This is a genomic window from Bacteroides sp. AM37-9 (assembly GCF_003603455.1).
Classification (GTDB): Bacteria; Bacteroidota; Bacteroidia; order Bacteroidales; family Bacteroidaceae; genus Bacteroides; species Bacteroides xylanisolvens.
In genome coordinates this window covers 173,015-220,099 of the sequence record NZ_QTNF01000006.1, presented here as the reverse complement: position 1 = coordinate 220,099, position 47,085 = coordinate 173,015, and the positions used below count along the sequence as shown (strand labels likewise).

Below are 47,085 nucleotides of genomic sequence, written 5' to 3'. Positions count from 1 at the left end.
GTACGGTTCTTAGGGGAGAAGGGGGCAGCAATGCCCTTGACTTACCCGATGTGCAAAAGCAGGGCGACTTCTTCGTGGAGTCACCTATCATTCTGTTTGCCAGTATTATCTGGTATCTCAAAATCTATCAGAACGGGAAGTTTTGCACGTTTCCCCATGCTATCGAGTTTCTGAACCGCCGTTACGAGGATATATTTCCGATACTGACCTCTTATCCGGAGCTGGAGAACTACCTTTCGCCGTTCATGGATGCGTGGCTTGGAGGGGCTGCGGAGCAGCTCATGGGTCAGATAGCGTCGGCAAAAATCCCGCTTTCGAGGATGATTTCACCGCAGCTCTACTGGGTGATGTCAGACAGCGAGTTTACGCTGGACATCAACAATCCCGAAGAGCCGAAAATCCTCTGCGTGGGTAACAATCCCGACCGTCAGAATATCTACGGTGCGGCACTCGGTCTGTATAATTCCCGTATCGTGAAGCTCATCAACAAGAAGGGGATGCTGAAGTCATCGGTCATCATCGACGAGTTGCCCACAATATACTTCAAAGGGTTGGACAATCTTATAGCTACCGCCCGAAGCAACAAGGTTGCCGTGTGTCTGGGCTTTCAGGATTTCAGCCAGTTAGTGCGTGACTACGGGGACAAAGAGGCGAAAGTGGTGATGAACACTGTCGGCAATATTTTCTCCGGTCAGGTGGTGGGGGAAACAGCCAAGACGCTCTCCGAGCGGTTCGGTAAGGTGTTGCAGAAACGGCAGTCCATCTCCATCAACCGGCAGGATGTTTCCACCTCCATCAACACGCAGATGGACGCGCTCATTCCACCGAGTAAGATTTCCGGGCTTACGCAGGGAATGTTTGTCGGTTCTGTATCCGACAACTTCAACGAGCGTATCGAGCAGAAGATTTTTCATTGCGAGATTGTGGTGGATGCCGAAAAGGTGAAACGGGAAGAAAGTGCCTACAAGAAAATTCCCGTCATTACAAACTTCACGGACGAGGACGGCAACGACCGCATGAAGGAAACGGTGCAGGCGAACTACCGGCGCATCAAGGAAGAGGTGAAGCAGATTGTGCAGGAGGAACTGGAGCGTATCAAAAACGATCCGGTGCTGTGTAAACTGCTACCAGATAATGAGACTGTCTAACAAGTCCCCAAAATTGAAAATTATCCCTATCGAAGTTTGAAGTGACCCCCAAAAGTTGGATACAATTTTTTTGGGGGGCACTTCAGTTCTGACGGGTAAAATCGTAAAATTCGGACTTGTTAGACAAATACTTACGCGGTTTCAACCTCAGGTACTGAATCTATCGAATTGACAAATTTAACCAATTGCGGATCTGAATCTTTTTGTATGAGGTTTCGGAGACTCTTTTTCAATTCATAAGCATCATCCCCTGCTGTATTTATTAAATCCATATAAAAATCTTTGTTTTGCAGAATCAATGAACGGCATGCCCCATCGGAAATTACAGGTTTCACTATTTTATCAATAACGTCTCCAGCTTGACTTTTCAAATTACCATGCGATCTAAGCCATGTTTCGAAAAATTGAAACTTTATTGCATTGATAGTCTTTTTACCGATGCAGAAATCATTTCTTATATCGGTAACTGTCGATTTAATTTTTCGTTTATCCAATCTTTCAACTATATTCTTGAAACAATTAGGGAAAGGATTCAAACTTTGAGTTCCAGAAGCAATATCCATCAGAATCTTTTTGCCAAATTCAGTCAAGTTATCTGGCAAGGATTTGATTTTAGCCAGTAAATGTTTTATTGCGACAAACCAATAATATGATGTATGTGCTGTTCTTTGGGCGTATAATGTATCAACACTTATTTCAGACAACGCTTCGAACGCTATTTTATTGATATGATCGGTCAGGACATTGCTTATTTTAGTGGTCAAATCGTAAAAAGATGCGTCAGGAATTACATCTTTAATATTGTTCTTAGTGATATACTTATCCAAATCGGTATTCCACTCTGCTAAATGCTCGATAAATACCTCATCCGTTACACCTATTCTGTTCTTAATATCTTCAAATTGGGGCAATATGTCTGAGAGCAATAATTTATAGCCAAGTTTATGATTTACCATGTATTGTAGTGTTTCATTTAATAGCGGTATATTCCATCCCACACTATTTACTAATAAGTCTCCATGATCCACATAATAGTCCATGAGTTCTGCAACATATTTTATATCTCCACCCTCTATTAAGGAAACGGAATGACCATGTGCCAATTGCATGGCGACTAAATCGTAATATCCAGACTCTTTAATGTTTCGGCCATCAGTTTCTAATTCAGAATGCAACTGATTTATGTAGGTTGAATCTAACGTTACAGGTAAAGGTCTTTCTTCGTCAGATGCCAATAAACGATAGGTTGTAAATATAGCCCCTTTATTTACATTCTGTTCATCAATGCAATTCGTGATCGCTTGCAAAAGCGTTGGAAACGTATAGGTAGAATTATCTTTTAACGTTTTTACAATATCTGCATGGTCGAAATTATCGGGTAGTAAGTTTGCCAAATAATTATCGAGCGCCTCCGAATTTGTTGCTACTTGATAATATTTATATGCTTTAGTTGTCGCGTTATCCCGATAGGCAGCATCTGTTGCATTTGCAGCTTGAATATAATCGATAAATGTATTTGGCTTGACTGTTTTTGCTTCAATCAATGACGTAAAATCGCACGCCAACTTATTTTGCGCAATAAACCTGTCTATTGCATCTAACGTTTTGAAATAGTCGCCGCCATTGAAGTCATTGAACCGAACTATCTTCTTATATAATTGAGCAATCACATGGTTTTGGCTTTCCGTGTCTAAATGCAACAGCAGTTCTTGGTATTCGACAGGGAACACCTGCTTCTCTATGGATTCTTTTAATTTCAATTGTGCTATTCTTTGCCATACACGCAGAATAACATCGCTCTTTCGAGTTAATTTATGCAAACAATGTATAATCTTATCGATAAGCGCATTGTCCATACATTGTATAACTTCTTCTAATACAGTGTCAAATTGTTTATTAGTCTCTGCATATTGATTTATGTCGTGGTCTTCTTCTCCGTTGATGCAGCCTTCAATATATTTTTTCAATGGAATTTGTCGAGCATCTTCAACATCGACACCATATACCAAAGCTGCAATTTCGCGTTGTGTTTGCAGATCATTGTTAATTATTGTTTGAATGCCATTCAGATAGTCGCCGGACAATATTTGTTCTACTGGATTTGCCAGAATATCCGTCTTCTTCAAACAGAACAATGCTATGTTTATCATCAAAATTTCGTTACACCACTCTTGTTTAAGAGCGACCATCTCATTGATATATGATATAATTTCCCTAACATTGGCATTAGGATTTACCAATCTGAATATCCGATTTATAGTTTCTTTCGCTTCATTTTCTGTTTCTCCAAATGCTTCAACAAACAGTTTGTTGAATATACTTCGATAGTCGGTAATAACAGGAGGAGCAACACGATAAACAATAGGGAAAGTTTTATTGATAAAATACTTGGTCAGTTGTTTCGTTTGTTCGTCGGTCTCATCTCCGAATGCACAAGCTAAATGTGTTTCATCGAAAGGAATAACAGCCCAAACATTTTCAAAACCGCTATCGGCGAAGAACGTATGGATAGAAGACCATAATTCTTTTACTTTTTCAGCGGGGAGACGATCCATGTTGTCAAAAACAAGGACTAATTTACGTTGTCCTTTTTCCTTGATAAAATCAGAAATGTCTTGCATCCATGTTTTGAACTCGTAAACCGTTGGTTCGTCTTCGCTCAAAGTCTCATAGCAAACGTCCTTTTCGACTTTATCTTGATAAATAGCTAACATATAACTCCATCCATATTTATGATCTTTGCTATATGCCCATTTCCAAACGCACAATGCAATAAGAACTGGCAGTGCAGCTATGATAATAGACAATAAAGAAAACCACCATGTTGTGGGTGTAGGTTTTACTGCATACGCAATAAATGTAAATATCGGAGTTAAAACTGCAACCAAAAATGCCGCAACCATACCATTACTGATAAGGGGATATTTTTCGGTTACGGTCTCCGTTTTACGGGCTAATAAATATTTCAGCTTTTCAGACCATGATACGGTTTTCGTACCTCCACCTTTGACTTTTATTGTTGCATTTCCAGATAGGATACCATCATCAATAAGTTTGCTTGTAAGCAATTCCAATATAGAGCGGCGTTGCAAGTCCTCTTGATGTCCCCATGCGTCATACTCAAAAAAGTAATAGTCGTCTGATAATTCACGTTCCAACATTTTAACCACGTTGGATTTTCCAGATCCCCAAATACCTTCGATGCCGATAATTCGAGGTAAAGTACATTCCTCATCCAATGAATCATTCTGACAAAAATGGCGAGCAATAGTTTTTGCCAACCTTTCTTGCGAACCTCCATCGAATTTGTCAATACCACACGGTTTATTTTGGATAAACCGCGGATATTGCTGTTTGGATTGTAGTTTTGTTTCCATATACGTAATTTATTGATTATACGAACTCCAAATAATTCTCCCGATTTACCACATGAAACTCGGCATAGGGATAGGCTTCTTGGAAGGCTTTCGGTGCGGCCGGCATTTTATTTCCCCACTTGAACTCCAAGGCGGTAAGACTGTCGGCACTCTCCTCAATCAGGTCGATTTCCTGTTTGTCGTAGGTGCGCCAGAAATAGAACTCCCTGTGCAGTCCCTCATTGAAGTTCGCTTTGCGCCGCTCTCCGATGATGTAGTTCTCCCACAGCGCACCGACATCCTGCCGAATGGCCAGCGGTGAGAAAGCCCCGATAATGGCATTGCGAATGCCGTTGTCGTAGAAGTACCACTTGCCAGCTTTTGTAACCTCCTTGCGTAGGTTACGCGAATAAGCCCCCAGACGATAGATAACGAAGACCTTTTCCAATAGGTCGAGGTATTTTTCAACGGTCGTCTTGCTCATGCCGAGTTGTTTACCTAACTCTTCGTAAGAAACTTCGCTGCCCAACTGAAAAGCTATCAATCGCAGTAGATCGCGCATCTTGCTCGAATTTTTTAAGCCGTCAATTGCTAAGATATCTTTAAGCAGGTATGCACCGACAATATCACGTAGGTAGTCTGTTTTACGTTCATAGTTCTCCATCATTACTACTTCGGGATAGGAACCGTAAATCAAGCGCGCTTCGAGGTTCTGGCGGGTTTCAAGTGCCGTTTCCGTCTGTGCGATTTCCCGTTGCGAGAATGGTGTAAGGAGAAATTGCGTACTGCGGCCGACCAACGGTTCACCAGTCTTATTCAGCAAATCGAATGACGAAGAACCACTTGCCAAGACACTTATTCCCGGTATTTCATCAACTATCAACTTCAGAATACTACCGATTTGTGGTATGTTCTGTGCCTCATCAATAGCCAGCAAATCAATACCATCCAATAAATGCCGATAATTGGCTATTGAGCGATTCTCCAATAGTGCTAATGTGTCGTAGTCTTCGCCGTTGAGCATCATCGTCCTACCTGAATAGTTGTCCACAATTTTACGCATCATTACCGTTTTACCAACACGGCGAGCACCAAAAATCAGTACTGCTTTATTGGGCGCGATTCGTGCTGTAATCTTCTCTTGAAGTATTCTATTTACTGTTTCCATACCTTATAAAATATAATGCAAAGATAATCATATTTTTTTAATTGGCGAATTTTACAAAAAAAACGGGCTATTAAATGGCGATTTTTACAACCACAATCTTATGGAAGTTGTTTCATTGTTTTTAGTAATGATATATGTTCATACTATGATGACTCAATAATTTACCAGACATACGTTTCTGAAATTTGTCCTTATAGGAATGAAAAACTCACATATATTGTGCTAATTAATATATAATTAAATGAAAATAAAAAGACAGGATACGAGTATTCCTGTCTTCTCATATGTAATGGATATTTTTTTATTTTCTCATCCGCTCCAACTCCTCATCACGCAACATTCTCTCGTTCAGTTTTTCCTGCATCCTGTCAATGAAATAGGTGCGGCTTTCGTTCTTCCGGCGTTTGATATCAGTGTAGAAGCGGTAGCAGTCTTTAGAATCAACCCCGAATATCTTATAGAGAAGTGGGGCGAGCTGTTTGAGCGGCATATTGCCGTTGTTGATGCAGCCCATCACGTCTATGCCGTAGATAAGTTCCACGAGGTCGATGGCATTGCCCGTCCATTGAAGAAGGCTGGCGGTGGTTTCTGTTGCGTTGTTGGCGGATATTAGTGGTGGCACTTGGGGCGTGGCAAGGAATTTCTGCATCTTTCTTACGAAAGACAGAGCCTTGCTGACGTAGGCGGCAATCTCTCTTTTTTCTTCTGACAGATTACGTACGGGATGGTGCTGCAACTCGATTTCGATGTAGGCAAGCGCGATGACGGTAAGGTTCATGTCCATGCCGCCGTTGCACAGTTCGATCACTTGGGTGGCGAAAGCCGTGTATGCCGTTTCCATATTGCAGTCGCCGGCTTCGTTTATCAGGCGGAAAAAGTCGGTTTCCGCCAGCAAGAAATAATTCATGGTTCTGTCAATTTTGAAAATTACACTTTGTTTTCTGCGTGCGCACATGAATATAATTGGCAAAAAACGCGGCAGAAAATAAAAAATCCAACACTCAATTTTACAAAGTGCTGGATTTCAGAGGTATAAAATTCAGTATTTTTTCACAAGGACAAATTATCTCCGACTTAAATTGTTTGTAATCGGAACATTTATTCTATTCCTGAAAATAGAAATGTATGCTTGCCGCACATTTTGGCTATCTTGCTTTTTTATCAAGGATATAGATAATGCGACATACACCGTTGGGATAGCTTTTCAAAGAGGAAAGCGTCCAGTGTTGCTCTGGCAGAGCCGACTTAAAAAAATGTCGTCCGCTTCCGGATATGAAAGGAACGGTGTATAGTATGATTTCATCCACAGCGTGCATCCGCAGCAGTCCGTTTATATAGTCTGCCGTGTCCGGTGTGGCTTCCGCGAGGTAACGGATGTTTGTGCAGTCTTTTCTCCATTCGTGCAGCATTGAAATGGAATAGTCCGGTGTCACACGGTAAAAGGCTTTCTTCCTGATTTCATCAAGACCGCAACGGTCAAGGCACAAATCCTGATGTGCTTTATCATATAACTCTGAAGAAAGACATCCGTCCATCGTCAGTACGGCGAGAATCTGAACTTTACCCATAATCGTTTCCTTTCGTTAGGCAAGGGTAAAAAAGTAGCGTGCAATTCACACTACCTTCAAGCGATGGCTCTGGTAAAGCCTTTACGGAGAGTACGTGAATGCACGCTATGCGTAAGCATAGCATAAGCATCACGCAATCGTCTCCGTAGTTCCAATTTACCAGATTTTCGCTTGAAACGCCTTGCGGTCTTATCCTATATGTTGGCGGCGAAAAGCTCCTGCCAATCGCCGTTTTTCTCAAATGTTATGCAAAGATAGCCAAATTCAGTGAATTACGGGCTATGATTGCTTGAATTTATATTTAAGTCCATACTCTTCAAGTTTGCTGTATAGTGTTGTCCTGCCTATGCCGAGCAGTTCTGCGGCGACACTCCGGTTGCCGTTTGCCTGTTTCAACGCACGCAATATCCGCTCCTTATCCTCCGCGTCATTGCGCAAGGCGAAGCTGACAGTAGAGGTCGGTTTCGTCACGGCAAGTTCCAGATGCTCTTTCATGACAACACCTTCCTGCGCCTGCAATACAGCACCCATAACTTTCTGCCGAAGTTCCCGCACGTTGCCCGGCCATGCGTGTGTCAGCAACGCTTTACGTGCTTCGGAACTGAACCCGCTCACGCTACACTCCAGCTCTCTGTTTGCCATATCACGGAAGAACTCTGCCAGCGGCATAATGTCTTCTTGACAGTCACGCAACGGAGGAACGGTTATCCCGAAGTCGTGCAGGCGGTACAGAAGATCCTGCCGAAAACGCTTTTCATTCACCGATACCTCCAAATCTTCATTGGTAGCAGCGATGATGCGGACATTGAAATTCCGGTCTGCCTTGTCTCCGACCGGGCGATACCGCCTCTCCTGTATGGCACGGAGCAACATCTGTTGGGTTTCCAACGCGAGGTTTCCTACCTCGTCCAGAAACAACGTGCCGCCTTCCGCCTCATGGAAATATCCTTTCTTGGCATTGTCCGCACCTGTAAATGCACCTTTGACGTGTCCGAAGAAAGCCGACGGTGCAAGCTCTTTGGAGAGTGAACCGCAGTCCACCGCCACAAATGGCTTGCCTGCACGTTTGCTCTTGTCATGCAACAGGTGGGCAATATGCTCCTTGCCCGTGCCGTTCTCACCAAATATCATCACGCTCATATCGGTGGCGGCTACCAGCCTTATGCGGTGCATGATTTTCTGAAAGGCGGAACCTTCACGGGCGAATATAGGCATACGGCGTTGTCCTGCCTGACGTTCTTTCAGTATGGAACGGATCAGGGGGACAAGTTTATCCTCCACAAGCTGTTTGGGAATATAGTCTATCGAGCCGAGTTTCATGCTTTCCACGGCGGTATTAACTTCGGCGTAGTCGGTCATAATGATGAAGGGCTGCATCTTTCCCTCCTTTCGCATCCAGCACAAAAGGTCTATGCCACTGCCGTCAGGCAGACGCAGGTCGGCAACCACGATATCATTATCTGTTGCCTGTTGCAGATGTTTCTTCGCGGTTGAGAGGTGGTAAGCCTTCATATTGCGGTAGCCCTCCCGTGACAGCATATTGCAGACATATTCGCAATACACGATGTTGTCTTCCACCACAATTATTTTTGTCTTATTCATCTTCGTATTTTCTCCTTTCCTCTTCTGCCAACCGTATTATTTCCACTCCCTTATCCAGCACGGCAGTCACGGCATGGCTTAACGCTTCACCATCCGGGAGAGCATCGCCACGAAGCAATCCGTAAAGTACATTCAGCGGTTGGTCGGCACGGAGCACCTCCCACGAACTGCGCAGGTGGTGGATCAGGGAATCCAGCTTTTGCAGGTCTTTTTCTTTTGCTGCATCCCGTACCGCCTGCATTTCCTTTTCTGTTTCAGTTATCAACTTTTCCAGCATGACGGCTTCATTGCCATAGGACAATAAGGCGGAAAAGTCCGGTTTCCCGTCCGGTGTCGCTTTTATGGCACACCTGTCGGAAACCTCCATCAGTTCCGATATGGAGAACGGTTTGAACAGGCATCCGGCAAAGCCTTTTGCCAATAGTTCCCCTTTGTTACAACTGCCCGAAGCGGTTGCCACAACCACCGGGATTGTTGGTGAATTGCCCACGTTGGACGAACGCAACAGTTCCAGCAATTCGAAACCGTTTATATCGGGCATATTCAAGTCTGTCAGCAACAGGCTGTATTCTTTCTGGCGTATCATTTCCATCAGTGCCGCAGCATCGGTGCAAGTGTCGCAGTGTATTCCTTCTTGGGAATACATCTCTTTCAGCATCAGAAGTAATACCTCATCATTGTCAATGGCGACAACATCATGGAATTTATTGTTATGATAAACAGGTGTATTGCTTGTATATCCAAGCTGTTCTTCAGCTTCCTGCATAGAAATTTCAACTGTGAAACGACTGCCTTTCCCTTTCTTGCTGTCTAAACGGATTGTTCCGCCAAGCATCGACACAATATTACGCATTATGGCAAGCCCAAGCCCGAAACCCTCCTTTGCGGCGGCATTTGATAGACGTTCAAACGCACCGAACGCTTGTTTCTGTTCCTCTTCTGTCATGCCTGTACCTGTATCTTCAACGACCAGTGTCAGAACTCCATTATCATATTCAGTAATCAAAGAAACACCGCCTTCTTCTGTGAACTTGACAGCGTTTGACAGCAGGTTATTCCCGATTTGTATTATTCGCTCTTTGTCGGTCAATACAATGGCATCGTGTCCAGTCTTCACGGACAAGGACAGCCCTTTGTTCACGGCAACAGGCATGAACTCCGTTTCAAGTGTGTGCGTGATTGCTGAAATCCGGCAGGGTGACAGACGGGGCTGTTCCTTGCCGTTGTCCAGGCGGAAGAAGTCAAGCAAAGTGTTAAGCATATCCCGCATACGGTCGGAGGATTGCAGTATGTTTTGGATATACTGCCCGGACTTATCCTCACACTGTTCTTTCCGTATCAGTCCGGCATAGCCTGTTATTGCTGTCAGCGGTGTGCGCAGTTCATGGGTGATAGTATGTACCGCCTTCTTCCTTGACGTTATCAGTGCCTCGTTCCGTTGTACGGATTGTTCCAGTTGCCTTATCAAATCAGTTGTCTTGTGCTTGTATTGTTTAATGCTTTTTGCATCACGATGTATGATGATGTAGGAAATTAACAACAATAGAAGAACGAATCCCATTAAACCGCCTACTTGCATAAATGACTTTTCACGCATGGCAACTATTTCGTTTTCCCGGCTTTGCAGTTCGGTTTGTACCTTTTCTTCTATTTGGCAAATCAATTCTTGCAGTTGTCTGTTAAGTTCTGCATTACGAGCTGCAAGGCTGTCGGCTTGTTCCGACAATTGGCGATCCTGCACTTTCTGTTCGCTGATTACGTTTCTATTGACCGAATGAAGGATAGTGGTTGATACTGCTGGAGTTACTTCCTTTTTTTTGCCGAATATGCCTAAGAAACCTTTTCGTTTTGGCTTTTTGGACTGTTCCTGCACACTTTTCTGTACAATAACCGGAATTTGATTGGCTATCTTCTTGTTAATAGATTGTTGTTCATCCATTAACCGGACTATCTGGAACATCTGTCGTTCCTTATCCTCTAAAAGACTGCGCACACTATCGATGCGCTCTGCTGGATAGGTGGCCTTGAAACGGCAGAGCATACTGTCCATTGCCATACGCCGTGCATGGTAATGCTCGATATCTTTATCGTTCCATTCCAGTATTGTTTCACCCAATAGAGAAAATTTTATCATTTGAATATTGATATTGTTTATTTCTTTTCGGAGCTCGTCTATTTTTTTATTGCCAAGTTCTAATGCTTCTATCTCCTGCCATTCATAGAGGCTATTATATGCCATACATCCGATAAGAATGGAGATAAGTATATATCCCAACCGTATTGCCTTATAGAAATTTCCTGACCGCTCCATTATTTTAATGACATTGATTTTTGGAACATGAATAAAAGTTTATCTTTTTCGTTCATGCGGATATTATCAGAATAACCGTCTTTTGTTATTTGATACCCACATGGCTTAACCATAAAAATGCCTAAGCCCTTAGTGTACGAACTTACTTCTGAGGCATAGTCTTTACTTGTATTTAATGGAACTTTCCCTTTAATATGACACCACTCATTATTACAACTGATGTCTTCAATCTCAGACATCAGTTTTTGCAAATCTGTAATAGCTTTGGAACTCGCTACTTGGGGTATCTGCAACTCAAAACAGAGCATCGGTTCGAGAATGTCCACACCTGACTGTTGCAAAGCCAGCCTGAAGACATAAGGGGTCAGCTGTCTGAAATCAGCAGGTGTACTTACCGGGCTATAATACTCGGCTTGAGTAAAAGTTACTTTCAGATCTGTCACTTCCCATCCATGTAAACCAGATTGGCAAGACATACGAATCCCTTCAAAAACGGCATTTTGAAAAGAATGGTTCAGATAACCATAGGAGATGTCACTTTCGATTTGCAACCCTGCCCCTAACGGTAAGGGTTCAAGAGTCAGCCCTATTGTGGCCCAGTAAGGGTTGGGTGGTACTTCGATCTGAATAATCTTATTGACCTTTTTTATAGGTCGTTCTTTGTAGATAGTCTTGATCTCATCAAAATGGACCTTTACGGAAAATCGTTCTTCCAGCAATGTCTGTATGATTTCCTTTTGGGTCAAACCATATAACGAGATTTCCAATTCATCACTATATGAGTTTATGGAAAAGGACAAAGACGGGTCTTCAATCCACAATGTATTCAGAGCGGATATCACCTTGCTTCTCTCTTCGGGCTTATTTGGCCGGACGGAGGATTTGAGAGCGGGATGCTGATGAGATAATCCTTGAATCAAACAAGGTTTAGCACCTAAATAATCTCCGATTCGAAAATCTTCTATATCTTCTACAATCGCGATATCATTGGCACCCACTTCATCAACATTTATCTCTCTGCCCTGATAAATAGTCTTTAGATTTTTAATCTTGATGAATTTTTCCGAATCGTTGATTCTTACAACGTCTCGAAGTCTCAGACTTCCGTCAATTATTTTAAGAAAACTTCTTTTATGCCCTTTGGGGTCATGCTCTATCTTATAGAGATAAGCTGAAAGTCTGTTTGAGACTGATGCCGGAGGAAGTATAAAAGAAGAAATGGCGTCCAACAACTCATTGATACCGATATTGAACATTGCTGATCCATGTAGCACCGGATAGACTTTGGCTTTTGCCACAAGAGCGATTATCGTATTCCAATAATCAGCCGGTGAAATTTCGCTATCCGCCAAATATCGTTCTAATATATCGTCGTCATGGTTGCATACAAATTCTTTGTATTCTTCCTTTATATATGTTTGGGAGCAAACCGGATAAACCGATCCATCGACAACAGTTTGCATAAACAGGACATCTTGCGACAGATTTGTTTTTATATCCATATACAAACGCTCCAAATTCACACCGGCACGGTCAATCTTATTGATAAATATAATTGTCGGGATTTGCAGCTTTTGTAAAGTACTGAACAGCAACTTTGTCTGCGCTTGTATGCCTTCCTTTGCGGATAAGATGAGGACTGCTCCATCAAGCATTTTGAATGTCCGCTCCACTTCCGCAATAAAATCCATGTGTCCCGGAGTGTCAATGATATTGCATTTCACTCCATTCCAGATAATAGATGTCGTAGAAGCCCGGACAGTAATTCCTCTACGTTTCTCTATATCCATAGAGTCCGTTATGGTGTCACCATTATCCACACGGCCGCACTTTTCCGTTGCTCCACTGGCAAACAGCAGATTCTCGGTTACGGAAGTTTTTCCTGCATCAATGTGAGCAAGAATTCCTAAATTTATAATATTCATTTGGATTAAGCAATAATATACTACAGTAGATGCATTGTCGAAACGCACCTTTTAATACCTCCTCGTAGCATATGAGAACTACAGGATTACTAACTCGTATTAATATGTATATTATTACTGCCGCATAACGATTACAAAATTACACAAAAAAATATATCTAACAAAAGTGGGAGGATTTTTTAACTTTTTACCATAGACATTTTATTAGGGAAGCGTAGGTTCAACTGGCAAGTACAAATAAGTAGAAATGTTTGAACAACACCGTTTTAGGAAGTTGAAAAATCAAGTTTCTCTCTCGGTATAGCGTTTATTTTGGCCAATATCTTCTTTAGTTTAGCATTTGTGTATTTCCCATTCGTGTTCTATTTAGCTCCTTATTATGAGTATGTAGCAAGTTACTTATCAAATTCAGCCTCTTTGAGGGTCAAATATGGTTTTGCAAATGGTGACTGACAAGACATAAACAAGGTCAGCAGGAATTTTTTACATAAATGGACATGAATGTATATAACCTAAAATAAGAATAAATTTTAATAAGGGCTGCCCAAAAAGAAAAAAATGCAGTTGCCATCCTATAGATACTTGCAGAAAGGATAAAATTTACTTTTAGACCTTTTGGGATAGCCCTTATTAATACTTCAGATAAAATTCCTTAGGTTATATTTTCAATCCTTTGGACCGGGTTTCCTCCTTGGCATACAGTCCCGGACGCCCGATTATGACATGGTTGGCAACGATACTATCCGCCGGACTGCGTATCTGCGGCGGTGCATTTTCGGGATATTGCGCCTGCCTGTTCCTCACATCTTCCGCTTCCGGCTTGAGCTGTTGCCCTTCATTCTCCTTTTCTGCGACTTCGGGCGTGGGTGGCGCAAGCTCCAGCTGAATTTTTCGGTCAAGGGCGGCAAGTTCGGACTTCAACTGCTTCAGCTCGTCCTCCTTCTTCCACACCTTACCCGCTATCTCCTGTAACTGCGGTATCTCCATCTCCAGCACCTCGTTCTTCGCCTTGTACTGGTCGATGATGGAGGGTATCCTCTCCATCGCGTTGAGGAAGTTGCGGGCGGCGGCCAACGGGTCAGCCATCGCCAGATGCCCGTTGTTGTAGGTGTACTTGTAGTTCCCCTCGACCACGAAGCGGTTGTCGGTGAACTCCAATCCCTCTTTGAGTATCCTTTCGCTCACCACCTTTATCGGAAAACCGTAAAGTTCACCGACCTGCGTGTACAACCCTCCGGTCGTGGCATTCTTGGCTATCTCCTGCAAACGCTTTCCGATGACCTTCTCATCGGCGGAATCCACTCCGTCCACCTTTATTATATTAAGGCGGTTGCCCTCCTTGTCGGTCTGCACCACCGACAGGAAGCGGTTCCAGTCCTCCGTCATGGCATCTATGAAAGCCGTGTTGTTGCGCAACTCGCCGGTCTTTGACTCCAGCTTGAACTCCGAATCACGCTTGCCCTTGTTGAACGACTTGCGTTCCCCTTCGAGCGATGCGATCCGCTTTTCCAGTTTCGCCTTGTCCAACAGGTCGGTATTGCCGGAGAGCAACGCCATGTATTCCGAGAAATTCATGCCCGATTTTTCGTCCATTGCCCCCTCGTCGATGGTACGCGCACCCATCGCACCGCTTTTGAGCTGGCTTATGAAAGTCTGCTTGCAGTGCAGGAGGTTGAACTTGTAGCTGTCCAGTGACTTCTCCACCGCGTAGATGATTACATCCACGTTGTTCCCGGCGAAATGTTTGGCAATCTCATTACCTGCCCTAACTCCGCGTCCGTCACGCTGTTGCAAGTCGGACGGTCGCCACGGCGTATCGAGATGATGGATAGCCACACACCGTTTCTGGGCGTTCACACCCGTTCCGAGCATAGAGGTAGAGCCGAACAGCACACGCACCGTCCCGGCGTTCATGGCGTCTATCACCGCCTTCCGCGCCTTGTCGGTCTTGCACTCCTGAATGAAGCGCACCTCGCTTGGCGGTATACCGTAGTCCTCCGTCAGTTTGCGCTTGATTTCCGAATAGACGTTCCACCCGTCGCCCGGCTGGTATGTCCCCAAATCAGAGAAAACGAACTGCGTGCCTTTCTGGGCGTCGTATTTTTGATAATACTCCGCGATCATCTTGGCACAGTGACTCGCTTTGTTGTCGGGATGATCTTCGTAATTCGGGTCTATCATGCGCATGTCGAGTGCCATTTTCCGGGCATAGTCCGTGGCGATGAGCATCTTCGCCTTTTCTTCCGTTTCCGAAAGCGGCAGCCTGCCCAACAAGGTGGCATCGCCCGTCTTGGCGAACTGCATCAGTTTCTGTATGAAGTCCTCCTGTTCCGGCGTGGGCGGTATATGGTGCAGTATCTCGTTCTTGGCAGGACGGTCAACGCCCACATCCTCCGCCGTGCGGTAGTCCGTGATTTCATTATAGAAGGCGGCAAGCTCCGGCACTTTGATGAAGTAGCGGAAACGCTCCTTCTGGACCACATTGTTCGTCACGTTAAATTCAAAATCCGTCGTCTTCTTGGCAAATATCGCCGCCCAAGCGTCGAAACACCTTATGTCCTGCCGTTCCAGCTCCTTCGGGCGCAGGTACTTGAACAGCAGGTACAATTCAGTCAGTGAGTTGCTGATAGTCGTGCCGGAGAGGAAGGTCGCACCCAAGTCTTTTCCTGTGCGCTCCTGTATGGTGCGTATGGCAAAGAGCATGTTAAGTGCCTTCTGGCTTCCCTCGCTGTTTCCCAATCCCGCCACACGGTCGTGGCGCGTGTTGAAAGTCAGATTCTTGAACTGGTGGCTCTCATCTATGAAGATGTGGTCGATGCCCATCTGCTTGAAATCCACCACGTCGTCCGTGCGTGACTTTATGGCGTGTTCCACCTTCTCCAGCTTCGCTTCAAGGTTGTGCTTGCGCTTCTCCAATCCTTTCAGCATCGCCCGCGACACGTTCTTTCCCTGCTGCCGTAGCACTTCGAGGTTTTCCTCCACCGTGTCAAGCTCTGCTTGCAGGATGCGCTGCTGCAATTCCGGCGACTGCGGTATCTTGCCGAACTGGTCGTGCGACATGATGACGCAATCGTAGTCGTTGTTCTTTATATTATTGAAGAAGCGCACACGGTTGGCGGTCGAAAAGTCCTTCTCCGAAGCGTACAGAATACGTGCGTTGGGATATGCCGCCTGATAGGTGGCTGCAATCTCCGCAACGTTGGCTTTCAGCCCGATAATCATCGGCTTGTGTGCCAAATTCAGACGCTTCATCTCATGCGCGGCGATGCACATTATCAGCGTCTTACCGGTTCCCACCTCGTGGTCGCAAATTCCGCCGCCGTTCTGTTTCAACATCCAGACGCAATCCATCTGTGAGGGATAGACGCTCTTGATACCCCGGCTTGCCAGCCCTTTCAGGTTGAGGTCGGGAAAGGTCTGATGGGAGCCGTCGTAGCGCGGGCGCACGAAACAGTTGAACTTGCGGTTATACATCGTCACAAGCCGCTCCTTGAACTGCGGCGACTGCTCTTCGAGCCATTCGGAGAAGCCGTTTCGTATCTCGTCAATCTTGGCGTTGGCGAGTTGTATTCCCTCGCTGTCGCGCATCTTGATGTCGTTGCCATGCTCGTCCTTGCCGATGGACTTCATCATGTCAGGGCAGGTGTTGTGCAGGGCGTGTTTTAGGAGGTGCATACCGTCATAGTTCCGGTAATACCCCTTCACCAGAAACTCGTCCGTGATTTTCATGGTGCGGTAGCCGCACACCACCGAAAACTCGTCCATGCTTGCGGAATAGGCGATTTTCACCTCCGTGTCGAACAGCCGGCTCATGTAGGCGGCATAGACACCCGTCGGAATCCAGCGTTCCCCGAAATTGAAGTCCAGATCCTCGAAGGCGATGCGCTGCGGCTCGGCATCTTTCAGAGCCTCCAACGCCTGCTTCACCTCCGGCATACGCTCATTTTCGGGATTGTCACCCATCCATGCCTCTATGCGTTCCGCTTTCTCTATGACATTTCCGGCGATGAAACGGTCTTTGATTTCGTAACCGGTCACGAGCGGATTGTAGTAGATGCGCCCTTGCAGGGCAGTGAGCAAATCCTCCGCCGTGCTGTCGGTTATCTCCCGCATATAGTCGAGATTGACCGTACCATATTTGTTGAGCGACGCAGACAGGGCTTCTTCGGGAGAGCCTACGTTGGCATGGCTCTCCACCGCGAAGGAAACAGGATGCTCGAAGATGTCCGCCTTGACGAACTTTCCGTTTTCCATCCGTTCCAGCGAAAGGATGTCGCGCCCGCCCGCATCCATCATCACTAACTTCACGTTCTGCTTGGCGTTGAGGTTGCCGTAGCGCATGACAAACTCATCGTAACAGGTATTCAGATGCTCTCGCCACGGAACATTTGCCTCGCGCCGGAGCGATTCATAACGGTACAGACGCTCGTAGGCGTCACGCAGCGACACATACAACAACGCCTTTTCCTTCTGGTATCCTTTCAGGTCGAGCGGCTGGAATGTCGCCCCGTATGGCGTGATGTCTTTCAGGTAGCCGATGTTATGACGCCCCCGGTCAGCCACCAGCGACCCTTCGCGCAGGTGCATCTCCGGCGTGCGGTGGTAGGCACGCGGAGAAAGGTCCACGACTTCCTCCTTCGGCTTTTCCGCTTCGATGTCGGGGAAAAGGAAAGTCCCCACCGCTTCCGATGGGGTATCTGTAACGGCAGGTGCGGCGACTGCCTCCGGCTGTGTTTCCTCCTGTCGTGGCTGCTCACGGGAAGTTTCCGGCACGGCTTTCACTTCCGTCTTTTCCGCCACTTGTTTCTCGTTATGCTGCCTTGCCAGTTCCCGAAGTTCTTTCCTACGCTCCGGCGTCAAACCCATCATCATTTCATAGAAACCGTTGATGGGAGGATTGGTATCCCAGTCCAGTGTGGCATAGATGTCGTCCGGGTCGGCAGGCTTGGCGGTGTTCTCCGCTTTCACCTCCTTATTCTCCATTGCGGGTTTTGCAGTTGGAGCTGTCGGTGTAACCGTGACTTTCGGTTTGGGCGGAGTGGACTTTGCCGTAACTGCCTTTTTCACCGTCTTTTTCTTTTTGGAGGTTTTCGGTTGGCTGACCTCTTCCGTCATCCCCCAGAGGTCAAGCAGGGTGAGCTGCACGCCTGCGGAATATTGCGGGCGCGGTTCTATCTCCGGCTTTTCATCTGCGGGTTGCGGCTTTTCTGTCGGAGTTTCCACCGTCTGCGCCGAGGATACTGTTTCCAATTTTATGGCAGGACGCTCTACTTTATTTTGAACGGCAACTTTTTCTTCCGTTCCTGCCTGCCGGATTGAACCCGAATACAAGCGCATGGCAAGCCTGTAATGGAAATCCTCGTCGAGCATACGGCGCAAATCCCCGGCGATGCCTGCTGCCTTGCCCTCGTGCAGATAAACCATAGCGGGCTTCCCGTAGGGGTCTGTGTCAAGTTTCGCCATCGTATGCACGATGCGTTCCGGGTGGTGGATGAAATAGGCGTTGTCGGTCAGGGCGGTTTTCGTGTCCGTCTGTATCACGGTCATCAGCCGCTCGTCCTGCGACATTTCCTTCTTGCTGAGGTTCTTTTGCAGGACAATCAGGTCACTGCCCACCTCCGTGCCCGCGTTGTCCGTGAACAGGTTGTTGGGCAGGCGTATCGCGGATACCAGATTGGCCTGACTGAACAGCTCGTTACGCACGGAGGTCTTGGTGCTATTCAATACCCCTTGCGAGGTGATGAACGCCACGATACCGCCGTCACGCACGGCATCCAGTCCTTTGAGAAAGAAATAGTTGTGGATGGTTTTCTGGGCGGAGCGTCTGCCGAAAGAGTCGCTCCGCTGAAACTCCGCGTCGAACACGGCAATGTCACCGAACGGAATGTTGGACACCGCCAAGTCGAAATAATTGTTGAACGGTCTTTCGATTTTCTCAAAACCGCAGGTGCGCATTTTCTGGTCGGGATAGAGATGCCTCAAGATTGTACCCGTGAGCAGATCCTTCTCGAAAGCCATCACATCCGCATTGGGGCTGTGCCGCAGCATGGAATCCACGAACACGCCGACACCTGCCGACGGTTCGAGCATACGGGCGGGGCGGACGCTGTAATCTGCCAGCACGTCCGCGATGGTGTCGGTTATCTCTTTGGGGGTGTAGAAAGCGGTCAGCACGGACGCTTTCAGCGAATCCACAAACCGCTTGTACTCTGTTTCGTCCTTGCTGTTCTCACGGATAAGCCTGTGCAGCTCCACCGTCGGGGCGAACAGTTCGAGGTCGGATTTCGCCCACCGGACGGCATCCGTCAGTTCCTTTGCAGGGTTGAGGATACATTTCAGACCGCCGAAACCGCAGTACCTTTGAAGTATGGCACGCTCTTCGGTTGTCGCTGTCCTATTTTCCCTGTCAAGGATGAATGCCGTCCGTATCGCCTCGATGTTGTCCCGCAGTTTCTGTTTGCGGTTAAACGCCATATTCGTCTAAGTAAAGGACGGTTGCTCCCGTCAGCTCCGTGTAGAGCAGGTCGTAATCGGAAGACAGGGCGAAATTGTCATCCGAGAGGTCATAGACGGAGAACACGTTGCCGACAAGCGGCAGCAGTTTCAGGACAAAGGCTTCACGCTTCTCTTCCGGCACTTCATCGGCAAACTCGTTTTCCACGACTTCGCGGAGGATGGCGTAACGGGAATAATGCAGCCCGCGCAGCAGCGTGTCCATCGCCAGTTCCTGCGCACCATCGGCGGGATAGCCTTCAAGCCGTGCCCTCTCATACGTTTCGGCGGCACGGTCGGCCCGTTCCCGTATGAAAGCGGTGTCGTCAGCCTGTTCAAACTTGTTCGTGCGGAGATAGTCCAGCAGGTACAGACCGTAATAGGAAAAGTCGGTCTGACCCTCGTTTTTCTTCTTGTTGTTCATTACTTTGGATTTAGCGGATTGATAATTAACGGGATAATCGGTTGGAAAAAGGAAGAAAAAGGCACTCGGTATCCCTCCGAGTGCCACCACTAAATCCAAAGTATGAGTGTAATCCGGTATCGAAGAACAATTCATTACTCTGAACAAGTGGCAAAGTTAATACTATTTCTTCCGTCCTGAAAATTTCTTGTCCTTTTTAGCCTCCGGGAACACAAAAGTCGTGTTATATTCCCCGTCAAAGGCGACAACAGCATCGAAACTCTTGCCCTGTTTGCTCTTGAACCCTTTGAGCAGCTTGGTATGCCCTTCGGTGAGCAGGTCTTTGATTTCATCGTCGGACAGGGTGCGTCCCGCTTTCAGCCGGAACACGGGCAGTCCGCACTCCGTGTTGTCGCAGCGTACCACCTTGCCGTAGAACCGCATCCTGCCCGTGCCACACTTGGGACACGCGCAGCCGGAGTCACGGCTGCCGAAGAGCTTGTCGCACGAGATCAGTTCGGAGGTTATCTCACGTGTGTACGCCTCTATCTCCTTGCGGAAGGTGTCGTCGGACAGTTCCCCGCGCTCGATACGCGCCAGCTCCTTTTCCCATTCGCCCGTCATGGCAACATCGGCGATGCGCATCGTCTTGACGACGGAATTGAGGGCAAGTCCTTTTTCGGTGGGAACAAGCGACTTCTTGCAGCGTTCCATGTAACCGCGCTTGAAAAGCGTTTCGATGATGGAGGCGCGTGTGGCGGGAGTACCGATGCCACAGTCCTTCATCGCCTGCCGCAGTGCGTCGTCCTCAATTTCCTTGCCCGCCGTTTCCATTGCCGAGAGCAGGGTGGCTTCGGTATGCAGCGGCTTGGGTTTGGTCTTTCCTTCGGTAATGGACGAGCCTTTCGGTGTCAGCGTGTCGCCTTCCTGCCAGCCGGGGATGGTAATTTCCTCTTTTTCCTCGCCATAGACGGCACGCCATCCGGTTTGCTTCACGACGCTGCCTTTTACGGTAAACTCCACTCCGGCACATTCCGCCGTGACAGTGGTCACATCCTTGACGCATTTCTCAGAGAATGCCTCGACCATGCGCCCGGCAATCATCTGATAGATGGTATTGTCCTCTTTGGAGAGGAAGAGCGGTTTCTCACCCGTGACGAGCAGGGCATGGTGGTCTGTCACCTTGCCGTCGTCCACGCTGCGGCGTGTCGGGGCGGCTTTTGCCCGCACCTTGTCTTTCCATTCGGGCTGTGTGCCGATGAAAGCGAGCAGTTTGGGAATTTCGGCAAACACGTCTTCGGGGATGTAGCGGCTTCCCGTTCTCGGATAGGTTATCAACTTCTTTTCGTAGAGTTTCTGCGCGATTTCAAGCGTCTGTTCCGCCGTGAAGCCGTGCTTGGCGTTGGCTTCTTTCTGGAGCGTGGTCAGGTCGTAGAGCAAGGGAGTTTCCTCCGTCTTCTCCTTGCGCTCGGCTTTCGTGACAGTGGCGCAACCTGCCGCCTTTACCTTATTATATAGTTCCATCGCCGGTTCTTTCTCTTTCCATTTCTCGGAGGATGAGAATTTCACGACTTCGCCGTCGCAACCGTCCGTTGCGATATGGAGCTGCCAGAATGCTTCGGACGTAAAGCGGCGGTTCTCCCAGTAGCGTTCACATACCATAGCCAACGTTGGTGTCTGCACCCGCCCCACGGAATACGTGCCGTGTCCGGCGGCGATGGATAACGCCTGTGTGCCGTTGATGCCCACGAGCCAGTCGGATTCGCTCCGCGCTTTGGCGGCGAGGTAGAGGTTGTCGTATTTGCTGCCGTCTTCGAGTTTCCGCAGTCCCTCGCGGATAGCTTTGTCGGTGAGAGAGCTGATCCACAGGCGCACGAAAGGAGTGGTGCAACCCGTATAGTGGTAGAGGTAGCGGAAGATAAGCTCTCCCTCGCGTCCGGCATCGGTCGCCACGATGATATGTTCGCTTGTGTCGAACAGTCTTTTGATGACTTTTATCTGCGACACCACGCCGCTGTCGGGCTTGTAACCTTTCTCCGTCCTGACCTGACGGGGGACGAGCGTGAATGTGTCGGGAATAATCGGGAGGTTGTCACGGACAAATCCGCGCACGCCGTAGCCGTCGGGCATGGCAAGCTGAACGAGGTGTCCGAATGCCCATGTCACGGCATAACCGCCTCCCTCGAAATATCCTTCCTCTCTCTTTGTCGCGCCCACGATGCGGGCGATTTCACGTGCCACGGAGGGCTTTTCTGCAATGATTGTCTTCATGTCTTCTTCTTTTTTGTTGATACTTTGGATTTTATTTTGGATTCAGTGGCGGACACGGGATTACATTTTCATGCCCTTGCCCGTTTTCTTCTGCGGCTTCTCCTGCTGCTGTTGCTGGCGGGCGTCCTTCGGGTTGGTCTGACCTTTCTGCAACGGCTCTCTCAGATTCTTTGTAGCCTCGTTGGTCTTGCCATCGTTGTTCACCGCCACCTGCGTGCGGCTCTCGTTGGACGGAGCAACCTGCTGTGCATTGTCAGGGTTCGTGTCGTAGCGGTACGGGCGTCCCTTCTCCGGGTTGAACTTGATATACATCGTGGCATGGAAGCCCTGCTTGTCGGTCACGTTCTCCAGCTTCACGGCTTTACCCGCCACATAGTCGGCTTTCTGCTGGTCGGTGAAGCTCACGCCGCTCCATTTGCTGATGGGGCGGATGCTGCCGTCCTCGTTCGTCCACGTGTTGCGGCGTTGCTCCTTCTTGGTCTGTGCGGCATTTTCCCCGCCCTGCGCCTGACTTTTCGATGTGTCGCCTTTGGTTTCCTGTGTCTGTGCGGTACGGGGCGACTTGCCGGTTCCCGGCACGAACTCCACGCCGCGCTGCTCCACGTTCACTTGCAGGGTGGTGACGAACTTTCTGCCGTCGTTGCGCTCGATGAGCTTGTCGCGTACGGGCAGTCCGGCGCGGAGCATGTCCCGCTCCTGCGTGGTGATTTCCGTCTTGCCGATGCGCTCCGGGATGCGCACCCTGCTTGCCGGAATGTCCGTGATTTCATTCGTCTTGCGGTCGATGCTGATGTAGGAGGGGATGATCTCGCCCGTTTCCCTGTCCACAATGTCCACGACCCTACCGAGATTGCCCGTTTCGCGGAGGTTCTTCCGGTCATTGTCGGAGAATTTGTGTTCCTTGTACTCATCCAGCTTCTGCTCCTTGCGGATGAAGTGCGGCACGAGGCTGATGTTTCCCTCACCGTCCTTCTTGAAGGAGAGGCGGGCGTCCAGCTCGAATGATTCGCCGCCGAAGGTCGGTTTGACCTTTACCAAGTCGGACTTGCCATAGTTGAGCATCTTCGTAAGGTCGCCGGACTTTTCAAGGTTGTCCCGCTTTACGCCCCATCTGTCCTCCAGCTCCTGCCAGTTGATTTTACTCTCGTCGATGGGCTGGTAGCCACGTTTGCCCTGCATCTGTTCGGATTTGTCCTGTTGCTGTTCTTTCCGTTGTTCCATGTTCTCCTGTTTTTGAGGTTCTTGTTTCTCTGTCTGTTGTGCTGCCATCTCTTCCTGCACCTTCTTCTCATAGTCGGAGGTGTCCACCTTGTGAGGGGCGAGCAGCTCCTTGTTCGCTTCGGGGTCTTTCAGCAGTTGCTTCATCACCTCTAAGAGATTTTCAGCTTGGTCTGCCGCAATGCGGTAGAAACCGAAGCGGCTGGGTTCCTTGCACTGCCGGAAGAAGTTCTTGAAGAAGTTGTCCAGCACGTCGCCATGTCGGTCGAATTGCAGGAAACTCTGCGCGTTCTCCGCTTTTGCGGGGGTGCGCTTGGGTGTGCCGTCCGCGTTCAGCCCGGCTACCACGCTGATCTCGCCTGTCTTCTCGTCACGGACTACCAGCACGTCCTTTTCGTCTTTTTTCTTTGCCATCTGAAAAATGTTTTAATGGGTTATTTATGAAAGAAATTATGGATACGAGCCTTGTAGAAGGCTATATCTTCCTTTTTGAAGTCCTTGATATGGTTGGAAAGGAATGTCAGCACGTCCTCCTCGCTGTAATAGGTCTTCTTGCCCAGCGTCTTGTAGGGCAATGCGCCTACGCTGCGGTAGCGTTGGAGGGTGCGTTTGCTTATCTGGAGCAACATGCACAAATCCTGATTGTCGAAAAGGCGGATGCTTTCCGTGATAGTGGGCTGTTTCCCCTCAGCCTTCATCGCCAGCAGCAGTTCGTCCTGACGGTCGAGCCGTTCCATCAGCTTCTGCATCCAGCCCTCGAAGTTGTTTCGTGTGAGCAGTTCCATGACCTATGTCCTCCTTCCTTTTGGTTTGCCGCCCGTGCGCAGCGTGTGGTTGTGGAACAGGGTGTCTATTGTCCCTTCCTCGTTCCTTACTGTGTTGTCCTCCAATAGCCGCAGTATCTCGGAAAGGCGGTAGCGGCAGCTTCCGCGTACCACCACATACTCGATACGGTGGTCGGTGCGCATACGCTGCATGGTGCGCTTGCTCACGTTGAGCATCTTCGCCGCCTGTGCCGTGTCAAGCAGCTTGTCTTCGGTTTCCCGCTTCCGTTTCTTCTCGTCCCTTGCCTCGCGGATGTACCCTGCGATGTTCGCAATCTGCGCCATCATCTCCTTGTAGGCGGAACTTTCCATTGTTATCACTTTCATGTTCAGTCCTTTCTTTTTGTTTCTGCGACAAAATTCGGCAATAAACAAAAGGGGCTTTAACAACTCACTACGTGACTCACGTAAGATTTTTGCGGAAGATGGCTCCGTAACCCGGTCAAACGGCGCAACAGGCAGCCTTTCAGCGGAAAACGATACGTCTTGTATGCCGTTTCGTTACCTTTGCGGCAAACTCTAAATGACATGAATATGGAAATAGTATCTATCGAGAAAAAGACTTTCGAGATGATGGTGGCGGCATTCGGCGCACTCTCGGAGAAGGTCGCCGCCCTGAGGCGCAAAAGCGACACGGGGCGCATGGAAAGATGGCTCACGGGCGAGGAGGTCTGCGGGCAGTTGAGAATAAGCCCGCGCACGTTGCAGACGCTGCGTGACAGGCGGCTTATCGGCTACTCGCAGATAAACCGCAGGTTCTATTACAAGCCAGAGGAGGTGAAGCGGCTGATACCGCTTGTCGGCACGCTCTATCCGCACGGCAGATGATTTGATTTATTCACCCACTGAATCCGAAGTTATGATGAACGAGAACAACGATGTTTTTACGATGGAAGACGAGCCGATAGCCTCTGTGGTGCAGGATATGCGCAAAGGCTCGAAATGGCTGTCCGCATTTCTGGAAAGCTACCGTCCTCCGCTGGACGGGGAACGTTACCTGACGGACGGCGAGGTGTCGGAACTGCTCCGTGTGAGCCGGCGCACCTTGCAGGAATACCGCAACAACCGCGTGTTGCCCTTCATACTTTTGGGAGGGAAGGTGCTTTACCCGGAAACGGGGCTGCGCGGGGTACTGGAAGCGAACTACCGCAAGCCGCTGGAGTGAGGCGGTTTCATGAAAAAGTAAACGGGTGACACCTTTTGTGGTGCTACCCGTTTACTTGTCTTATGGGGTATGTGCAATCAGCAATACCCGGCTTTTCCGTTCTGTATGAACATCACGTATGTCTGCCGTTTCTCTTGTGAGAGTGCCTTTCCCACCAGCCATGTGCGGAACAGGTGGGTGTTGTAGGTATTCACCCTGAAAGCGACCGGGATGATGATTTCAAGGGCGTACACGTCCGCGTGCAGCCCGTTTTCAAGCTGCATGTAGCGGCACACCTCGTAGTCGTTCAGCACGTCCGACTTGCGGACGGCTCTGATGGCGGCGTTCACTGCCGGGACGGTCGTATGGAACAATCCGGCTATTTCGGTGGCGGTCATCCACACGTCGTTACCGGTTACGCTGACTGCCTTGTCCTCGATGATGATTGTGTCACGTTTCATGGCTTTTCTTTTTAGATGGTGCAACCTGCAAATTCCTCGACGCCGTTCAATCTTGCGGCAAGGTTCTCCATGTCCTGATTGAGCTTCTCTTTGGTTATCTTTGCGTAAATCTGCGTCGTCTTTATGCTCTTGTGTCCGAGCATGGAGCTGACCGTTTCGATGGGAACACCGTTGGAGAGGAATATCGTCGTGGCTGCCGTGTGGCGGCTCTGATGCCACGTGATATGCTTGGTGATGCCGCAACGCTTGGCGACGGCACGGATACCGGCAAGGCACGTGTTATAATGCGGAACGGGAAATATCCTGCCGTCCCCGCACAGTCCCCGGTATTTGCCGATTATGCGGTTGGCGATGTCGAGCAGGCGGATGTTGGACACCACGCCCGTTTTCTGGCGGTTGATGTTTATCCACTCGTGTTCGTCGAAGTAGGTGCGGATATTCTCTTCCGTAAGGTTGCGCATATCCGCGAACGACAGCCCCGTGAAGGCGCAGAACAGGTAGAGGTCGCGGTACAATTCCTGTTTGGCGTTTTTCAGTTTCCCCTCCATCAGCAGGCGGATCTCATCTTTGGTCAGGAAACTGCGTGTTGTTTCCTCCTTCTTGATTTCATACTCGCGGAACGGGTCGCGCGTCAGCCACTCGTTGTTGATGGCGATGAATACCATCGTCCGTAACGGGCAGACGTACAGCCACACGGTATTGGTGCAGCAGTGCTTGTCCGTGCGCAGGAACATCTCGAAGTCGGAGATGAAAGCCGGGGTAAGCTCTTTTAGGGCGATGTCCTTCACATGGTAGCGGATGTCGAGGAACTCTTGCATGTGCTTGTAAACGGTGCGGTACTTCAGCAGCGTGCCTTTGGCTTTCATGCCTGCCTCCACCTGCTTCTCGTAGTCCTCGTTGTGCTGGCGGAACACCTGCATCAGCGTGTGGTAGCGGTGTTCCAGTCCGAGAAAGGCGTTCTTCACCTTCTCCGCCGTGACGAAGTTGTCACGCTCCATGATTTCCTGATAATGCCTGTTGATGCGTACCCGCATCTTGTCAAGCATACGGTTCGTTTCGAGTGCCGCCGTGCTTCTGCCCGTGACACGTCCACCTTTGGTGTCCCACAGTTTCGGATCGACAGTCAGTTTGCAGCTGAACTGTGTCTGGCTGCCGTCCACCGTGATGCGTCCCATGACGGGAACTGTCCCGTCCTTTTTCACTACCTGACGCTTGAGGTAGTAGATTACTGAAAATGTACTCTTCATTGTCCTTAATTTTTGGGTTTCAAAATTAGTTGGTGAAGAGTCCGGTGTTGGTACGCAAAACGGGGAGGAACGGCGCAATCTTTTTCCGTAACCTGATTTTTCGCATGAGTTATGGATAACTCACTATTCCTTAGAGCCTTGTTTCGCTATTCGTACCCGTTTGTCGCATTTTCGGGCATGGTTACGAACAAGTAACGTAGCGGCGTCAGGATTTGGCTTCGGCAGGGATTGTAATGGCTTCACGGATTATCGCCACTTCAACCAAAACCCTTGTAACTCAATTCTATCACTATATCTTTCCGCATTTCACTTTTTTGTAGTAACTTTGCAAGGTTATTTTTAAATTACCGGTTATGGATACCATTCAGATAAAAGACAAATTGTTTACCGTTTCCATTAAGGAACAAGAAATTCAGAAAGAAGTGATTCGCGTAGCGAACGAAATTAACCGCGATTTAGCAGGTAAGAATCCGCTTTTCCTTAGTGTGTTGAACGGTTCGTTCATGTTTACCGCTGATTTATTGAAGCATATCACCATCCCTTGTGAAATCTCATTTGTGAAGTTGGCGTCTTATCAGGGCATCACTTCCACCGGAGTGATTAAAGAGGTAATCGGCCTGAATGAAGACATTGCCGGACGTACCATTGTGATCGTAGAAGATATCGTAGACACAGGACTGACGATGCAGCGACTGCTCGAAACATTAGGTACACGCAATCCCGAAGCTATTCATATCGCTTCTCTGTTGGTGAAACCTGAAAAGCTCAAGGTAAACCTCAACATTGAATATGTAGCGATGGAAATCCCGAACGACTTTATCGTAGGTTACGGACTGGATTATGATGGTTTCGGACGTAATTATCCCGATATTTATACAGTAGTAGATTAATATTAAATAGGTACCAGTTTAAATGGTAAATAGTAAATCGTTAAATTGTAAATAACAAAATGTTGAACATCGTAATTTTCGGTGCTCCGGGTTCAGGAAAAGGAACACAGAGCGAACGTATCGTAGAAAAGTATGGAATCAATCACATCTCGACAGGAGATGTATTGCGTGCTGAAATCAAGAATGGCACAGAACTGGGTAAAACAGCTAAAGGTTACATCGACCAAGGTCAATTGATTCCTGATGAATTAATGATTGATATTCTGGCAAGCGTATTCGACAGCTTCAAAGATAGCAAAGGTGTAATTTTCGACGGTTTCCCAAGAACAATTGCACAAGCAGAAGCATTAAAGAAAATGTTGGCAGAAAGAGGACAGGACGTTTCTGTAATGGTTGACTTGGATGTTCCGGAAGAAGAACTGATGATACGTCTCATTAAACGTGGCAAGGATTCCGGTCGTGCTGATGATAACGAAGAAACAATCAAGAAACGTCTGCATGTATATCATTCACAGACTGCTCCACTGATCGACTGGTACAAGAACGAAAAGAAATACCAACACATCAACGGCTTGGGTACTATGGAAGGTATCTTCGCTGAAATCTGCGAAGCAGTAGATAAATTGTAATAATACAATATTATAAATAAATAAGTCAGTAGCCGGAGTGTTCTAATTAACTGCTCTAACTACTGACTACTTTAACTTTTAAAAAAAATATGGCTGAATCGAATTTTGTTGATTACGTAAAGATATACTGTCGCTCGGGTAAGGGCGGAAGAGGCTCTACGCACATGAGGCGCGAGAAATATTGTCCTAACGGAGGTCCCGACGGGGGCGATGGTGGAAGAGGAGGTCATATCATCTTGCGCGGTAACCGTAATTACTGGACATTGCTGCACTTGAAGTATGACCGTCATGCAATGGCCGGTCATGGTGAATCGGGGAGCAAAGGACGTAGCTTCGGAAAAGACGGTGCGGATAAAATAATAGAAGTACCCTGCGGAACGGTAGTTTATAATGCCGAGACAGGGGAGTATCTTTGTGACGTAACAGAAGACGGACAGGAAGTGATTTTGCTCAAAGGCGGTCGCGGCGGTCAGGGTAACTGGCATTTCAAGACGGCCACCCGTCAGGCTCCGCGTTTTGCGCAGCCGGGAGAGCCGATGCAGGAAATGACCGTTATCATGGAGCTGAAACTGCTTGCCGATGTCGGTCTGGTAGGTTTCCCGAATGCGGGAAAGTCAACTTTGCTTTCTTCCATTTCGGCTGCCAAACCGAAAATTGCCGATTACCCGTTTACTACACTCGAACCCAACTTGGGCATCGTTTCCTATCACGGTGGAAAATCCTTTGTGATGGCGGACATACCAGGTATTATCGAAGGTGCCAGTCAGGGAAAAGGTTTGGGACTGCGTTTCTTGCGTCATATCGAGCGTAATTCATTACTGCTGTTTATGGTTCCGGCAGACAGCGACGACATTCGTAAAGAATACGAAGTCTTGCTGAACGAACTGCGTACCTTCAATCCTGAAATGTTGGACAAGCAACGTGTGCTGGCCATCACCAAGAGCGATATGCTCGATCAGGAGTTGATGGACGAGATTGAACCTACATTGCCGGAAGGCATTCCACATGTATTCATATCTTCTGTTTCCGGTTTGGGCATCTCGGTATTGAAAGACATCCTTTGGGAAGAACTGAACAAGGAAAGCAATAAGATAGAGGACATCGTTCACCGTCCGAAAGACGTGACCCGTCTGCAACAGGAACTCAAAGACATGGGCGAAGATGAAGACATCGTTTATGAATATGAGGAAGATGGCGACGATGATATCGATTATGAGTACGAAGAAGATTGGGAAGAAGAATGATTTCTCTTACAAAACATAACGAGTTGAAGGGATATAAGTCATTAGATGCATATCCCGAAGTAGCTCATTTCGTAACTACACGTCACGGAGGTATAAGCACCGGAGCTTACGGCTCTTTCAACTGTTCGCCTTATACCAACGACTCATGTGTGAACGTCAATCGCAATCAGAACTGGTTGTTTCAGTGCATGAATCATCAGATAAAGGAATTATTTATTCCTGAACAGAGTCATGGTTGCGCCAGTCTGATTATCAATGAATCATTTTTTAAAGAATCATTGGAAAGGAGACGGCTACTTCTGCGAGGAATGGATGCTTTGATAACGAATGTGCCGGGATATTGCGTTTGTGTCACGACAGCGGATTGTGTTCCTGTATTGCTGTACGACAAAAAACAACACGTTGTGGCTGCCGTTCATGCCGGATGGAAGGGAATGGTGAAGCATATTGTCAGTCATGTGATGGACAACATGACTCAAAAGTTCGGGACGCAAGGCGAAGATGTAATAGCTTGCATCGGGCCGAGCATTTCGCTCGAATCATTTGAAGTAGGCGATGAAGTGTATGATGCTTTTGAAGAAAGCGGTTTCGATATGTCTCTTATTTCTATGAAGAAGAAGGAGACAGGCAAATATCATATTGATTTGTGGGAAGCCAACCGGATTGAATTACTGAATCGCAGAGTGCCTGCAGAGCAGATAGAAGTGGCTGGAATCTGTACCTATATTCATCATGATGAATTCTTCTCCGCACGTAGATTGGGAATAGATTCCGGTCGTATATTGTCGGGAATAATGATTAGAAAGTAATAATTAGTGTCCGTAATCGCAGGACGCTGATGATTGGTTTATGATAAGTTATGTTTGAAATAAAAGTATCTAAAGAAATAAAAGACGCATGCCCGGTTTTTGCCGGAGCCGCCGTGTATGCTGCGGTGAAGAATACTGCTTACAGCGAAGGGCTTTGGCAGGAAATCAATGCTTTTGCCGGGCAACTGACTTCCACTACACAGATGGAAGACATCAAACATCAACCTGTTATCTTTGCTACCCGTGAGGCTTATAAGCGTTGTGGCAAAGATCCCGGACGTTATCGCCCGTCAGCCGAAGCTCTACGCCGCCGCTTGATGCGTGGAATCCCGTTATATCAGATTGATACGTTGGTAGACCTTATTAACCTTGTGTCTCTTCGTACGGGACATTCGATCGGTGGTTTTGACGCGGACAAGATACAAGGTACGCGCCTTGAACTCGGTATCGGCAAAGCAGGAGAACGGTTTGAAGGTATCGGACGCGGTGTATTGAATATCGAAGGACTACCTGTATATCGCGATTCTTTCGGAGGAATCGGAACCCCGACAAGCGATCATGAACGTACGAAAATGGATCTCGGAACCACTCATATCCTAGCCATAGTCAATGGTTATAACGGAAAAGAAGGTTTGCGAGAAGCTGCTGAAATGATACAGACCTTATTAAGAAACTATACAGAATCGGATGGAGGCGAAATCGTATTCTTCGAATAATTAGAATGAGTGCTCTAAGAAAAAAGACATGAAAAACATACTTATCTTACTGACAGTTTTATTATTGCCACTGACTGCCGACGGGCAGGATAAACCTTTCTTCTCTGCCCGCGAAATGGCTGATGTACGGGTAGCTACTCCCGGATTATTTGCTAAAAGCAATCATATCTATCTGCATTTGGATTCTCTGAAAGACCATGAATATGCTTTCCCATTACCCGGAGGAAAAGTAATCTCTGCCTATGGAACTCGCGGAGGACATTCGGGAACAGACATTAAGACCTGTGCAAAAGATACGATTCGTGCTGCTTTTGATGGAGTGGTGCGTATGTCGAAACCCTATTATGCCTATGGCAATATCGTTGTAATCCGCCACGCTAACGGATTGGAAACACTTTATAGCCACAATTTCAAGAATCTGGTTAAAGCTGGTGATGTCGTAAAAGCCGGACAAGCTATCGGGCTGACAGGACGTACCGGTCGTGCCACTACCGAACATGTACACTTCGAAACCCGTATTAACGGGCAACATTTTAATCCGAATCTCATTTTTGACTTAAAAGAGAGAACATTGCGGAAAGAATGTATCAAGTGTACCAAGAACGGGAATAAAATCGTTGTGAAGACTCAAATTCCTGACAATCGGATTGCTCAAAATAAAAAGTAAAGGGCTATCAGTAGTTGATGAATAGCCGGGAGATTATGACAAATTATGGCACAAATTTTATGCAGACCGGCTTGTCTACTTTTATATCCTGCTGTACATCTGTTAATAGTCCTGTATCTGTATCTCTTTCATAAACTTGTATCACATTGCTATCTCTGCAAGCAACCAACAAGTATTTGCCATTAGGCGTGATGATGAAATTGCGTGGATGAATCCCTGTCAGTTGGTAGCCTGCTTTCGCCAACATTCCGTTATCCGGGTGAATACTGAATATGGCAATACCATCTGCTTTCAAACGATTGCTGGCATACAGGAATTTTCCATCCGGGCTGATATGAATGTCAGCACTTCCTTGTGCGTTTACCGTATCGGCAGCGATTGTCTGGATCTCTTTTAAATCTCCGTCTTTGTATTCAAAAGCGATTACTGTGCCCGATAACTCATTAATCAGATAGGCGTAATGACCGTTTGGCGAGAAAGTCAGATGGCGGGGACCCGAACCGGCTTTCACTTTAAAGGCAGCAGGCGATCCTTCTTTCAGAAATGCTTCCTTATTTTCTGCATTTGCAGCTGGGTTAATGATAAACTTATGTATTTGATCTGTACCCAAGTCATCGGCAAACAAGTATTTACCATCCGGAGTGATACGGACACAATGCAAATGCGGTTTCTCTTGTCTTTCCTTGTTTACTCCCGTACCTTTGAATTGTATAATATCGGAAGCGGGTAGGAGCGAGCCATCTTTTGCGATAGGGAAAACGGAGATGCTGCCGCCACTGTAGTTGGCGGTTATCACATTATTTCCACTGGCGATGATATAACAGGGATCTTCACCTCCCGTTTGCTGTGAATTTAATAGTTGCAAAGTACCTTTTTCTTTATTGAAGGCAAATGCATTGGCGGCAGCTTGCGTATTATTGAATTCACTGACTGCATAGACGAATTTCCCGTCGGCAGATGGAACAAGATAAGAAGGATTTTCAACTTCCGTGTCACTTAACGGAGTGGCAGTCCCGTCTTCTTCGTTGAAGCGGTAGCTATATATCCCTTTACTGGTTCCTGATGTGTAAGTACCCACCAACATGGTTAGTTCGTTTTCCGTTGTATCGGTTGTTTCCATAGGAGTCTTTTTTTTAGAAGTACAGCCACTGATACTGATTCCGAATATGCAAATAGCGGCAAATGCTTTGAATATAGATGTTTTAGATAGATATGTCTTAATCATAAGTAGCTTATTATTGGTTGATTTTTCATGATGCTTTTTCACCTTAAATATAAAATAGCTCCGTAAAGATAGTGCTTTGATATAATATTTGCTAACGTCTTCTCGTAAATTAGAAAACATTTCCTATCTTTGCACTCTTAGAAAGCGTTCTAAACAATCGCTATTCTGTACGAATAAAAATTTGGGGTTGACTGGATTTGACAGCGGGCAGAAATGGTAGGTAAGCATGCAGTGGGTCGGTAATTTCCACTTAAATATCAGTTATCAAAATTTTATCTGGCGAAACTAATTACGCTCTTGCTGCTTAATCGAATCACAGTAGATTAGCTTAATCCAGGCACTAGGTGCCAGGACGAGACATCACTCGGAAGCTGTTGCTCCGAAGCATTCCGGTTCAGTGGTGCAGTTACATCGGGGATAGTCAAAGGCGGCCTCGCACTTTTGATGAAACTTTAGAGGATAAGGCAGGAATTGATGGCTTTGGTTCTGTTCCTGCACGAAAATTTAGGCAAAGATAAGCATGTAGAAAGCTTATGATTTCCTCGTTTGGACGAGGGTTCGATTCCCTCCAGCTCCACAATAAATGCTGATTTTAAGTATTTTATGAGATTTGCGCCCCGCTTTACATCCTAATAATGTAAAGCGGGGTGTTTTTGTTTTTTAGTATATGGCTTTTGGATAGCCTCTTTTTATTATGGAGTCATAAATGAAGCACTCCCACCTCGCGAACCATTTATTTTTATATCCGTATCAGGCAATAATCTTTTAGTACGCTCTATTCCCTCTTTAGTAATCTTTCCATATAAATTCAACGATCCGATTTTAGTCTTTGATATTTCATCAGGTATATCAATTGTGTCGATAAACTGGATATCCAACCTTTTTATTTCTTTGAGCTCCAACAGTACAGCCGGAAATTCTTTTACTCTGATATTGATGCCGCTTCCCCAACCATCCTTTTGAGCATCAGCACTCAATTTACTTTTTAATCCCTCCTTATTAACATCTTTCTTCCTGACCATCCAACCAATTTGCGGTCGCAGAGCAAAAGTCTTGCTGTTTTGTTCTAATCCAATGAAACCTGCCCAAAATTCTAATGGAGTTTCTTTGACAGCGTCGCCATATACTTCCTGATACTTTACATCTACCTTCACTATCTCATCAGGGAGACAATTTTTGCCTTCCAGCTGTTTCAGATTATTTCTTTTCCCTTCCTTATCATAAGGGAAAAACTTCACGATCCATCCATCAATAATGTTTGGGGCTCCGTATCGTTTCTGTGAATGATATTTAAACATGTTGCGCCAAAAGTCCTTATTGACTTCTCCTTTAGATGCTTTGACAAATTCTTCCAAAAGAGGTTCCAGTTCTGAAATCCACCAATCGAGTTTGTATTCTTTCAACCCTCTGGCTTTGTGCAGTAGTTTTTCCCAGTCCTCCGGTGTTCCTTCGAGAGTTATTTCAGGTATTCCACAGACAATGCGTATGATGATAAACTCAAAGTAAGGTTTTACAGCCTCCATGATTGTTATTTCGGAAGCAACTTTCTCTAAAGAGGTAGTCGTTGAAAAATTGCAGGTGAGCAGTTCGGTCAGATGCTTACCGGCGTATTGGGATATTTGTTCTGTAAATTGCGGAAAGATTTTCTCCCACGAAAGAGTAGGGTCTTCCAATTTTTTGTCTTCTCTTACAATTAAGGATAGTTTGCCGGAGAAATCAACAAGTTCATTTCTCATAGATTCCTGATTGGCATTGATATGGCGTGCAAATCCCTGGCTGATTAATAGCCAAATTATGTCCGGGGACAACACGAATGGCCTGTGATCTGCATAAGCCTGATACATACCGTTGAAAAAAGAATTAGGACCAAAAGAAACGAGACTGTCGGGAGATTCGCTCTTTGCAATGATATGATAAGGAACCTTGATATTCTTCTCTTTTATCTCATAAGGCTCTATGTTCATATCTGATAATATAAGACTTTCGTAAATTGCATTCGGGGAGTGTAGATGAAGTAATTCTTCAGGCTTTGAAAGCTTTTCGACCTTAAAAGTGATTCCATTTTGAGCGAATGTGGAAACACTGCAAAATATGAATAAGCAAAATAATGTGTTTTTCATAATCTTAAAGAGTTGTATGGTGGCACAAACTTATTAACTACCTCTATATTTTGAATAGACGATATGCAAATATAATATAATAAGAACTGTCTTTGACAAGATATTGAATGTTTTTTTGGCTTATATCTATAAAAATCATAAGCATATTATTTCTTGAACCGATAAGCAGGATTTATTCGGGAATTTATAGTAAGTTTGCTCTGCTAATCCTAAACAATGATGCAGAGAAAGATTATACATATCGACATGGATGCCTTCTATGCCTCTGTAGAACAGCGTGATAATCCAGAACTTCGTGGCAAGCCTTTAGCGGTAGGTCATGCAGAAGAGCGGGGAGTTGTGGCTGCTGCCAGCTATGAAGCCCGGCGTTACGGTGTCCGTTCCGCCATGGCTTCGCAAAAGGCGAAACGTCTTTGTCCCCAACTCATTTTTGTACCTGGCAGGATGGATGTTTATAAATCCGTTTCCCGTCAGATACATGAGATTTTCCACGAATATACGGATATCATCGAACCTCTGTCTCTGGATGAAGCTTTTCTGGATGTCACAGAAAATAAGAAAGATATTTCCCTGGCTGTGGATATAGCAAAGGAAATAAAGCAGAAGATTCGGGAGCAGCTCAACCTTGTTGCGTCTGCCGGAGTTTCTTATAATAAGTTTCTGGCTAAAATAGCTTCGGACTATCGCAAACCGGACGGCTTATGTACCATTCATCCGGAACAGGCCCTTGATTTTATCGCCCGTCTTCCTATCGAATCTTTTTGGGGAGTGGGTCCGGTGACTGCAAAGAAGATGCATTTACTTGGCATCCACAATGGACTTCAACTACGGAAATGCTCTCTTGAAATGCTGATAGCACATTTCGGAAAAGCCGGCGCACTGTATTATGAGTGCTCACGAGGAATTGACGAACGCCCTGTCGAAGCAATTCGTATCCGTAAATCCATTGGCTGCGAACGTACATTGGAACGTGATATTTCAGCCCGTTCATCGGTCATTATCGAACTATACCATGTGGCGGTAGAGCTGATTGAACGTCTTCAGCGAAAAGACTTCAAAGGCAACACGCTTACCCTGAAAATCAAGTTTCATGATTTTAGCCAGATAACCCGAAGCCTTACTCAATCGCAGGAACTCACCACCTTAGACCGGGTACTCCCACTTGCAAAAGAATTGCTTAAAAGCGTCGAATTTGAGCAACATCCAATCCGGCTCATCGGTCTTTCCGTCTCCAATCCAAAAGAGGAAGCCGATGAACAACACGGTGTCTGGGAACAGTTGAGTTTTGAATTTAGCGATTGGGATTGAAGGCGAAGAGGAAGAAATAGAGGAATGAAGAGTAAAGAATAGGGGATGAAAAAGAAGAGAATCAAAGAATGAAAAAAGAAAGAGGATAGAATATCCAAACAGATACTTTGTCTGAAGTAAAACAGATACTCTATTTGAAATAAAATAGAGCCTTTATTTGCCCTAAACAGAGCCTCTGTTTGGAATAAATAGAACCTCTATTTTCTCCAAAGGAAGCCTCTGTTTTCTAAAACTGTATCTTTGTTTTTCCGAAATGAAAACCCGGTTTCCGTGTGACTTAATTTGTTTTTATAGTGACTTAAATTGTTTCTACAATGACCTAATTTGTTTTTATAATGACTTAAAAGCCTAAAATATAGCAATTAAGAGTACTATTTTTGAACTATGTACTTTTTTGTCATCAGGTTCGTATGATTTACTCACCTCATTTTTTATCAGATACGTTATCTTTGCAATACTTAAATGAATGAAAATACCATGAATCGAATGAAACATTTATTTTGTGTTCTTTTACTAGCAGCTTTAGGAAGTTTTTCTTTCAAGGCAAACGCTTACACCGAACGCAATATGCTGCAAAAAGCGGTAGACAAAACTACGTTGAAAAACGTGTTGGTAATGAAACAAGCATGGGTGCCTTATCCTGCTTATACAGATCGCGCCGCCTGGGATTCTTTGATGGGCCCCAATAAGCAACGCCTCATCGAAGCCGGCGAAAAACTCCTCGACTATAAATGGCAACTGATACCTGCCACCGCTTATCTGGAATACGAACGCAGCGGTAACCGTAAAATAATGGAAGTCCCTTATGACGCCAACCGCCAGGCACTTAACGCCTTGATGCTCGCCGAACTGGCCGAAGGAAAAGGGCGTTTTATCGACCAATTACTGAACGGAGCATATATGAGCTGCGAAATGAATTCATGGGTTCTATCCGCACACTTGCCCCGTCAGAGCAGCAAACGTTCACTTCCCGACTTCCGCGAACAGATTATCGACCTCGGTTCAGGCGGATACGGAGCTTTAATGGCTTGGGTACACTATTTCTTCCGCAAACCATTCGACAAAATCAATCCTGTGGTATCCTTGCAAATGCGTAAAGCAATCAAAGAACGTATTCTCGATCCGTATATGAACGACGACGAAATGTGGTGGATGGCTTTTAACTGGAAACCGGGAGAAATCATCAATAACTGGAATCCCTGGTGTAACTCCAATGCCCTGCAATGTTTCTTACTGATGGAGAACAATAAGGATAAGTTGGCGAAAGCTGTTTATCGCTCCATGCAGTCAGTCGATAAGTTTATCAACTTCGTGAAATCCGATGGTGCCTGTGAGGAGGGAACCTCTTACTGGGGACATGCCGCCGGAAAGCTCTATGACTATTTGCAGATACTCTCTGATGGCACAGGCGGTAGACTGTCTCTGTTCAATGAACCGATGATTCGCCGGATGGGAGAATATATGTCCCGCTCATACGTGGGCAATGGTTGGGTGGTGAATTTTGCTGATGCATCGGCACAAGGCGGGGGCGATCCTTTGTTAATCTATCGCTTCGGTAAAGCTGTAAACAGCGATGAAATGATGCACTTTGCCGCATACCTGTTGAATGGAAGAAAACCGTATGCTACCATGGGAAACGATGCTTTTCGTTCGCTTCAATCTCTACTTTGCTGTAATGAGCTGGCAAAAGCAACTCCGAAACATGATATGCCGGATGTAACCTGGTATCCCGAAACGGAATTCTGTTATATGAAGAATAAGAACGGTATGTTTGTTGCCGCTAAAGGCGGATTTAATAACGAAAGTCATAACCACAACGATGTAGGAACCTTTTCTTTATATGTAAATACAATTCCTGTGATAATTGATGCCGGTGTAGGTACATATACCAAACAGACGTTCGGCAAGGACCGCTATACCATCTGGACCATGCAGAGCAACTATCATAACTTGCCGATGATTAACGGAGTACCGCAGAAATTCGGGCAGGAGTATAAAGCTACCAATACCGTTTGCAATGAGAAGAAACGGATGTTCTCTACGGATATAGCTACTGCTTATCCGGCAGAAGCGAAAGTGAAAAGCTGGGTTCGCTCTTATGCTCTTGATGATAAAAAACTTATTATTGGTGATATTTATACGTTGGATGAGGCTATTGCTCCTAATCAAATGAACTTTTTAACTTGGGGCAATGTGACTTTCCCGTCAGCCGGAAAAATCCGCATCGAAGTAAAGGGACAAAAGGTAGAAATGAACTATCCGTCGCAGTTTAAAGCCGAACTGGAAACAATCAAACTGGATGATCCGCGCCTGTCTAACGTATGGGGAAAAGAGATTTACCGCATCACACTAAAGACTGAAGAAAAGAAAGTGACTGGTAAATATGGATTTGTTATTCAACAAGTGAAGTAGGATGAAATAGATTTTTAAAGCTAGAAAAAATAAAGTATAAACAATTAAATCACAGTAAGATGAAAAAAGTATTATTTGCCGGGCTTTTGGTCCTTGCAGGAGTAAGCGTAAGTGCGCAGAACCTGATAAAAAACGAAAAATTCGCCACTGAAGTAAAGACTAAAGTGACTAATGCCAACAAAGCTACCGCAGGAGAGTGGTTTATCATGAATAATGAAGCTGACGGCGTAACTACTATTGCCTGGGAAGAAACAGGAGATGCCAAATATCCGAATGCAATGAAATTGGATAACTCCGGTGCCGAAAAGAATCTCTCTTGGTATAAAGCTTTCCTGGGACAACGTATTACCGATGGTTTGGACAAAGGTATCTATGTTCTTACTTTCTATGCAAAGGCTAAAGAAGCAGGAACTCCAGTCAGTGTATACATCAAGCAGACCAATGAGGAAAAGAACGATAATGGCAAGTACAATACTACTTTCTTCATGCGTAGAGACTATGACGCAGATGCTCAACCAAATGCTTCGGGCGCACAATACAATTTTAAAATTAAAGATGCCGGTAAATGGACTAAAGTAGTGGTTTATTATGATATGGGACAAGTGGTAAATGCTATTAGCAGCAAGAAAGCAAATGCTAACTTGGAAGTGTCTGATACAGACGATGATGCTGCTATTCTGAAAGATTGTTATGTGGCTATTCTTTCCCAGAACAAAGGTGGCGTTGTAGAAATCAGCGACGTGACATTGAAGAAGAAATAAAGAGCAAAGGATTTAATATAGTAGGTTAACAAAAAAATAGGGCAGTGAAGTAGTGATACTTCGTTGCCCTATTTTTTTTGTTATATGAATATAATGGAGAGTTCCGAATAAATAAATGTATGAAACAGTCAATCTCCCTTCGGGACTGATTTCATGCGATTTATTGAATTCCGAGTTTCTTCTTCAGTTCCTTAGGCAGAGAATCTTTGTGTACCATCACACAGATTGTTTTAGCACGTACATAGCTTTCAGACATATTCAGATAACCTCCGGATTTGTTGCTTTCCGCTCCCCAGGAATTCTTGGTGATATAATATTTAGTACCATTCTGATCTTTCACAATACCGGTGATGTGCATCAGGTGGTCGTCAGTTGTCACAAACTTCTCGTAACCATCCTGACGGATTTCCGGTGTTACGTTGATTTCCGGATAAGGATGCTCAAACTTGAACACTTCGTCCATTCGTTGATATTTTGGCATTTTCTCAAAACGGGCACGGTCGGTAGTCGAGTAATCTTTCACATCCTCCACTTGCGGGTTAATGGCGATTCCGTTCTTGAAAGAGAAACCCTGTTCGCTTACGTCACCGTCCCAACATACGGTATATCCTTTGTTCAGTGCATAGTCGATAACCCCGATCAGTTCGTCCAACGGAAGATTATACATCGGCTGGTTTTCCCAGTTGTCGGGAACTTCAGGTGAGAATGTCTCATAATAAGGCTTGTGAGTGAAACTAGTCAACTCAACGTAATCATCCATATTCAATCCCAGACTTTCAGTGAAAGATTGAGGAGTATATTCTTTTCCTTTATAAGTGAATTTTTCGGGAAGCTTGCCCAGATAAATGTCGAACAGATTATTAATAAGTGCATCAAATTGCGGAGTACGCTTTTTAGATTCAATATTTGCGTCTACCAATGCTTTGAGGTAGCGTGACAATGCTCCGTGATTGTGGTCTTTGTTATCGCCCAGCAATCCGGTGTACACTTCTTCCGGAACGATTCCCGCTTTCTTATAAGCGTTTTTGAAAGTGTGTGCCAAACTTCCTTCACCGATACTTCCTTTACCACGACGGAGATAATTGTCCTCCATCTGATTCATGTACTTTTGGCGGACGATAAACATTTCCGAGAGATCATATTCTCCTTTTCCCATTCGGAGCAGTTCCGACTCCATGAAAGAAGCGGTGGCAAAGCACCAGCAGGTTCCTGTGGAACCCTGATCTTTAACAGGCGTTGCTTGGTGGGATACAACGGTTGTGAACTCATAACCGGGTGTTTGTGCAAAAGAGGTTACGACCAATAATAGGAGCGCAACCGACATAAATAGCTTTTTCATAATGTGTTTTATTATCTTTCTTCTGCAAATGTATAAAAAAAGCGAAGATACTCGAAAGTTCCTCGCTCTATTTATTATAATTAGTGTGTTTATTTACATGGCAACCTGCTGTGACAGCAGTTTTTGAAGTTTACCGTTTAATGTTTGGCACATGGCACCATTTCCCATTGCTTGATAGCGTTTAATACGGTACTGTAACATCATAATTTTTTCATTTGCATTCTTTTTCATAATTTGTTTCCTCTTTTTTTGCCCTCCACGTTTTGAAGAGCGGTTTTACATCTTGTTTTCTCTAATAACACTGCAAAGATACAAATTGTTTTCGAATTATATGCTGTAAAACATAAAAATCTTCTTTTTCTTTTGAATTTTCTTTTTATAAGGGTTCGAACACGGTCTATATTACAAACCTGTTACAAAATTCCCGGATTTTCCCATCAATGACAATATTATTCTTATCTATCACATTTTTATGTACTTATCTAGGTATTCAGAAAATATTCTTCTATTTTTGTCAGTCAGCAACCTTATTAATAGAATAAACCAAACACTTATATGAAAACATTCACCCATCTTTTGTGCGTCCTGATTTTGTCGATTGTACTGTTTGCTTGTAACAATGCTCACTTCCTCAAAGAAGAATCCTACCGGAATCAAGTAGTTCAAGACTTTGAGCAGAAAAAACAGGCACTTCCTCATGGAGATTTATTTGCGATCTTTGGTGATTCCGCTCTGTCAGTGTACGAGCGCGAAGCATTGATGTTTCTCTACGCTTATATGCCGATAGGGGATGTGACGGACTATCCGGGAGATTATTACTTGGAGAATGTCCGGCTGTCGAAGCAGACACGTGACGAGATGCCTTGGGGCAAAGAGATTCCCGATGAAGTGTTCCGTCATTTTGTTCTGCCGATCCGGGTGAATAACGAGAATCTGGATGATTCCCGTCGTGTGTTTTATGGTGAACTAAAAGACAGGGTGAAGGGGCTGCCGATGAAAGACGCGATATTAGAGGTGAACCACTGGTGTCACGAGAAAGTGGTCTATCGTCCGAGTGATGCGCGCACCAGCTCACCATTGGCATCTGTCAAAACAGCGTATGGACGTTGTGGCGAAGAGTCTACATTTACGGTGGCTGCGCTCCGGGCAGTCGGTATTCCGGCACGGCAAGTGTATACGCCCCGCTGGGCGCATACGGATGATAACCATGCTTGGGTGGAAGCATGGGCGGATGGACATTGGTACTTCTTTGGAGCTTGTGAACCGGAACCGGTTTTGAACCTGGGATGGTTTAATTCCCCTGCCAGTCGGGGAATGTTGATGCATACCAAGGTTTTCGGACGTTACAACGGTCCGGAAGAGATTATGCTTGAGACGCCGAATTATACAGAAATCAATGTGATTGATAATTATGCCCCTACTGCCAAAGCTATCGTAACGGTGACGGATGCCGACGGTCAACCGGTAGCAGATGCCAAAGTCGAATTTAAGATATACAATTATGCGGAGTTTTATACAGTAGCCACGAAATATACAGATGCAGAGGGGAAAGCCAGCCTGACTGCCGGTAAAGGAGATATGTTGGTTTGGGCATCCCGCAACGGACAATTTGGTTATGCCAAAATCTCATTTGGAAAAGATGATGCATTGCAACTCTCTTTAAATAGGAAAGAAGGTGAAGTCTATTCCTTGCCAATGGATCTTGTACCTCCGGTGGAAGGAGCGAATATTCCCGAAGTCACTCCCGAACAACGGGTGGAAAATGATCGGCGGATGGTGCAGGAAGATTCAATCCGCAATGCGTATGTAGCAACAATGATGACGGAAAAACAGGCCAAAGAGTGGATAGATAAACTATATGGAAATACCTTACAACCGGAAAAGAAAGAAAAATTAGTAAACTTCCTGGTTGCTTCGCGAGGAAACCACCAAACCTTGAAAGACTTCCTTTCAGCTATCCGAAAAGAGAAAGACGCTGTTTCATGGGAAGAAATACGGGCTATATGGATATTAGAGAGTCTTTCGGCTAAAGATCTCCGCGATGTAACTCTGGATGTATTGAATGATCATCTGCTGACTAATATCTCGGATTGGGAGAAGATAGAGGCTGATTTATTTAAAAGAATGTACCTCAATCCTCCTCGTATAGCCAATGAAATGTTGACTCCTTATAAAAAGGTACTTCGTGAAGCCATTGAAAAAACAGTGTACCAGTCTGTGCCCGATAGCATGAAACGTGATCCCAAAGTATTAATAGAATGGTGCAGAAAAGAGATTAAAATCAATAATGAACTGAATTCCCAACAGATTCCTATCTCTCCGATGGGAGTATGGAAAGCACGGGTGGCTGATGAAAAGTCGCGTGACATATTCTTTGTGGCAGCTTACCGGAGCATGGGATGGGCGTCCGCTGCCTGGATTGATGAAGTGACCGGAAAGGTGCAGATTCTAAATGAAGAATTTGCAAAGGAAGATGTCAACTTCGATACGGCAGAAGCTGCACAGTCTCGAAAGGGAGTATTGCAAGCTACTTATACTCCTATCCGCTCTGTGGAAGATCCTAAATATTATTCGCATTTCACTCTTTCCAAGTTTAAAAACGGCACATTCCAGTTGCTTAATTATGACGAAGGAGAGACGGATATGGGGGATGGAACTACCTGGCGTAATTTGTTAAAATATGGGAGAGAGCTTGATGAAGGCTATTATATGATGGTGACCGGAACTCGGTTGGCAAGTGGCGCGGTGCTTTCCAACAGTACATTTTTTACTATAGAACCCGGTAAGACAACCACCGTTGACCTTGTGATGCGTGAAAGCAAAGATCAGGTGCAAGTGATCGGCAATTTTAATTCGGAAGCGACCTATCGTCCGGTTGACAGCACTGAACAGTGGAGTATTCTGCAAACCTGTGGACGTGGCTATTTTATAGTAGCTGTGCTTGGAGTAGGGCAGGAACCTACCAATCATGCGCTAAGAGATATAGCCGCTTTGGGCAATGACTTCGAACAATGGGGGCGTAAGATGGTCTTTCTTTTTCCTTCGGAAGAACAATACAAGAAATTTAATGCCGACGAATTCAAAGGACTTCCGTCTACCATCACCTACGGTATTGATGTCGATGATAGCATCCGCAAAGAAATTGTACAGGCTATGAATTTAAACAATTCTATTCTGCCGGTGTTTATCATTGCAGATACATTTAATAGGGTAGTCTTTGTTTCTCAAGGATATACAATCGGTTTGGGTGAGCAATTGATGAAAGTTGTACATGGGTTATAGAAAAGAGGAGGTATACAATAATCGTTAATTCTTGCCCTTAATGCGTTTTTTCGGAAAAGAATGATTACGTTTGCAGCAAATTATGACTAAGTACATTTTTTGCATATTAGCATGTGCATTTCTGGTATTGGGATTTAGTAATGTTTCCAATAAAGAATTGCAGGGATTCCAGAAAAAAACTGAAACCTCGTCTAATGACATGCGATATGAAGCAGTGTCATGCTGTTGCGTTTCTTCTGCCGGCTTCGACAAGCCAGGTAAAGATTCTCATTCGCAGTTTGTTGACGAGACATCCACTTGTAATGTTAGTGACTGCATTTTTGACAATATCTCTTTTCCGAGAAGCATTGTTCCTTTCAAGAACCTGAAGTTCAATACCAATACTGTCATTATACAGATATTGAGCTCTCTGAATGTTATGCTTCCGGAGAATCGTTTGGGGCATACCGGCCTTGATGTCAATTACACTAAATATTCGTGTAAGTATTACGTCTATACATTGGCGCATATTCTCATTTAGACTATATTCTTATCTTTGGGTAAGGTGAGGTGCCTATTCAGATCCTCCATCTACCATCATTTCCTTTATTTATTATCTTAGTTTTATTCATGTTAACATGGAAAACAAAGAATGTATTTCCTATGACTTGGAACAAAGGACGGATATTGATGTGCCTGTCTTTAAGGATTAAAATATTGTGTTCCCGTTGTGAAACGGGAGTTACGTCGTATAAAAGCAAGGATATATACCGAAGTGGTTTCAGGCAAGTGTTATCCGCCGATTGCTTCTATATGGTGATGAGGAAGGCCCAATGGGATTAACTTTCATGTGTGTCTAAATTTTGTAATGGTTTTACCATTGGGCGCCTCTTCTTTTTTTGAATAAGATTATACAACCTAATTTTTTATATTACTATGATTCATTTATTACTATCTACTCTTGCGATGATGGGGCTTACGTTCCTCATCGGTTTTTTTGTCGCTGCGGTCATTAAGTTGATTGCCTATGCGGCCGATTCATTTGATTTTTATAGTTCTCACCGTTTGGAGCTACTCCGTTTGCGACGCTGGCGTCAGCATCGGCAAAAGGTGGAGAGATTAGTCCGACAGATTCCCATTGCAGATGAAGATGCTTTGGGAGATTTCCGTGAAGATTACAGTAAGGGGATCGATAGAAACTTTACTGGTTATTCCGGCTATTATCATGGCGTGAGTCCGGGAGCTTCTGAAAATAATCTGATGAATTATTATTATTCACAGGATACCCGCGAATTCTTTCTTCGGGAAGAAGAGCAGGCACATGTCAATAAGAAGAACTCAAAGAAACTTACTAACAACAAACAATAAAAGAAAACTAATTTATGGAAAATATAGATTTTGCTACCTTGTTTCAAGGTATTGGTACAATGATGGCAAGCGGATGGGTGCTTGCTTCTGCAAGAGTTTTTTTAGTACTTCTCGGTTTGTTACTGATCTATTTAGGCTGGAAAGGTATACTCGAACCGATGGTAATGATTCCGATGGGATTGGGAATGGTAGCTATCAACTGCGGAACCCTCATTATGCCCGACGGTACACTGGGTAATCTCTTTCTCGATCCGATGCTTTCAGATACAGATCAATTAATGAATACTATGCAGATAGATTTCCTGCAACCTGTTTATACCCTGACGTTTAGTAACGGGCTGATAGCTTGTTTTGTCTTTATGGGTATCGGGACGCTTCTAGATGTCGGCTTCCTGCTTCAGAAACCATTTGCAAGTATATTCCTGGCTTTGTGCGCAGAGCTGGGCACTTTTCTGACAGTACCTATTGCTTCTGCTCTTGGTCTGACTCTGAAAGAAAGTGCATCTGTGGCTATGGTGGGTGGAGCCGACGGACCAATGGTGTTGTTTACTTCGTTGGCATTGGCAAAGCATCTCTTTGTTCCTATTACGGTGGTTGCTTATCTTTATTTGGGCTTAACGTATGGAGGCTATCCTTACTTGGTAAAACTTTTGGTTCCCAAACGCTTCCGCGCTATTAAGATGGTGACAAAGAAAGCTCCGAAGAATTACGATGCTAAAGTGAAACTGGCTTTCTCTGCTGTTCTTTGTGCTATTCTCTGTTTCTTGTTCCCGGTAGCTTCTCCTTTGTTTTTCTCTTTGTTCCTAGGTGTTGCTGTTCGTGAGTCGGGTATGAAACATATCTATGATTTTGTGAGTGGTCCGTTGCTTTATGGTTCCACTTTTATGTTGGGCGTACTGCTCGGTGTACTTTGTGATGCACATCTGTTGCTCGATCCGAAGATCTTGAAACTATTAGTATTAGGTATTGTAGCATTATTACTTTCCGGTATCGGAGGAATAATCGGAGGATATATCATGTATATTATTAAACGGGGTAATTACAATCCGGTAATCGGTATTGCAGCTGTTAGCTGTGTACCCACTACCGCGAAGGTTGCACAAAAGATTGTAAGCAAAGATAATCCGGACTCATTTGTTCTGGGAGATGCTTTGGGAGCTAATATCTCGGGCGTAATTACTTCGGCTATTATTACTGG

At 45.6% G+C, this 47,085-nt stretch carries 35 protein-coding genes and 1 other RNA gene (1 of these 36 running past the window's edge); 17 read left to right on the top strand and 19 right to left on the bottom strand.

Annotation, left to right across the window (positions count from 1 at the left end):
• Positions 1-1,148 (top strand): TraM recognition domain-containing protein (locus DW862_RS06740; RefSeq protein WP_117713404.1); only part of this gene is annotated, 1,148 nt, incomplete at its 5' end.
• A gap of 131 nt (positions 1,149-1,279) precedes the next feature.
• On the opposite strand, the gene DW862_RS06735 is transcribed toward DW862_RS06740, so the two are convergent.
• The 13 genes from DW862_RS06735 to DW862_RS06675 form a co-directional block, all read right to left on the bottom strand.
• Complete coding sequence (locus tag DW862_RS06735; RefSeq protein ID WP_120067522.1) at positions 1,280-4,525, bottom strand: P-loop NTPase fold protein; 3,246 nt, start codon at positions 4,523-4,525, stop codon at positions 1,280-1,282.
• 16 nt (positions 4,526-4,541) lie between these two features.
• Positions 4,542-5,672, bottom strand: coding sequence for an ATP-binding protein (locus tag DW862_RS06730; protein ID WP_004291480.1), 1,131 nt, complete (start codon positions 5,670-5,672; stop codon positions 4,542-4,544).
• A gap of 301 nt (positions 5,673-5,973) precedes the next feature.
• On the bottom strand, positions 5,974-6,579 hold the full coding sequence (locus DW862_RS06725; protein ID WP_004304269.1) for an RteC domain-containing protein: 606 nt from the start codon (positions 6,577-6,579) through the stop codon (positions 5,974-5,976).
• 238 nt (positions 6,580-6,817) lie between these two features.
• A complete protein-coding gene (locus DW862_RS06720; protein ID WP_004291474.1) occupies positions 6,818-7,240 on the bottom strand; it encodes a dihydrofolate reductase family protein in 423 nt (140 codons plus the stop codon).
• A 279-nt stretch (positions 7,241-7,519) separates the two neighbouring features.
• Positions 7,520-8,842, bottom strand: coding sequence for a sigma-54 dependent transcriptional regulator (locus DW862_RS06715; RefSeq protein WP_004291471.1), 1,323 nt, complete (start codon positions 8,840-8,842; stop codon positions 7,520-7,522).
• A complete protein-coding gene (locus DW862_RS06710; protein WP_004291467.1) occupies positions 8,835-11,153 on the bottom strand; it encodes an ATP-binding protein in 2,319 nt (772 codons plus the stop codon). Before DW862_RS06710 ends, DW862_RS06715 begins: the two co-directional genes overlap by 8 nt.
• Positions 11,153-13,078, bottom strand: coding sequence for a tetracycline resistance ribosomal protection protein Tet(Q) (gene tet(Q) / locus DW862_RS06705; RefSeq protein ID WP_004291466.1), 1,926 nt, complete (start codon positions 13,076-13,078; stop codon positions 11,153-11,155). Before tet(Q) ends, DW862_RS06710 begins: the two co-directional genes overlap by 1 nt.
• Positions 13,079-13,735: 657 nt before the next feature.
• Positions 13,736-19,552 carry an N-6 DNA methylase gene (locus DW862_RS06700; protein ID WP_004291462.1) on the bottom strand — a complete coding sequence of 1,939 codons (5,817 nt, stop codon included), beginning with the start codon at positions 19,550-19,552 and terminating at the stop codon, positions 13,736-13,738.
• Entirely contained in the window at positions 19,542-19,994 is a 453-nt protein-coding gene (locus tag DW862_RS06695; RefSeq protein WP_004304266.1) for a DUF1896 domain-containing protein, read from the bottom strand. Before DW862_RS06695 ends, DW862_RS06700 begins: the two co-directional genes overlap by 11 nt.
• Positions 19,995-20,156: 162 nt before the next feature.
• A complete protein-coding gene (topB, locus tag DW862_RS06690) occupies positions 20,157-22,244 on the bottom strand; it encodes a type IA DNA topoisomerase (protein ID WP_004291456.1) in 2,088 nt (695 codons plus the stop codon).
• A 60-nt stretch (positions 22,245-22,304) separates the two neighbouring features.
• Complete coding sequence (locus DW862_RS06685) at positions 22,305-23,876, bottom strand: DUF3945 domain-containing protein (RefSeq protein ID WP_004291455.1); 1,572 nt, start codon at positions 23,874-23,876, stop codon at positions 22,305-22,307.
• Positions 23,877-23,896: 20 nt separating this feature from the next.
• A complete protein-coding gene (locus DW862_RS06680) occupies positions 23,897-24,247 on the bottom strand; it encodes a helix-turn-helix domain-containing protein (RefSeq protein ID WP_004291454.1) in 351 nt (116 codons plus the stop codon).
• Positions 24,248-24,250: 3 nt separating this feature from the next.
• The gene (locus DW862_RS06675) at positions 24,251-24,613 is read right to left on the bottom strand and encodes a helix-turn-helix domain-containing protein (RefSeq protein WP_004304264.1); all 363 of its coding nucleotides are present in this window, start codon (positions 24,611-24,613) and stop codon (positions 24,251-24,253) included.
• Between the two features lie 201 nt (positions 24,614-24,814).
• On the opposite strand from DW862_RS06675, the gene DW862_RS06665 reads away from it, so the two are divergent.
• Both DW862_RS06665 and DW862_RS06660 read left to right on the top strand, forming a co-directional pair.
• On the top strand, positions 24,815-25,114 hold the full coding sequence (locus DW862_RS06665; protein WP_004291426.1) for a helix-turn-helix domain-containing protein: 300 nt from the start codon (positions 24,815-24,817) through the stop codon (positions 25,112-25,114).
• A gap of 31 nt (positions 25,115-25,145) precedes the next feature.
• Positions 25,146-25,451: a helix-turn-helix domain-containing protein gene (locus DW862_RS06660; RefSeq protein ID WP_004291424.1), complete on the top strand. Its 306-nt coding sequence runs from the start codon at positions 25,146-25,148 to the stop codon at positions 25,449-25,451.
• Between the two features lie 77 nt (positions 25,452-25,528).
• Here DW862_RS06660 and DW862_RS06655 read toward each other — a convergent pair whose 3' ends face one another.
• Together DW862_RS06655 and DW862_RS06650 are read right to left on the bottom strand one after the other, a co-directional pair.
• Positions 25,529-25,891 carry a hypothetical protein gene (locus tag DW862_RS06655; protein WP_004291423.1) on the bottom strand — a complete coding sequence of 121 codons (363 nt, stop codon included), beginning with the start codon at positions 25,889-25,891 and terminating at the stop codon, positions 25,529-25,531.
• An 11-nt stretch (positions 25,892-25,902) separates the two neighbouring features.
• Positions 25,903-27,138, bottom strand: a complete 1,236-nt coding sequence (locus tag DW862_RS06650; protein WP_004291422.1) for a site-specific integrase — start codon at positions 27,136-27,138, stop codon at positions 25,903-25,905.
• Positions 27,139-27,491: 353 nt separating this feature from the next.
• Between DW862_RS06650 and hpt the strand changes: the two genes are divergently transcribed.
• The 6 genes from hpt to DW862_RS06615 all read left to right on the top strand — a co-directional run bounded on the left by hpt (position 27,492) and on the right by DW862_RS06615 (position 32,093).
• The gene (gene hpt, locus DW862_RS06640; RefSeq protein WP_004308350.1) at positions 27,492-28,028 is read left to right on the top strand and encodes a hypoxanthine phosphoribosyltransferase; all 537 of its coding nucleotides are present in this window, start codon (positions 27,492-27,494) and stop codon (positions 28,026-28,028) included.
• 59 nt (positions 28,029-28,087) lie between these two features.
• The gene (locus tag DW862_RS06635; RefSeq protein ID WP_120067520.1) at positions 28,088-28,657 is read left to right on the top strand and encodes an adenylate kinase; all 570 of its coding nucleotides are present in this window, start codon (positions 28,088-28,090) and stop codon (positions 28,655-28,657) included.
• Between the two features lie 89 nt (positions 28,658-28,746).
• Complete coding sequence (obgE, locus tag DW862_RS06630) at positions 28,747-29,901, top strand: GTPase ObgE (protein WP_120067519.1); 1,155 nt, start codon at positions 28,747-28,749, stop codon at positions 29,899-29,901.
• A complete protein-coding gene (gene pgeF, locus DW862_RS06625; protein WP_120067518.1) occupies positions 29,898-30,710 on the top strand; it encodes a peptidoglycan editing factor PgeF in 813 nt (270 codons plus the stop codon). The genes obgE and pgeF overlap by 4 nt, the downstream gene beginning before the upstream one ends.
• 50 nt (positions 30,711-30,760) lie before the next feature.
• Positions 30,761-31,426: a B3/4 domain-containing protein gene (locus DW862_RS06620; protein WP_120067517.1), complete on the top strand. Its 666-nt coding sequence runs from the start codon at positions 30,761-30,763 to the stop codon at positions 31,424-31,426.
• A gap of 28 nt (positions 31,427-31,454) precedes the next feature.
• The gene (locus DW862_RS06615; protein WP_120067516.1) at positions 31,455-32,093 is read left to right on the top strand and encodes a M23 family metallopeptidase; all 639 of its coding nucleotides are present in this window, start codon (positions 31,455-31,457) and stop codon (positions 32,091-32,093) included.
• A 43-nt stretch (positions 32,094-32,136) separates the two neighbouring features.
• On the opposite strand, the gene DW862_RS06610 is transcribed toward DW862_RS06615, so the two are convergent.
• Positions 32,137-33,318 (bottom strand): lactonase family protein, encoded by a 1,182-nt coding sequence (locus DW862_RS06610; protein WP_120067515.1) that lies wholly within the window; start codon positions 33,316-33,318, stop codon positions 32,137-32,139.
• Positions 33,319-33,501: 183 nt separating this feature from the next.
• Between DW862_RS06610 and ssrA the strand changes: the two genes are divergently transcribed.
• Positions 33,502-33,898: a transfer-messenger RNA gene (gene ssrA / locus DW862_RS06605) on the top strand.
• Positions 33,899-34,010: 112 nt separating this feature from the next.
• Here the strand turns inward: ssrA and DW862_RS06600 are convergent.
• Positions 34,011-35,438 (bottom strand): DUF4419 domain-containing protein, encoded by a 1,428-nt coding sequence (locus DW862_RS06600; protein ID WP_120067514.1) that lies wholly within the window; start codon positions 35,436-35,438, stop codon positions 34,011-34,013.
• Positions 35,439-35,654: 216 nt separating this feature from the next.
• Between DW862_RS06600 and dinB the strand changes: the two genes are divergently transcribed.
• From dinB to DW862_RS06585, 3 genes are all read left to right on the top strand, one after another.
• Positions 35,655-36,746 carry a DNA polymerase IV gene (gene dinB, locus DW862_RS06595; protein ID WP_120067513.1) on the top strand — a complete coding sequence of 364 codons (1,092 nt, stop codon included), beginning with the start codon at positions 35,655-35,657 and terminating at the stop codon, positions 36,744-36,746.
• A gap of 477 nt (positions 36,747-37,223) precedes the next feature.
• Positions 37,224-39,158 carry a heparinase II/III family protein gene (locus DW862_RS06590; RefSeq protein WP_120067527.1) on the top strand — a complete coding sequence of 645 codons (1,935 nt, stop codon included), beginning with the start codon at positions 37,224-37,226 and terminating at the stop codon, positions 39,156-39,158.
• Positions 39,159-39,217: 59 nt separating this feature from the next.
• Positions 39,218-39,919, top strand: a complete 702-nt coding sequence (locus DW862_RS06585; RefSeq protein WP_004320741.1) for a DUF4627 domain-containing protein — start codon at positions 39,218-39,220, stop codon at positions 39,917-39,919.
• 160 nt (positions 39,920-40,079) lie between these two features.
• Here DW862_RS06585 and DW862_RS06580 read toward each other — a convergent pair whose 3' ends face one another.
• Together DW862_RS06580 and DW862_RS25820 are read right to left on the bottom strand one after the other, a co-directional pair.
• The gene (locus tag DW862_RS06580; RefSeq protein WP_120067512.1) at positions 40,080-41,258 is read right to left on the bottom strand and encodes a C1 family peptidase; all 1,179 of its coding nucleotides are present in this window, start codon (positions 41,256-41,258) and stop codon (positions 40,080-40,082) included.
• Positions 41,259-41,351: 93 nt separating this feature from the next.
• Positions 41,352-41,489, bottom strand: a complete 138-nt coding sequence (locus DW862_RS25820) for a hypothetical protein (RefSeq protein WP_004301914.1) — start codon at positions 41,487-41,489, stop codon at positions 41,352-41,354.
• 324 nt (positions 41,490-41,813) lie between these two features.
• Here DW862_RS25820 and DW862_RS06575 point away from each other — a divergent pair, with 324 nt between their 5' ends.
• The 4 genes from DW862_RS06575 to DW862_RS06560 all read left to right on the top strand — a co-directional run.
• On the top strand, positions 41,814-44,540 hold the full coding sequence (locus tag DW862_RS06575) for a transglutaminase domain-containing protein (protein WP_055235861.1): 2,727 nt from the start codon (positions 41,814-41,816) through the stop codon (positions 44,538-44,540).
• Between the two features lie 82 nt (positions 44,541-44,622).
• Entirely contained in the window at positions 44,623-45,060 is a 438-nt protein-coding gene (locus DW862_RS06570) for a hypothetical protein (RefSeq protein ID WP_008645296.1), read from the top strand.
• 395 nt (positions 45,061-45,455) lie between these two features.
• Complete coding sequence (locus DW862_RS06565) at positions 45,456-45,887, top strand: hypothetical protein (protein WP_008021027.1); 432 nt, start codon at positions 45,456-45,458, stop codon at positions 45,885-45,887.
• Between the two features lie 14 nt (positions 45,888-45,901).
• Positions 45,902-47,085 carry the 5' portion of a sodium ion-translocating decarboxylase subunit beta gene (locus DW862_RS06560; RefSeq protein WP_004308326.1) on the top strand. The gene runs 31 nt beyond the window's last position, so the window shows 1,184 of its 1,215 coding nt (coding positions 1-1,184); it begins with the start codon at positions 45,902-45,904; its stop codon lies beyond the right edge, outside the window.

What these genes read in the sequence shown, in the direction of transcription:
- DW862_RS06680 (WP_004291454.1), bottom strand. Translation starts at nt 24,247, where the DNA reads ATGGAACTGCTCACACGAAACAACTTCGAGGGCTGGATGCAGAAGCTG.
- DW862_RS06735 (WP_120067522.1), bottom strand. Translation starts at nt 4,525, where the DNA reads ATGGAAACAAAACTACAATCCAAACAGCAATATCCGCGGTTTATCCAA.
- topB (WP_004291456.1), bottom strand. Translation starts at nt 22,244, where the DNA reads ATGAAGACAATCATTGCAGAAAAGCCCTCCGTGGCACGTGAAATCGCC.
- DW862_RS25820 (WP_004301914.1), bottom strand. Translation starts at nt 41,489, where the DNA reads ATGAAAAAGAATGCAAATGAAAAAATTATGATGTTACAGTACCGTATT.
- DW862_RS06600 (WP_120067514.1), bottom strand. Translation starts at nt 35,438, where the DNA reads ATGAAAAACACATTATTTTGCTTATTCATATTTTGCAGTGTTTCCACA.
- DW862_RS06665 (WP_004291426.1), top strand. Translation starts at nt 24,815, where the DNA reads ATGAATATGGAAATAGTATCTATCGAGAAAAAGACTTTCGAGATGATG.
- DW862_RS06570 (WP_008645296.1), top strand. Translation starts at nt 44,623, where the DNA reads ATGACTAAGTACATTTTTTGCATATTAGCATGTGCATTTCTGGTATTG.
- DW862_RS06675 (WP_004304264.1), bottom strand. Translation starts at nt 24,613, where the DNA reads ATGAAAGTGATAACAATGGAAAGTTCCGCCTACAAGGAGATGATGGCG.
- DW862_RS06695 (WP_004304266.1), bottom strand. Translation starts at nt 19,994, where the DNA reads ATGAACAACAAGAAGAAAAACGAGGGTCAGACCGACTTTTCCTATTAC.
- DW862_RS06565 (WP_008021027.1), top strand. Translation starts at nt 45,456, where the DNA reads ATGATTCATTTATTACTATCTACTCTTGCGATGATGGGGCTTACGTTC.
- DW862_RS06610 (WP_120067515.1), bottom strand. Translation starts at nt 33,318, where the DNA reads ATGATTAAGACATATCTATCTAAAACATCTATATTCAAAGCATTTGCC.
- DW862_RS06720 (WP_004291474.1), bottom strand. Translation starts at nt 7,240, where the DNA reads ATGGGTAAAGTTCAGATTCTCGCCGTACTGACGATGGACGGATGTCTT.
- DW862_RS06615 (WP_120067516.1), top strand. Translation starts at nt 31,455, where the DNA reads ATGAAAAACATACTTATCTTACTGACAGTTTTATTATTGCCACTGACT.
- DW862_RS06700 (WP_004291462.1), bottom strand. Translation starts at nt 19,552, where the DNA reads ATGGCGTTTAACCGCAAACAGAAACTGCGGGACAACATCGAGGCGATA.
- DW862_RS06590 (WP_120067527.1), top strand. Translation starts at nt 37,224, where the DNA reads ATGAATCGAATGAAACATTTATTTTGTGTTCTTTTACTAGCAGCTTTA.
- pgeF (WP_120067518.1), top strand. Translation starts at nt 29,898, where the DNA reads ATGATTTCTCTTACAAAACATAACGAGTTGAAGGGATATAAGTCATTA.
- DW862_RS06725 (WP_004304269.1), bottom strand. Translation starts at nt 6,579, where the DNA reads ATGAATTATTTCTTGCTGGCGGAAACCGACTTTTTCCGCCTGATAAAC.
- DW862_RS06580 (WP_120067512.1), bottom strand. Translation starts at nt 41,258, where the DNA reads ATGAAAAAGCTATTTATGTCGGTTGCGCTCCTATTATTGGTCGTAACC.
- DW862_RS06660 (WP_004291424.1), top strand. Translation starts at nt 25,146, where the DNA reads ATGATGAACGAGAACAACGATGTTTTTACGATGGAAGACGAGCCGATA.
- DW862_RS06650 (WP_004291422.1), bottom strand. Translation starts at nt 27,138, where the DNA reads ATGAAGAGTACATTTTCAGTAATCTACTACCTCAAGCGTCAGGTAGTG.
- DW862_RS06635 (WP_120067520.1), top strand. Translation starts at nt 28,088, where the DNA reads ATGTTGAACATCGTAATTTTCGGTGCTCCGGGTTCAGGAAAAGGAACA.
- DW862_RS06685 (WP_004291455.1), bottom strand. Translation starts at nt 23,876, where the DNA reads ATGGCAAAGAAAAAAGACGAAAAGGACGTGCTGGTAGTCCGTGACGAG.
- DW862_RS06585 (WP_004320741.1), top strand. Translation starts at nt 39,218, where the DNA reads ATGAAAAAAGTATTATTTGCCGGGCTTTTGGTCCTTGCAGGAGTAAGC.
- DW862_RS06655 (WP_004291423.1), bottom strand. Translation starts at nt 25,891, where the DNA reads ATGAAACGTGACACAATCATCATCGAGGACAAGGCAGTCAGCGTAACC.
- dinB (WP_120067513.1), top strand. Translation starts at nt 35,655, where the DNA reads ATGATGCAGAGAAAGATTATACATATCGACATGGATGCCTTCTATGCC.
- DW862_RS06715 (WP_004291471.1), bottom strand. Translation starts at nt 8,842, where the DNA reads ATGAATAAGACAAAAATAATTGTGGTGGAAGACAACATCGTGTATTGC.
- hpt (WP_004308350.1), top strand. Translation starts at nt 27,492, where the DNA reads ATGGATACCATTCAGATAAAAGACAAATTGTTTACCGTTTCCATTAAG.
- DW862_RS06710 (WP_004291467.1), bottom strand. Translation starts at nt 11,153, where the DNA reads ATGGAGCGGTCAGGAAATTTCTATAAGGCAATACGGTTGGGATATATA.
- obgE (WP_120067519.1), top strand. Translation starts at nt 28,747, where the DNA reads ATGGCTGAATCGAATTTTGTTGATTACGTAAAGATATACTGTCGCTCG.
- DW862_RS06730 (WP_004291480.1), bottom strand. Translation starts at nt 5,672, where the DNA reads ATGGAAACAGTAAATAGAATACTTCAAGAGAAGATTACAGCACGAATC.
- DW862_RS06575 (WP_055235861.1), top strand. Translation starts at nt 41,814, where the DNA reads ATGAAAACATTCACCCATCTTTTGTGCGTCCTGATTTTGTCGATTGTA.
- DW862_RS06620 (WP_120067517.1), top strand. Translation starts at nt 30,761, where the DNA reads ATGTTTGAAATAAAAGTATCTAAAGAAATAAAAGACGCATGCCCGGTT.